The 53794-nt window shown below is 38.7% G+C and carries 67 protein-coding genes; 41 read left to right on the top strand and 26 right to left on the bottom strand.

Annotated elements, in window-relative coordinates; genetic code table 11:
- Positions 1-73 precede the first annotated feature (73 nt).
- Together H8B06_RS05900 and H8B06_RS05895 are read right to left on the bottom strand one after the other, a co-directional pair.
- Positions 74-352: a transposase gene (locus tag H8B06_RS05900; protein ID WP_132776788.1), complete on the bottom strand. Its 279-nt coding sequence runs from the start codon at positions 350-352 to the stop codon at positions 74-76.
- Between the two features lie 482 nt (positions 353-834).
- Entirely contained in the window at positions 835-1101 is a 267-nt protein-coding gene (locus H8B06_RS05895) for a helix-turn-helix domain-containing protein (RefSeq protein ID WP_190993363.1), read from the bottom strand.
- 55 nt (positions 1102-1156) lie between these two features.
- On the opposite strand from H8B06_RS05895, the gene H8B06_RS05890 reads away from it, so the two are divergent.
- On the top strand, positions 1157-1990 hold the full coding sequence (locus H8B06_RS05890) for a hypothetical protein (RefSeq protein WP_190993362.1): 834 nt from the start codon (positions 1157-1159) through the stop codon (positions 1988-1990).
- Positions 1991-2066: 76 nt separating this feature from the next.
- On the opposite strand, the gene H8B06_RS05885 is transcribed toward H8B06_RS05890, so the two are convergent.
- Positions 2067-2285 (bottom strand): helix-turn-helix domain-containing protein, encoded by a 219-nt coding sequence (locus H8B06_RS05885; RefSeq protein WP_190993361.1) that lies wholly within the window; start codon positions 2283-2285, stop codon positions 2067-2069.
- Positions 2286-2369: 84 nt separating this feature from the next.
- Between H8B06_RS05885 and H8B06_RS05880 the strand changes: the two genes are divergently transcribed.
- The 7 genes from H8B06_RS05880 (at position 2370) to H8B06_RS05850 (ending at position 9249) form a co-directional block, all read left to right on the top strand.
- Positions 2370-3440: a hypothetical protein gene (locus tag H8B06_RS05880; protein WP_190993360.1), complete on the top strand. Its 1071-nt coding sequence runs from the start codon at positions 2370-2372 to the stop codon at positions 3438-3440.
- A gap of 3 nt (positions 3441-3443) precedes the next feature.
- Entirely contained in the window at positions 3444-3734 is a 291-nt protein-coding gene (locus H8B06_RS05875) for a hypothetical protein (protein WP_190993359.1), read from the top strand.
- Between the two features lie 521 nt (positions 3735-4255).
- Positions 4256-4432, top strand: coding sequence for an NUDIX domain-containing protein (locus H8B06_RS05870; RefSeq protein ID WP_190993358.1), 177 nt, complete (start codon positions 4256-4258; stop codon positions 4430-4432).
- Positions 4390-4554, top strand: a complete 165-nt coding sequence (locus tag H8B06_RS05865) for an NUDIX hydrolase (RefSeq protein ID WP_190993357.1) — start codon at positions 4390-4392, stop codon at positions 4552-4554. Before H8B06_RS05870 ends, H8B06_RS05865 begins: the two co-directional genes overlap by 43 nt.
- A 653-nt stretch (positions 4555-5207) precedes the next feature.
- Positions 5208-6923, top strand: coding sequence for a hypothetical protein (locus H8B06_RS05860; protein WP_190993356.1), 1716 nt, complete (start codon positions 5208-5210; stop codon positions 6921-6923).
- Between the two features lie 163 nt (positions 6924-7086).
- Complete coding sequence (locus tag H8B06_RS05855) at positions 7087-8127, top strand: phospholipase A (RefSeq protein WP_190993355.1); 1041 nt, start codon at positions 7087-7089, stop codon at positions 8125-8127.
- Positions 8128-8139: 12 nt separating this feature from the next.
- Positions 8140-9249, top strand: coding sequence for a hypothetical protein (locus H8B06_RS05850; RefSeq protein ID WP_190993354.1), 1110 nt, complete (start codon positions 8140-8142; stop codon positions 9247-9249).
- 219 nt (positions 9250-9468) lie between these two features.
- Here the strand turns inward: H8B06_RS05850 and H8B06_RS05845 are convergent, their stop codons facing one another.
- The gene (locus H8B06_RS05845; RefSeq protein ID WP_190993353.1) at positions 9469-10194 is read right to left on the bottom strand and encodes a hypothetical protein; all 726 of its coding nucleotides are present in this window, start codon (positions 10192-10194) and stop codon (positions 9469-9471) included.
- A 675-nt stretch (positions 10195-10869) separates the two neighbouring features.
- On the opposite strand from H8B06_RS05845, the gene H8B06_RS05840 reads away from it, so the two are divergent.
- Positions 10870-11199, top strand: coding sequence for a nuclear transport factor 2 family protein (locus H8B06_RS05840; protein WP_317170864.1), 330 nt, complete (start codon positions 10870-10872; stop codon positions 11197-11199).
- A 162-nt stretch (positions 11200-11361) separates the two neighbouring features.
- Positions 11362-12066, top strand: coding sequence for a hypothetical protein (locus tag H8B06_RS05835; protein ID WP_190993351.1), 705 nt, complete (start codon positions 11362-11364; stop codon positions 12064-12066).
- A gap of 340 nt (positions 12067-12406) precedes the next feature.
- On the opposite strand, the gene H8B06_RS05830 is transcribed toward H8B06_RS05835, so the two are convergent.
- Entirely contained in the window at positions 12407-12802 is a 396-nt protein-coding gene (locus H8B06_RS05830) for a nuclear transport factor 2 family protein (protein ID WP_190993350.1), read from the bottom strand.
- A 124-nt stretch (positions 12803-12926) separates the two neighbouring features.
- Between H8B06_RS05830 and H8B06_RS05825 the strand changes: the two genes are divergently transcribed.
- The 3 genes from H8B06_RS05825 (at position 12927) to H8B06_RS05815 (ending at position 14904) form a co-directional block, all read left to right on the top strand.
- A complete protein-coding gene (locus tag H8B06_RS05825; RefSeq protein WP_223857499.1) occupies positions 12927-13154 on the top strand; it encodes an NUDIX hydrolase in 228 nt (75 codons plus the stop codon).
- 415 nt (positions 13155-13569) lie between these two features.
- Positions 13570-14079 carry a hypothetical protein gene (locus H8B06_RS05820; RefSeq protein WP_190993349.1) on the top strand — a complete coding sequence of 170 codons (510 nt, stop codon included), beginning with the start codon at positions 13570-13572 and terminating at the stop codon, positions 14077-14079.
- Positions 14080-14478: 399 nt separating this feature from the next.
- Positions 14479-14904, top strand: coding sequence for a nuclear transport factor 2 family protein (locus H8B06_RS05815; protein ID WP_190993348.1), 426 nt, complete (start codon positions 14479-14481; stop codon positions 14902-14904).
- A 226-nt stretch (positions 14905-15130) separates the two neighbouring features.
- Here H8B06_RS05815 and H8B06_RS05810 read toward each other — a convergent pair whose 3' ends face one another.
- From H8B06_RS05810 to H8B06_RS05795, 4 genes are all read right to left on the bottom strand, one after another.
- Positions 15131-15595: a TlpA family protein disulfide reductase gene (locus H8B06_RS05810; protein WP_317170863.1), complete on the bottom strand. Its 465-nt coding sequence runs from the start codon at positions 15593-15595 to the stop codon at positions 15131-15133.
- 19 nt (positions 15596-15614) lie between these two features.
- On the bottom strand, positions 15615-16118 hold the full coding sequence (locus H8B06_RS05805) for a hypothetical protein (protein ID WP_190993347.1): 504 nt from the start codon (positions 16116-16118) through the stop codon (positions 15615-15617).
- 284 nt (positions 16119-16402) lie between these two features.
- Positions 16403-17641 carry a thioredoxin family protein gene (locus H8B06_RS05800; protein ID WP_190993346.1) on the bottom strand — a complete coding sequence of 413 codons (1239 nt, stop codon included), beginning with the start codon at positions 17639-17641 and terminating at the stop codon, positions 16403-16405.
- Positions 17642-17975: 334 nt separating this feature from the next.
- Entirely contained in the window at positions 17976-18281 is a 306-nt protein-coding gene (locus H8B06_RS05795) for a hypothetical protein (protein WP_190993345.1), read from the bottom strand.
- A 500-nt stretch (positions 18282-18781) separates the two neighbouring features.
- Here H8B06_RS05795 and H8B06_RS05790 point away from each other — a divergent pair, with 500 nt between their 5' ends.
- Together H8B06_RS05790 and H8B06_RS05785 are read left to right on the top strand one after the other, a co-directional pair.
- Positions 18782-19216, top strand: coding sequence for a nuclear transport factor 2 family protein (locus tag H8B06_RS05790; RefSeq protein ID WP_190993344.1), 435 nt, complete (start codon positions 18782-18784; stop codon positions 19214-19216).
- A gap of 161 nt (positions 19217-19377) precedes the next feature.
- Complete coding sequence (locus H8B06_RS05785) at positions 19378-19557, top strand: hypothetical protein (RefSeq protein ID WP_190993343.1); 180 nt, start codon at positions 19378-19380, stop codon at positions 19555-19557.
- Between the two features lie 3 nt (positions 19558-19560).
- On the opposite strand, the gene H8B06_RS05780 is transcribed toward H8B06_RS05785, so the two are convergent.
- The 4 genes from H8B06_RS05780 to H8B06_RS05765 form a co-directional block, all read right to left on the bottom strand.
- Entirely contained in the window at positions 19561-19938 is a 378-nt protein-coding gene (locus H8B06_RS05780) for a nuclear transport factor 2 family protein (protein WP_190993342.1), read from the bottom strand.
- A gap of 136 nt (positions 19939-20074) precedes the next feature.
- Positions 20075-20227, bottom strand: coding sequence for a hypothetical protein (locus H8B06_RS05775; protein ID WP_190993341.1), 153 nt, complete (start codon positions 20225-20227; stop codon positions 20075-20077).
- Between the two features lie 48 nt (positions 20228-20275).
- A complete protein-coding gene (locus H8B06_RS05770; protein WP_190993340.1) occupies positions 20276-20950 on the bottom strand; it encodes a DUF2490 domain-containing protein in 675 nt (224 codons plus the stop codon).
- A gap of 167 nt (positions 20951-21117) precedes the next feature.
- Positions 21118-21384 (bottom strand): helix-turn-helix domain-containing protein, encoded by a 267-nt coding sequence (locus H8B06_RS05765; RefSeq protein WP_190993339.1) that lies wholly within the window; start codon positions 21382-21384, stop codon positions 21118-21120.
- A gap of 55 nt (positions 21385-21439) precedes the next feature.
- Here H8B06_RS05765 and H8B06_RS05760 point away from each other — a divergent pair, with 55 nt between their 5' ends.
- On the top strand, positions 21440-22273 hold the full coding sequence (locus H8B06_RS05760; protein WP_190993338.1) for a hypothetical protein: 834 nt from the start codon (positions 21440-21442) through the stop codon (positions 22271-22273).
- A 71-nt stretch (positions 22274-22344) separates the two neighbouring features.
- On the opposite strand, the gene H8B06_RS05755 is transcribed toward H8B06_RS05760, so the two are convergent.
- On the bottom strand, positions 22345-22563 hold the full coding sequence (locus H8B06_RS05755; protein WP_190993337.1) for a helix-turn-helix domain-containing protein: 219 nt from the start codon (positions 22561-22563) through the stop codon (positions 22345-22347).
- An 84-nt stretch (positions 22564-22647) separates the two neighbouring features.
- On the opposite strand from H8B06_RS05755, the gene H8B06_RS05750 reads away from it, so the two are divergent.
- From H8B06_RS05750 to H8B06_RS05730, 5 genes are all read left to right on the top strand, one after another.
- Positions 22648-23097, top strand: a complete 450-nt coding sequence (locus H8B06_RS05750; protein ID WP_190993336.1) for a ParB N-terminal domain-containing protein — start codon at positions 22648-22650, stop codon at positions 23095-23097.
- A gap of 3 nt (positions 23098-23100) precedes the next feature.
- Positions 23101-23385 (top strand): hypothetical protein, encoded by a 285-nt coding sequence (locus tag H8B06_RS05745; protein ID WP_190993335.1) that lies wholly within the window; start codon positions 23101-23103, stop codon positions 23383-23385.
- Between the two features lie 111 nt (positions 23386-23496).
- Entirely contained in the window at positions 23497-23718 is a 222-nt protein-coding gene (locus tag H8B06_RS05740; RefSeq protein ID WP_190993334.1) for a hypothetical protein, read from the top strand.
- Between the two features lie 263 nt (positions 23719-23981).
- Positions 23982-24362 carry a (deoxy)nucleoside triphosphate pyrophosphohydrolase gene (locus H8B06_RS05735; RefSeq protein ID WP_190993333.1) on the top strand — a complete coding sequence of 127 codons (381 nt, stop codon included), beginning with the start codon at positions 23982-23984 and terminating at the stop codon, positions 24360-24362.
- Positions 24363-24945: 583 nt separating this feature from the next.
- Positions 24946-25548: a nuclear transport factor 2 family protein gene (locus H8B06_RS05730; protein ID WP_223857498.1), complete on the top strand. Its 603-nt coding sequence runs from the start codon at positions 24946-24948 to the stop codon at positions 25546-25548.
- Between the two features lie 297 nt (positions 25549-25845).
- Here the strand turns inward: H8B06_RS05730 and H8B06_RS05725 are convergent, their stop codons facing one another.
- On the bottom strand, positions 25846-27096 hold the full coding sequence (locus H8B06_RS05725; RefSeq protein WP_190993332.1) for a hypothetical protein: 1251 nt from the start codon (positions 27094-27096) through the stop codon (positions 25846-25848).
- Positions 27097-27283: 187 nt separating this feature from the next.
- Positions 27284-27802: a carboxypeptidase-like regulatory domain-containing protein gene (locus H8B06_RS05720; protein ID WP_190993331.1), complete on the bottom strand. Its 519-nt coding sequence runs from the start codon at positions 27800-27802 to the stop codon at positions 27284-27286.
- A 5-nt stretch (positions 27803-27807) separates the two neighbouring features.
- Here H8B06_RS05720 and H8B06_RS05715 point away from each other — a divergent pair, with 5 nt between their 5' ends.
- The 3 genes from H8B06_RS05715 (at position 27808) to H8B06_RS05705 (ending at position 29776) form a co-directional block, all read left to right on the top strand.
- Positions 27808-28062 carry a DUF3427 domain-containing protein gene (locus H8B06_RS05715; protein ID WP_190993330.1) on the top strand — a complete coding sequence of 85 codons (255 nt, stop codon included), beginning with the start codon at positions 27808-27810 and terminating at the stop codon, positions 28060-28062.
- A 311-nt stretch (positions 28063-28373) separates the two neighbouring features.
- Positions 28374-29393 carry a HipA domain-containing protein gene (locus tag H8B06_RS05710; RefSeq protein ID WP_190993329.1) on the top strand — a complete coding sequence of 340 codons (1020 nt, stop codon included), beginning with the start codon at positions 28374-28376 and terminating at the stop codon, positions 29391-29393.
- The gene (locus tag H8B06_RS05705) at positions 29387-29776 is read left to right on the top strand and encodes a HipA N-terminal domain-containing protein (RefSeq protein WP_190993328.1); all 390 of its coding nucleotides are present in this window, start codon (positions 29387-29389) and stop codon (positions 29774-29776) included. Before H8B06_RS05710 ends, H8B06_RS05705 begins: the two co-directional genes overlap by 7 nt.
- Positions 29777-29873: 97 nt before the next feature.
- Here the strand turns inward: H8B06_RS05705 and H8B06_RS05700 are convergent, their stop codons facing one another.
- Positions 29874-30140 carry a helix-turn-helix domain-containing protein gene (locus H8B06_RS05700; protein ID WP_190993327.1) on the bottom strand — a complete coding sequence of 89 codons (267 nt, stop codon included), beginning with the start codon at positions 30138-30140 and terminating at the stop codon, positions 29874-29876.
- Positions 30141-30195: 55 nt separating this feature from the next.
- Here H8B06_RS05700 and H8B06_RS05695 point away from each other — a divergent pair, with 55 nt between their 5' ends.
- The 5 genes from H8B06_RS05695 to H8B06_RS05675 all read left to right on the top strand — a co-directional run bounded on the left by H8B06_RS05695 (position 30196) and on the right by H8B06_RS05675 (position 32605).
- A complete protein-coding gene (locus H8B06_RS05695; RefSeq protein WP_190993326.1) occupies positions 30196-30600 on the top strand; it encodes a hypothetical protein in 405 nt (134 codons plus the stop codon).
- Entirely contained in the window at positions 30530-30799 is a 270-nt protein-coding gene (locus H8B06_RS05690; protein ID WP_190993325.1) for a hypothetical protein, read from the top strand. Before H8B06_RS05695 ends, H8B06_RS05690 begins: the two co-directional genes overlap by 71 nt.
- Before the next feature lie 132 nt (positions 30800-30931).
- Entirely contained in the window at positions 30932-31255 is a 324-nt protein-coding gene (locus tag H8B06_RS05685) for a hypothetical protein (RefSeq protein ID WP_190993324.1), read from the top strand.
- 376 nt (positions 31256-31631) lie between these two features.
- Entirely contained in the window at positions 31632-32021 is a 390-nt protein-coding gene (locus H8B06_RS05680; RefSeq protein WP_190993323.1) for a VOC family protein, read from the top strand.
- An 86-nt stretch (positions 32022-32107) separates the two neighbouring features.
- Complete coding sequence (locus H8B06_RS05675) at positions 32108-32605, top strand: DinB family protein (RefSeq protein ID WP_190993322.1); 498 nt, start codon at positions 32108-32110, stop codon at positions 32603-32605.
- Positions 32606-32939: 334 nt separating this feature from the next.
- Here the strand turns inward: H8B06_RS05675 and H8B06_RS05670 are convergent, their stop codons facing one another.
- Complete coding sequence (locus H8B06_RS05670) at positions 32940-33854, bottom strand: Rpn family recombination-promoting nuclease/putative transposase (RefSeq protein ID WP_190993321.1); 915 nt, start codon at positions 33852-33854, stop codon at positions 32940-32942.
- Positions 33855-34146: 292 nt separating this feature from the next.
- Between H8B06_RS05670 and H8B06_RS05665 the strand changes: the two genes are divergently transcribed.
- Entirely contained in the window at positions 34147-34572 is a 426-nt protein-coding gene (locus tag H8B06_RS05665; protein WP_190993320.1) for a nuclear transport factor 2 family protein, read from the top strand.
- A 133-nt stretch (positions 34573-34705) separates the two neighbouring features.
- On the opposite strand, the gene H8B06_RS05660 is transcribed toward H8B06_RS05665, so the two are convergent.
- Positions 34706-35131 (bottom strand): GNAT family N-acetyltransferase, encoded by a 426-nt coding sequence (locus tag H8B06_RS05660; protein WP_190993319.1) that lies wholly within the window; start codon positions 35129-35131, stop codon positions 34706-34708.
- A gap of 135 nt (positions 35132-35266) precedes the next feature.
- On the opposite strand from H8B06_RS05660, the gene H8B06_RS05655 reads away from it, so the two are divergent.
- From H8B06_RS05655 to H8B06_RS05645, 3 genes are all read left to right on the top strand, one after another.
- On the top strand, positions 35267-35917 hold the full coding sequence (locus tag H8B06_RS05655; RefSeq protein WP_190993318.1) for a histidine phosphatase family protein: 651 nt from the start codon (positions 35267-35269) through the stop codon (positions 35915-35917).
- A gap of 90 nt (positions 35918-36007) precedes the next feature.
- Complete coding sequence (locus H8B06_RS05650; RefSeq protein ID WP_190993317.1) at positions 36008-36982, top strand: arsenic resistance protein; 975 nt, start codon at positions 36008-36010, stop codon at positions 36980-36982.
- 461 nt (positions 36983-37443) lie between these two features.
- Positions 37444-37869, top strand: a complete 426-nt coding sequence (locus tag H8B06_RS05645; protein ID WP_190993316.1) for a nuclear transport factor 2 family protein — start codon at positions 37444-37446, stop codon at positions 37867-37869.
- A 181-nt stretch (positions 37870-38050) separates the two neighbouring features.
- Here the strand turns inward: H8B06_RS05645 and H8B06_RS05640 are convergent, their stop codons facing one another.
- Positions 38051-39145 carry a Fic family protein gene (locus tag H8B06_RS05640; RefSeq protein ID WP_190993315.1) on the bottom strand — a complete coding sequence of 365 codons (1095 nt, stop codon included), beginning with the start codon at positions 39143-39145 and terminating at the stop codon, positions 38051-38053.
- A 413-nt stretch (positions 39146-39558) separates the two neighbouring features.
- Here H8B06_RS05640 and H8B06_RS05630 point away from each other — a divergent pair, with 413 nt between their 5' ends.
- On the top strand, positions 39559-39765 hold the full coding sequence (locus tag H8B06_RS05630; RefSeq protein ID WP_190993313.1) for a hypothetical protein: 207 nt from the start codon (positions 39559-39561) through the stop codon (positions 39763-39765).
- Complete coding sequence (locus H8B06_RS20905; RefSeq protein ID WP_317170860.1) at positions 39752-39976, top strand: NUDIX domain-containing protein; 225 nt, start codon at positions 39752-39754, stop codon at positions 39974-39976. Before H8B06_RS05630 ends, H8B06_RS20905 begins: the two co-directional genes overlap by 14 nt.
- Before the next feature lie 342 nt (positions 39977-40318).
- On the opposite strand, the gene H8B06_RS05620 is transcribed toward H8B06_RS20905, so the two are convergent.
- Positions 40319-41062, bottom strand: coding sequence for a CPBP family intramembrane glutamic endopeptidase (locus H8B06_RS05620; protein ID WP_190993312.1), 744 nt, complete (start codon positions 41060-41062; stop codon positions 40319-40321).
- Positions 41063-41633: 571 nt separating this feature from the next.
- Here H8B06_RS05620 and H8B06_RS05615 point away from each other — a divergent pair.
- Positions 41634-43109: an aminotransferase-like domain-containing protein gene (locus tag H8B06_RS05615; RefSeq protein WP_190993311.1), complete on the top strand. Its 1476-nt coding sequence runs from the start codon at positions 41634-41636 to the stop codon at positions 43107-43109.
- Positions 43110-43254: 145 nt separating this feature from the next.
- Here H8B06_RS05615 and H8B06_RS05610 read toward each other — a convergent pair whose 3' ends face one another.
- On the bottom strand, positions 43255-44010 hold the full coding sequence (locus tag H8B06_RS05610; protein ID WP_190993310.1) for an SDR family oxidoreductase: 756 nt from the start codon (positions 44008-44010) through the stop codon (positions 43255-43257).
- Between the two features lie 323 nt (positions 44011-44333).
- Here H8B06_RS05610 and H8B06_RS05605 point away from each other — a divergent pair, with 323 nt between their 5' ends.
- Positions 44334-44903 carry an RNA polymerase sigma-70 factor gene (locus H8B06_RS05605; protein ID WP_190993309.1) on the top strand — a complete coding sequence of 190 codons (570 nt, stop codon included), beginning with the start codon at positions 44334-44336 and terminating at the stop codon, positions 44901-44903.
- Positions 44904-44967: 64 nt separating this feature from the next.
- Positions 44968-45156 carry a hypothetical protein gene (locus tag H8B06_RS05600; RefSeq protein WP_190993308.1) on the top strand — a complete coding sequence of 63 codons (189 nt, stop codon included), beginning with the start codon at positions 44968-44970 and terminating at the stop codon, positions 45154-45156.
- A gap of 56 nt (positions 45157-45212) precedes the next feature.
- Here the strand turns inward: H8B06_RS05600 and H8B06_RS05595 are convergent, their stop codons facing one another.
- Positions 45213-46166, bottom strand: coding sequence for a PQQ-dependent sugar dehydrogenase (locus H8B06_RS05595; RefSeq protein ID WP_190993307.1), 954 nt, complete (start codon positions 46164-46166; stop codon positions 45213-45215).
- A gap of 213 nt (positions 46167-46379) precedes the next feature.
- Positions 46380-47186: an inorganic diphosphatase gene (locus H8B06_RS05590; RefSeq protein WP_190993306.1), complete on the bottom strand. Its 807-nt coding sequence runs from the start codon at positions 47184-47186 to the stop codon at positions 46380-46382.
- Between the two features lie 243 nt (positions 47187-47429).
- Here H8B06_RS05590 and H8B06_RS05585 point away from each other — a divergent pair, with 243 nt between their 5' ends.
- Entirely contained in the window at positions 47430-48011 is a 582-nt protein-coding gene (locus H8B06_RS05585) for a L,D-transpeptidase (protein WP_190993305.1), read from the top strand.
- Between the two features lie 55 nt (positions 48012-48066).
- Here the strand turns inward: H8B06_RS05585 and H8B06_RS05580 are convergent, their stop codons facing one another.
- Together H8B06_RS05580 and H8B06_RS05575 are read right to left on the bottom strand one after the other, a co-directional pair.
- Entirely contained in the window at positions 48067-49992 is a 1926-nt protein-coding gene (locus tag H8B06_RS05580) for a DUF3857 domain-containing protein (protein WP_190993304.1), read from the bottom strand.
- A 3-nt stretch (positions 49993-49995) separates the two neighbouring features.
- On the bottom strand, positions 49996-51972 hold the full coding sequence (locus H8B06_RS05575; RefSeq protein WP_190993303.1) for a DUF3857 domain-containing protein: 1977 nt from the start codon (positions 51970-51972) through the stop codon (positions 49996-49998).
- Between the two features lie 267 nt (positions 51973-52239).
- Between H8B06_RS05575 and H8B06_RS05570 the strand changes: the two genes are divergently transcribed.
- Positions 52240-53091, top strand: coding sequence for a bifunctional helix-turn-helix domain-containing protein/methylated-DNA--[protein]-cysteine S-methyltransferase (locus H8B06_RS05570; RefSeq protein ID WP_190993302.1), 852 nt, complete (start codon positions 52240-52242; stop codon positions 53089-53091).
- Positions 53088-53696, top strand: a complete 609-nt coding sequence (locus H8B06_RS05565; protein ID WP_190993301.1) for an alpha-ketoglutarate-dependent dioxygenase AlkB family protein — start codon at positions 53088-53090, stop codon at positions 53694-53696. The genes H8B06_RS05570 and H8B06_RS05565 overlap by 4 nt, the downstream gene beginning before the upstream one ends.
- Positions 53697-53794: the final 98 nt, after the last annotated feature.

The following is a 53794-nucleotide window of genomic DNA, read 5'->3' as shown; positions in this document are numbered from 1 at the left end:
ATAACTTTGCACTGCCTGTAAACGCTCATTTTCTTATAGGAAGGGCAAACAAGCCCGCGTTTCTCGTCAAGACTCATTTGCCCAATACTTTTTTTAAGAAATCAACCTGTATCTGTAACTCCCCGATCTTGGAATAAAGCTCTTTCTCTTTGGAGTCATCTTTTATCGGGCTTTTTTCTGTGGTAAAAACCGATTCAGCATTATCCAGAAATTCCCGTTTCCAGGTGTTGATCTGGGTCGGGTGCAATTCGTATTTAACGGCTAGTTCCTGAATGGTCTGCTGTTCCTTGATCGCTTCTATGGCTACCTTCGCCTTAAAGCTTGCACTGAATTTCCTGCGTTCTTTTTTCATTTTCTACTGCTAATTTAAACATTTATGCAGTTGTCCAGTATTTGGGTAGTATGATAAGGTGAATGGCCCGTACTCTCCCTTCGAATTAAAGTTAATATCTATTTGCTGATCTATTACAGAATAGAAACTTTAAAAACTTTCTTTTATAGAAAGTTATACAGCTTCTTACTTGGTAGACTCAAACTATTTTATATATTTGTCTATCTAAAATGCTCCAATTTAACATGCCTAATAAAATAAACCAGCAATTACGACGTGAATCTTCAGCAAATAATTCCGGCACGATAAATGACAAAAGTATATAGACGCTAACAATAAGTTTGAATTGCTTAAACGCTTCGGAAAAGAAAGTATTCATAATCCTTATGAACTAGAACTTGTATAGACTGCCCGGTAATTAGCCGGGCGATTTATTGTCGTTTTTTTCTAGAACTTCTGGTAGAAAACCGTCTGCATGCGTAGGCATTGATGTATATGATAATCTACGACTTGTTTCTTTTTTCCAAAACGCGTATGACTGATAGGTCGGGGCGCTCCAACTCATAAGAGTCTATTCTGTCTATAAATTCGTAAATATCGAGGTTATAGAACCGACAGAGGCGAACCATCATAATGAAACTTACTTCACGCCGGTCACGCTCTATCTTAAGGTAGGTAGACACCGTAGTTCCAGCTCCTGCTGCGGCTTCAGTGGCACTAAGCCCCCGCTCTGCACGAAGATCTTGTAGAGCATTCCCAATTGTTCCCATGGGACGAATTTAAAAAATGTAAACAGGGAAACATAAAATAATATACATTTGAACTATGATTATTGATCCCAACGATTTGAGTGAATTCGATGATACACCTGATGAGAATTTATTAGGACTCTCCTATCGGGATTTACTGGCCCTACAGATATTTCCTTTTGCACAGACTTCACCACTGAAAATCAGAAAGCATATTCCAGTGGAGGTGCTGGACAAGCTGCTTTTCTTCAGGCTATGTGAAGATTTACTGACGATAGTTGCCCGTGAAAAAAGCCTGAAGCTCACACCCAAAGGTAACCTTCCTTTGAAGTTCGTTAGAGAACTATACGAAAATGGCGCCATTCCAGATGAAGCTATTGAACTGGGGATTAGTAAAAGCTTCAGGGAAAATGAAATTATATCGATATATGCTGCGCGACAGGTTTGCACCTTGGCAGGCCTCATTAAGAAAAGAAATAACGCGTTAAGCCCCACCATAAAAGGGCAAAAATTACGAACAGACCGAAGTGCACTTTTTGCCAAGATTTTGTATGCCCATGTGTGGCATTTCGATACCTGGCAATTTGATGGATATCCTGATCGAGCAACTGGTATGGGAAACCATATTATCTGGTATATGCTACTCAAATACGGTCAGGAGGAAAGAACTACGATGTTTTATGCCGATAACTACCTGTCGTTTTTCCCTGAACTGATTGAGGCCTTTGGAAATGATTACGCTACTCCGATCATACAGTTTTTGAGATGCTTCGAAGTTAGGGTGTTCTACCGTTTTAATGACTGGTGGGGATTTACGGAAACGACCAACAACAGGCATTCCGAAGCCAATACCACGAAAACAACATCGCTATTACCGGCTGTTTTAGAGTTTGCTCGTCATGGTTCTTAAAGACTTCTATAAAAATTTCTTCCTCTTTTGTTAGTCTTGTACCTTAACGCATCGTTGCATAGCTGTGTGTCAAGCTCTACAGGAAACTCTCATCGTCAAAAAATTCTTTCAAACTGTAGCCGATGGTTAAAATCAATTTCTCGAGATTGACCATGGAGATGTTTCGTTTACCGTTTTCCACTTCACTAATATAAGTTTTGTCCACATCGCTCTCAAACGATAATTTTTCTTGCGTCATATTTTTTTCTTTACGCAATGCTTTCAAACGCTGCCCCACACGGTCTTTGATATCCATATCGCAAACTCGAAATTTTTGCAAGAGAAAACAATAGGATATAAGTGAACTTTTAATACCTTTGTAGATACCAAATATAAAGTTATGACAACCAATTCAAGACTATCTGTTCAATTTGTTAAAATCGAAACCTTACGATTTGATATGGAAAACCCAAGGATCGTACACCGCCCCCATGCTAAATCGGATGAGGAGATGATAAACGCGCTCTCACGAGAGTATCCGCTATGGGATTTGTTAACGAGTATTTTTGCGTCTGGTATTCCGGAATATGAACCATTACTCGTAATAGCAGATAACGATGCTTTTACGGTACTCGACGGAAACAGAAGATTGGCGGCAATGAAAATTCTGAACGACCACGTAACTTATGAAAAGTTTTTGCCGTACAACATTTTGAGGTTTTCTCGGAGTAATGCCATTGCCAAGATTAACGAAGTTCCGGTTTTGATTGCGTCAGCTAGTGACACTAATCTATGGCGGTCACGACTGATCCGACATGCGCACCTCCCGGTTCCTTGGACGTCTTTTGCTAGGGCATGCTTTGTCCAACATATCGAAAATACCCAGGGTATTACCACCGAGCATATAGGACATCTAATTGGATTGGAACGTAAAGACGTGGATCGGCTGATGGATCCCATACGTTTAATTACCTTTATCGAAGATAGAGGTGTTTGGAAAAGATCGGACGTGGTGGGAACCCGTCTGTATTATTCGTTCTTGATCAAAGCTTTATCAAGGAGCAATATCCTTCGCCATATTGGTTGGGATCGGAAAAAAAGCATGAAGTTAATTAATGTACTGAATACGATAGAATTATTTACTTGGCTCTTTGGTAGCCGGACAAAAGAAAAAAACACTATTATCGTGGAGCCAGACTCCGACCTTGATAAGCTCAATATAGTACTGGATAGCGAAAGCGCTCTAAAGGCATTAAGATCATCAAATAATCTCGAAGAAGCCTATATCTATGCGATAGAAAGCCGTTTTGCCCTACGCAGAAAGCTGATACAGATTGATGAAACCATACGATCGCTAATTGCGGAATCTAATGAAGTCCCTTACCCCGAGCCGCATGTAAAGACGATTGCGAAATCGATACGTAACACGGCAGACATTTTAGTACGTGAACTGGAAAATAAATCAGAATAAGACATGGACGAAAAATTTATAACAGAAATCAGAGGAATGTTTGAATCGCTCCATGAGCGAATGCGGCAAAACCTTCCTTTTTGGGAAAACGAGGTTGATATTATTATCGCTAATCAGGAGACGGATCGGAACAAGATTGAGTTGACATTCGACTACCTCTTGGATTATACAAGGCATGGTATAGGCAACGAGGTGTATTTACGGTTGATAGGCTATTATCGAACAGTGGATCCGGAGGGCGCTGCGTATTATTTACAAATATATCAGGAGCAAGAAGATGAGGAAAATGTATAGATAGATCTAGGGGGGAGCTCCAAAAAATTATCAACCTGTTTTACAGACAAATACAGAATATTGATTTAGATAAAAGGGGGGGCTTGAACGAAAAAAAGGGGGAGTTAGAATGGAATTAGCGAGAGCAATGTCCCTGGGGTATTTTCTTTAAGATATCGATATAGAGAAAGAATACCATATTTTTATTCGATAAATAGCGTAATTATGAATTTACAAAAAAGATTATTAACCACTTTTGTTATAGTCCAGATAGCTTTGACTACATCTCTGACATGGGCACAGGAAAGAATTGACAGTCTAATTTACGCCAAAACAACCATTAAGGTGCCCGAAGGCTGTTTGTCAAAATCCGAATATCAAATTATAAATTGTAATGGTTTTTCCGCTCAATGACTCATTCACCCACCGGTGTATCAACGTCCTCTCCCACCGCAATTATTACGACAAGAGAGCTAAAACAATCATTGCTGCATCAACCCATACGTCGAGATATTCAAGTCAAAAAAGCTTATCTTTAACCCATGCTACACGTTACCTGCGCCATCATCGAGCATCAAGGAAAAGTACTAATCTGCCAACGCTCTGCTTCTATGAAGCTTTCGCTGAAATGGGAGTTTCCCGGTGGTAAGGTTGAAACTGGGGAAAGCAAAGAAGAATGCTTGAAAAGGGAGATTACAAATGGACAGGAGGTTCGTTAGCTATCGCCGAACACGCGAAGGCCATCTGGGTTTCTTACAATGACTTGAAAAACTACGATTGGGCGGAGGCGGATGTGCCGGTTGTTAGGGAATTATTATTTACTGGACGGGAAACTTGTTAAGATATGTTAAAATGCTGTTATGTCAGAAGAAGGGCACAAGAATTGATAACATTTTAACAATTCATAATTTAGGTTAATAATTGGTTAGTTAGTAAAAATCCTGAAGCTCCCCGCTTCAGGATTTTTTTGTTTTATGCGTGCCAAAGTACGAGATATCTCCTTTGGGAGAACACTTCTTGTCAAGGTTGATTGAAGACTAAGCAATAGATGCTTTTTCCGTTTCACATACGAAGAATTTATCTATCTTGAGCGCTATTGATAAATGTTATTTCTTTTGATTTCCACAATCATTTCGGGAGTAGTTGTAAATGGTAAATAAGAATGCACCACCATTTGTAACTTGGAGCACAGCATTATTGGCACTAATAAGTGACCGTAATTGAAGTCGAAAAAGAAAGGAACGCTAAAGATATTACCCCCGTTCATCTGATTGAAATAGGAGAAGGAATTTATCCTCGAGATTTCTGATATGCATCTCTAATTCCGGAACAACATCTGTGCTTTAGGGTCTAATCTTAATAAGTAAAATACCCAATAATGGGTATTGCTAATTGACTCTTTTTATTCTTTTTTTGTAGAAGGTCGCATTAAGAAAATACTTTAAAAGTTAAAAACAACTAAAACCAACCTGTTAATACGAAAAATAAATCGTCATGAAAAGATTAACCTTATTAATATTCTTATTATTAACCGGAGCACTGAGCAACTCTTGTAAAGATAAATACGATCAAGATCCAGACAATGAATATCTTGGAAATGTACTCCCCGAGAAAACGAATGTTAAAACCTATGAAATTGTAAACTTAATAGTACATGAGAATTTAGCTGATAAATATCAAGCAACATTTGGTTCATCGTCAATCGAACTTATAAAGACATCCGATACAACCCTTACCTTTTACGTCCCTAATATTAGCAATGGTAGCGTTTTGTTAAAATTTGAATTAGCTACTATCCGGTATAATGTAACCGAGACAGCTGAGATTAAAGTGGATCAATTTATTACTGATATAACGTATAATTTTGATACCCAAATCGAATCCCTAAATCCCTCAACAACAGATGAGGCGGAGGAAGTCAACCGTTTAAGAAAAGATAGACAGGAGGTTATCCAGTTATTCAATTCACTAACGGATGATGAAAAGCGCCAAACAATATTATTTTATGAAGCAAACAAGGAAGTCTTCCAATCATTTGCAACGACTCGGTTTACAGCATTGGCAAGACCGGCACACAGACCTTTAACACCGAGAATTATACAGGCCTCAGATGCTAATCAACATATGCAGGAGCTTAACAATGTATTCCATTCTTCAAACGACTATACAAATGACCTTCAAATAAAGTTAAAGACGACAACGGTTATGAGTTCGCGATCTAACTGCCCAAAAACAAATTTCAAGTCGTACTATGGGTGTACAGCAGAGACCCTAGGTCACGCTGCGGTTGATTTAAAGAATGCTTCGAAAGAGTTTTTGGGAATGCTCGCTCTAGCAGGTATATCTGCTTATCTAGCTCCTGCATCATTTGGGTTATCAGCAATAGGCACAACGTTAGCATTAGGAACTGCCGGATATTTGTTGCTCACAGAAATTAGACCTGCGGCTATACACTTTAAAAACGCTTTAATATCATTCCTGCACGCAAACTGGATTTTCACAAAGTCACTATTTATTGTTACAGCAGAAATTTTTCATGATCAAATAAGCACTTCACTTAACTTGAAGCCCTCATTTCGTTCAATAACAACCAATGATAGCGATATAAATGCTGGAAGTGGATATTTTATTAATGCAATGAATTCCTTATCTGAATATTGGAACAAGCTAAAGACGCTATTTGGGGACTTACCCACTTATAAAAATACAGAGACACCTACAACATTAGCCACCAATGAAATCAAAATATCAAATATTTCAAATGCAAATGTACAATATCTTGGTAATACAGGACAGTCGGTGAAATTCAAATCTCTCTCTGGAAATGAAGAAAACTTTAGTTATAATATTACTGTATCCAAGGAGGGGTTTGTAGAAGAAAAAACGTTAACTGGTAAGGTTGTTCCTAAACGGTGTGATCCGAATTCCATAATTGGAACTTGGAAAGTTGAGCTGTATAATACATGCTATCCCAACCCAGATGGTACACCGGCGTATTCAAATACGAATACCCTTATCTTACTCGAGGGCGGACAGTCCATTTGGAGGTATTATGACGGTTCGGAATATCGAGGAAGTTACACATACAATCCCTCAAACTGTACATTTTCGTACAACAATGTTTCGTGGTGTAGCCCTACAGTTTCTACTGAAAATCCATCAAGTTTGTACTCTTGTGGCTGTCTTTCTATGAAACATATCAAGCAATAATTGTTATATTAAATATCTCGTATACGACCGATTACCCGGTTAACTAGCTTGAATATGTATGAGGTTATTGGAAAAGACCAGTGTTTGGGGAAATATTACAGATTAGAATCTTATCAAAAAAATAACGACATTAGTATGCTTTTTAACTAATAACCTTTTCGTTATGAAACGATTGTTTTTATTATTCGCTAGCCTCTTTGCACTATGCGACGCTAGGTCCCAGGAACTCAAACTTAAAGAGTCTCTCTCTCAAAACGAAACTAGTATTCTTGAACGAAGGATAAGCAATAAAACATTCCTTCAACATACTTTAAACTATGCGCCACTCAGTTACGTTTCTCCGCCATTTTTAGATGTAGGCAATCCTAAAACAGCATATATCCTTTCTGCTGACATTATGCCTCAATTTGTTATTGGTGGAGAATGGATGCCGATACCAATACATCTAACGCCAAGGTTTAAAGCGAGGATATTTCGAAATAATTTAGAAACCAATGATACTTCACTCCCCGTTAGAACACCGAGCTTTATGCCGGGTATGACAGCACATATACCACTGCAAGACTATAGTAAAGACACGGGTAAAATTAAGTATGCTAGTATTGCCATATTTCATCACTCCAATGGTCAGGATGGTGATGAATTCAATTCTGATGGGCGTATGAACTTATACAATGGAAATTTTTCCACAAACTACGTTGAACCAGCATTTCATTATAGAGTACGGAAATTCCAAAGTATTGGCTTGACTGATTGCAGCGACCCAGAACCTAACTATTCAGAGTACTATTTCAAACTTGGTATGGAAAAACATTTCGTTACTGCGGAAAAGCTAAAATCTACATACGGAGATTACCGTTTTAATTTCACGGTGAATTGGATTGGTGTGCGGAATTATTGCGACATGATAAATAACAAACAAATTTCTAGTTCATATTACAGAGAAAAACATCGTATTGTGTTCAGCAGTACATTTATAGCTGGAAACCGAGAGGGCGGGCTCAATGACTTTAACAAGCGGATTAATGTTAATATCAACTATAATTGGAGAATACCATCCTCGCCAAATACAGCACTATTTTTAGGAACGGGATACTATGGCAGTGATCCTTATAATATTTACTATCAACAGAGTTATTTTTTCGTTCATGCAGGTCTTTCTCTAGGCTTTTTCGTGACGCCTAATATGATTGGATTAAAATAAAAAGCAAGAGAAATGAAAATCATCGCAGTTATTATCGTATTATTCCTATTATCGAAATCATTGTTTGCACAACAGCACAGTAATGTATTGTACGGAGAGCGAGACCTTTATACAGATACAGGAAGTATATATCTTGACAAGGCCGGAATCATCTATCCGAAAGTGAGAATTCCCAACGATGAGCTTGGGGAAGCAAACAGCAGTTTACAGGAATGGTACAAAAAAAACGATAAAAAATTTGTAGAAATAGCTCGACTTTACAATTGCAACTTCGAGAGTTACAATGATATCAACGCAGCGATCTTGAACGACTCGATTATCGAAACGGTGACAAGGAATCTAAATAAGACACCGACCAATACGGCGACGTTTCTCATTCACGGGTTCAGAAAGCCTTTTGACACACAAAATGGTGATTCCAGTTCGCCTGACGACTTCGAAACGTTAGCCGCTACTTTCAAGAAGTTCAATTCAGCAAAGACGAAGATAGTGTCTATATATTGGGATGCTCTATATGGATGCTGTTTTTCAGCGAGTAGCAAGAAGAATAAGCCATTATTTGAACTTTTCGAGCTGGCGCAGGCGCATGCGGAGAAAACAGGGAATACACTGCGAAAAATAGTCAGCAAGATTTCGAAAGACACATTAAACGTTGTTTCACATAGTTTGGGTGCTAAAGTCGCATTGTACGCTCTTCTGGATATATCAAAAATTCCGATTAATACACCAAAAAACAGCCGAGTAAACATCTGCCTTATCGCTCCTGCGATTTCTGCGAATCTGATCATCGAAAATTATATGAAAAGGCAACCAGAAAATGACATTTTTTTCTCAGACAATTACAATTTATACCTCGCGTATAATGAGCATGATTTTGTATTGAGAAAGAAAGACAACAGAATTGGAATATTTGGTCCTGGCCCATATAAATATGGCAACACAACTTTAGGCTGTAATTATAAAAGGGAAGCGCTAAAATTGCAATCGCAGTTTAACGCTCTATTTAAGTTTTCTGGTATAAAACTTTATGATTTATCTAACGTAGGAAAATGTCATTTAGTCAGCTGTTATTGCTTTGGAAATAACCTTGAAAAGGTTCTCGCCGATATGAAATATCGATAAGATTGGATTTGAAGAGATTCCGTGTGTAGGCTTGAGGTATTCTTTCCCGTTGCAGATTCACGCATGTTATACAAGAGAACAGATAAAGATCCTCTTTTTTGTAAAGAAAGCTATTCATGATGGAGACGGTTTTACGCAAGGTTATGTTTTTAGGTCCAGCTCACTACGTAAGCCATGCGGGATCAAAACCAATGTCTATCCAGTGGAAGCTGGAAGAACCTATCCCGGAGCACCTTTGGACGGCTTCGGCAAAGATGGTGGTTGGGTAGTCTTGAGTATATTGACCATTTGCTTGTACATAGGCCATTTCCCGGTATCTTGATTACGAAATAGTAATAATAATTTATAGACTGGAAATACCAAAGCTGACACGAATAAAATATACATCCATGATTGCAGAGGCGCATCTCCAATATTTCCTACCAAGACATTTCTGATATCATCATTAAGCAGCCCCAGCGCTCCACCGATTAGTACCATTAAAAATAGTATTTCTTCTAAGGATTTCTTACGGTGCTTTTCCAACTCTTCAATAGTGTGTTGCCATTGTTCGGGTGTACTTACACCATGTTTCATAAGATATTCTTTAAGCGCTAGATGTCGATGTTTATAGACAAACGCTGGAAAGGAAAGTTTTTCCGGATTTTCTTGCGAATTAAGCCATTTTTGCTTCTTTTCATCCATGAACTTGAAATAATATCGTATTCCGATAAGGTAGATGATATACAATCCAATAAAAATAATCACATTAATCATTCTTTCACTACCTAGTATCGGATAGTTATAAGTTCTTAGCCCGAATACAAATACAATAATTAGCGGAAGAATCAAAACACACAGTATCCGGTTTCTGTGCTTCTTATATCCTCCACCATTTATCAATGCTTGATAAGACAATTGATCGCGATAAAACTTGTAAAGGTCGGGTATAGATAAATCAGTCATAACACAAACATAAAAAATTGTTCGTAAAACAACAGAGTAATGTGACGGTAGATATCGCGTGTAAAGGTAACCAACCGTCTTGACTGGCATATTTTGCGATCAATCCAAGTGTGATAACTGCTATAGAAGTGATTATGGATACCATACAAAAAATAAAGATAACGGATTAATATAAATATACGCGCATACATACAACAGTGGAGATATTTATTCAAATGAAATATTGCATTATGCTGTTAGGATTATATTTCGTTAAGATTTGTTAAAAAGGCATTGCAAAAATAAGAAAGGCACACGAATTGATAGTATTTCAGTAATTCATAATTTAGGTTAATAATTGGTTAGTTAGTAAAAATCCTGAGGCTCCCCGCTTCAGGATTTTTTTGTTCAGTAACGGACACCTGCTGTCCGCCGGTGAACATCCGGAAACCTCCCTAAAAACACAAACACCTTTAAGACAAAGCATTGAATACTTTGGCAACCGGCTTGCAATCCTTTTGGCATGAACAGACAAGTAAATAACTGCATAGCGCATTCACCGATTTTTTTACGGCAGTTACCGAGAAATGCCGGAGCTTCGTCTAATCGTTATTCGGTAAATCTACATCTCGCTATACCTTTGAAGTATCAAATAAGAAATAGAAAAAAAACGAAAAAGCCAATCCTTTGAAAGACGTGGAATCGGACATGGTAATTGGCTCCTATGTGGATGCTGTTACCGTAGGGAACATCGACCTGAACAAGTTCCTTTTTGCAGATGATTTCCAGTACAGCAACGTGAACAACAACGACCGTGCGGGCAAAAAGGAATACATCAAATACCTGAAGGCCAACAAGGGTAACAAATATGACTGCAAGAGCAGCTATGAGATCCTATCACAGGATGGAAAGGTATGCGTAGCCAAAGCAACGATGGCCTTCGATACCTTCACCCGCGTAGACTATATTACCTTGAACCAGGGAAAGGACGGCTGGAAAGTAAAAGTGGAAACAACCTATCCGTAGAAGGCTTTAAATGTTTGTTTCAATAGGGAGACATGTCGTGAGATATCTCCCAATGTTTAGTTTAGTTAGCAAAGCCTGTATGTGCAGGCTTTGGCTTTTTTGAGGTGTTAATAAATATTGGTTTAAAAGCTTAAATTTCGCACGAACTAAATTAACTGCTATATGAATATCAAAAGGCTTTTAACAATCACTGGTCTATGCTTAGGAGGAATCTTGCATGCACAAGAAAATGAAGATTATGTCGTAACAATGGAACGCGACACCATTTTCGGAAAAATAACTTCAGTAACCGATAAGAAATTAAAAATTAAGACCGCAACTACAAAACGTACATTTAGGCCAAATGAAGTTTTCCGAGCAATGGACAACAAAAAAGTTTATGCTCCGTCTCGTGTTGAATATGGGTTAGAAAGAGTTCCGGGCATAGAACCGAAGCTTTATCATTTTTCAGAAAGAAAAGCAACAAAACCACCAACATTTGCAGAAGTGATAACGGATGGGGAAATTGTTTTGTATTATTTTATAAAAACATCAACAGCTATGGCTCCTGCAGGTTTCGCTGGTGGACAACATATGCCAGGAATGTTTTTCACCTCCAATCAAAAGAATTACTTTGCAATAAAAAAATCGACAGGCGACGCTATTGAAATCAAAAAATCTGGCTTCTATTTGTTCGGAAACATGTCTAAGAAGAAAATTGCCATTAATTTAGCAAAACTGATAGAGGATGAAGCTGAATGGATGAAAAAGTTTGAAGAGGAGGATTCACTGAACCTTGACCGTTTTATTGAATATATTGAGGGATACAATAAATTGCGAAAAGCAAAAGGACATGATCCGGAACGCTACGACTTCCAGATTTTCTAATATTGGTGGTTAGTAAAGCGTAAACCGATGACTATATAACATGATATACCGAAAAAACAAAGGCCTCGTTTACGATAAAAAAGTTGCTAAGCTTTTCGGGTTTCGTAAGTACGCCAATGCCGGAATTATCTCTGTATAGCTGTTAAAGTTAAACGCCTATTTTTAGGTATTTTTCAAATAAAGGTATGGGTTTTATTTCAGCCAATATTTGGGTTGCAATACGATTATGATCAACAATAAACTTTCCATATTTGCTGTTTATAAAAAGCAAATACATTGTATTTATGTTAATTTTAAAAAGCAATTTTACATAATTTATGCCTTATTTATGAAGCAATCGCTATTTTGAAGTTCGACTGTTCATAACGGTTACATAAGAAGTCATAGTCTTGATAGCTGTGCTTGTTGTATTTTTAAATTCATAAAAATCTGCAAAGGCATACTGTTTACCGTCTTTCATTTTCATTATACCGTTCACGGCACCTTCCTTGCCGTGTGTTATCACTTTCTCTATGGTTATTTCAGCAACCTCTCTTTCCTTCATCTCATTGATTGCTTCGGAGAAGCTGTCTTTTCCTTCAATAGTTCGTTCACCCTTTACATCCCAAATGATATCATCCGTCACTTGGGCAACAATAAATTTAGCATCTCCCTTTCCAAAAGCTATATTAAAATCTCGAAGCAACATACGTTTCGGGGAATGTCCGCAATCTGGTTTTACATTTATTTTAAGCATCGTTCTTATAGTTTAATTATTATAAGATAAATTGCAAGTTACCGGTTTTTACTCCTTCAGGACTTGTCACAAGTCAAGAAATACGATCTTAAAAAAATCACCATAATTATTTTATATTTAACCTATGCTTCTCGCCACCTGTGCCATTATCGAACACAATAACAAAATCTTGATCTGTCAACCCTCCGAGCAGATGAAGCTTCCATTGAAATGGAAATTTCAGCTCTACCTCTACCCTTTTCTTTGTAAATGGACAGGTGGTTCGCTAGCTATTACGGAGCATGTGCAAGCCATCTGGGTAAATAAAAGCAAATTAAAAACTACGATTGGGCGGAGGCAGATGTACCGGTAGTAAAGGAAATAGCCGAACGATGATTCCCTTTACTGTTTAAGCATATCCAAAGTAACACTAAACACAATTACGGATATCACCGAAATAATTAAAAGGATAATCGATTTATTGAACCAATGAACAATCTGGGTATGTACAATTGCTTAATAGGGCTGATAAAACAATCTTAAGCAACCAATACTATATATCAAGCCTACCAAAGAAATTATCCCTCCTAATAGTAACACGAAAATTTGTCCAACGATAAGAAGTATACACGACAATTTCGTAATATGCTAGGTTATAAATTTATTAGCAAATACGATTCCCGCATGATCTTATCCAGCAGGAAGTAACATTTTTTTTGCTTATCATGAATTCGTATTGTCAAATATTGAATGTAAGTTTACATTCTTCTAAATCAATAATATTTTTTATGAAAAAATTTATACTATTTTTTGTCACCTTGGGCTTTTTTGGACTTGCGAAAGCTCAAGAAGGTGGGGGTCTTCGCATCGGTGCACACGGAGGTCTTCCAGTAGGAAATGCTTCGGATGTATGGAGCTTTAACTTTGGAGCAGATGTATCCTATCTATTTGAAGTTGCACCTCGCTTCCATGCAGGTTTGACTTCTGGATATACCCACTATCTAGGAAAAGATAGACAGATTTCAAGTACTTTAACTGTGAGAATATCCGATCTGCGTTTGATTCCCATTGCAGCAACGGGAAGATTTCAAATAACCCCAGATTTCTTTTTTGCGGGAGATATAGGTTATGGTATCTTCGTTGGTGATATTGGCCTCGATGACGTTGGAGGTAGCTTTTACTATCAACCTAAAGTGGGCTATAGCGCACCTAAATTCGATTTATATGCAGGTTATAAAGCTATCTCAGTTGATGGAAAAGTAGGCAGCATTAATCTAGGAATTAGTTTTAAGTTTTAATTAAGAAATAAAAAACGAAAAAAGCTATACAATCGTACGGTCTTTAGGTTTATAATTGATTAGTTAGTTAAAAATCCTGAGGCTCCCCGCTTCAGGATTTTTTTGTTCAGCAACGGACACCTGCTGTCCGACGGTGAACATCCGGAAATCTCCCTAAAAAACACAAATACCTTTAAAACAATACATTGAGCACTTTGGCAACCGGCTTGCAATGCTTTTGGCATGGACAAACAAGTAAATAACTGCATAGCGCATTCACCGATTTTTTTACCGCAGTTACCGAGAAATGCCGGAGCTTGGTCTAATCGTTATTCGGTAAATCTGCATCTCGCTATACCTTTGAAGTATCAAATAAGAAATAGAAAAAATAATATACACATCACATTAAAAACTACAGATATGAGAACGACATTGAAAACTATCGCAGCAGCTTTGATCATGGTTACATCGCTAAGCTCCTTTGCTTCGGAAAAAGCCAATCCTTTGAAAAACGTGGAATCGGACATGGTAATTGGCTCCTATATGGATGCTGTTACCGTGGGTAGCATCGACCTGAACAAGTTCCTTTTTGCATATGATTTCCAGTACAACAACATGAACAACAACGACCGTGCGGGCAAAAAGGAATACATCAAATACCTGAAGGCCAACAAGGGTAACAAATATGACTGCAAGAGCAGCTATGAGATCCTATCGCAGGATGGAAAGGTATGCGTAGCGAAAGCAACAATGGCCTTCGACAACTTCACCCGCGTAGACTACATTACCCTGAACCAGGGAAAGGACGGCTGGAAGGTGAGCAAGGTGGAAACAACTTATCCATAGAAGAATTTAAATTTTTGTTTCAATAGTGGGACATGTCGTGAGATAATTCCCAATGTTTAGTTTAGTCTACCATTTAATTTAAATATATCCGCTAATCCAAGCTCACGAATTGGCGCCGTCTTCAGGTTAGGAAATACTATGCGCCCACAGACTACCGCATAGTTATCCTTATGCTGTGAATACAGACAAAACGTCTGTAAGAAAAGAAAAAGTAGGAAAAAGTACTTCATAAATCATTTTTTATATTTCCGAAGATGTTTTGCAATCTCGATTCCAACATCTTTAGTCCGTCATCCCCCTCTCCTCTGAATACAATTTTCCCGGACTTATCAATCAAAATGAACGTTGGATAGACCTGTACATGATATAGCTTTGTTAGGTTTAATGGGTTATTAAACTCCCAGACTTCTCGGACATGATACCAATCCAAGTTATTCTCCCGGATTAAGCTTTCTAGTTTCGGGAGGTTTTCTTCTTTTTCAAATGCTATACTAATGAGATTTATATTTTCGTGATTTCTTGATGCAAGACTCTTTAATTGAGGAAGTCCTTTAATACAAGGAGCACACCAGCTCCCCCAAAAATCAAGCAATACGTATTTATCAGAAAGCTGCGATAAACTGATTGGCTCTCCCGAGATAAAATCTTTACGATTAAAATCTTTCGCTAGATCTAGTTGAACGGAGTCGATGAATACAAAATTTAGGATATCAGCTTGCTTGCTTGCTGATTTTGTATCGATGATTGCCTACCAAAACGGTATCGCCAATTTTATGCCTATTGGCGATGTGAAGCGTGTCTGACGAGCTACGAACGATGAGATCAATTTCTGGTAAGTTTTCACGGTTCAGTCGCCTTTCCTTTACACTGACAGTATAGAGATGGTTTTTTAACTGAAATTGCCCGGTTTCAGACCAAGATTCGGTCAGCGTAACATGCTGGACTTTCTTGTTAATCATAACTCTGGTATCAAACGCGCGAAAGCTGTATGGCAAATAGGTTATGATTGTGTCTGCATCTTTTAACAATCTTTGACGAACAAATATGATGGGGTCGTAATTCACACCGGATGTAAATTTGTACTGTGGATTGTTTGAGAAATCTCGATCAAAATCAGTATCAAAGTTGACGGTCTTACTGCCTAGACTATCTGTGCTGACCGACACCAAAAGGCTATCTTTGAGATAATACTCACTATCCCGGTCCGAAGACAACGTGGTGTAATATAACGACCAGTCATCAGCACTAACGTTATACTATTTTTGCACTACCGAGTCCGCAATTTGGTTTAACCCATAAATAGCCCCGCCGACTTTACTCGAACCCACTACTTTTTTTAATGAAACCGAAAAATTTTGACCTTGTGTACTAGCGTGAAAGGCTAGAGATAGAAAAAGGATGACATAATATCTCATAATTAGTTTGTTAAAGTTTATCCCGCGCTTGTCGGAGCTTAGTCTAATTGTTATTCAGTAACTTCTTGGATGATTCTTTTTTATCACATTTCTGGCTTTGTATACGGTCTGTGTGACAGCGTAAGTAATTCTTCTTCAAATAACTTCACTTCATTTTTCGTTCCGGGAGAATCATTTACCTTTTCAAGTGCGGTAATCAAAAGATGTAAATCTTCCAGATAGTTGTTTAAGTAATAATTCAGCATAATATTTTCCTTTTCGGAAATTTGAATATTCGGATTATTTCCCAATATCTTTTCTTTTGCTTCTTGATAAATCTCTTTGTTACGCGCCATAATCCTTTCCGGTGTTTCTCCTGTCAATAAGAGATCCTTAAATTCATGAGCTATGGTTTGTATCGAATCGGCCAAAGGAAGAGCAAGGTAAAACTGAAGTCTTCTTTTACATATCCCTCTAGATTGCGTAATAGAAAACTGCTTCTTATAAATCTTCTCGAACAGATCTTGCTTTGCGGCCAACATGCTATCAAATAAACTGGAATTTTTATTTTCCTCAGCAAGTTTTAGTTGAAGATCCGGTGACCTTGATAGCGCAGAATAAAACTTCGCATCGAATTTGGCTATAGATGAACTCTTAAGTGTGATATCAGAGGGAAACAAAAGTGTTTCACTCCGGATGGTATCAATTTTATACAAATCAAGATTATCGATGAAATGTCTATACCCTCTATTATCGATATCTAAAAACACTATTTTTGAAAACAATAAATCCAGATACTTTTCTTTTTTATAATCGTCCTCCTGTAGTGAATTGAAAAATTCACTAACCAATAAAGTGTTATCTAAACCCAATTCCTCCAAGCGTGTGATTTCTAGAAACATTGAATCTATATCTAAATTGTTATAGGAAACCGGTGTTTTGTCCCTAAGCACTGTCTTTCCTCTTTGTAAAAAAAGATCCCGGTTCATGTATCCCTCGTGACGGGAAATCATCGTCAGATTTTCGTTTAAAAAGATACTTGTTGGATAAACATTGACATGATATGCTTTTGCAATAGCTTTACCCAACACGGATTCTGCATTTATTTTAAAACTTATAAAATGCTCATTATAAAAATGGGCAACCACAGTGTCTGCAAATACTTCCTTATCCATCCTTTTACAAGGCACGCACCAATCTGTATAAAAATCTAGATAAACTGGCTTAATGGGGGTGTTGGTTGCTTCAAATTCGGTCTCCGCTTGAAATAGAATCTGTCCTTTAAGATTAAGTGATACTAAAGCGTTAACACTGATCAAGAAAATCAAAAGTTTCACAGTCATAATTAATAAATTGCTACAGACTTAGCTGAAATGTTTATTCATGGTTAATGATTTATTCGTTGATTACTCGCGTAATTGCTAATCTAAAAATTTTTTCAGTTGTTTACAACAGAAAGTCGCAGCATATTCTGAAAAATCTACCGAAGGTGATCAACAAGATTGAGCTTTTCTTGGAGACGAGAAAGATGTATAGGTAGGTTATAGGGGGGAGTGTCAAAAATTCATCAAACTGTTCTACAGACAGATACAGAATACTGGTTTAGGAAAAAGGGGGGGCTTTGACGAAAAAAGGGTGGAGTCGTGAAATTAAAAAATTCTATCTTTACCCTATGCTTCACGTTACCTGCGCCATCATCGAGCACAAAGTAAAAGTACTGATATGCCAACGCTCTGCTTCCATGAAACTCCCGCTAAAATGGGAATTTCCGGGCGGTAAGGTTGAAATCGCACAAAGCAAAGAAGAATGCTGAAAAGGGAGATTAAAGAAGAGCTGGGTTTGGAGATTGAAGTTGGATTGGCGCTCTCCCATGTGGAGCACCATTACCCTGAATTTTCGCTCTGCCTCTACCCTTTTCTTTGCACATGGACTGGCGGTTCTCTGACTATTGCCGAGCACGCGTAGGCCATCTGGGTTTCTCACGATGAATTAAAAAACTATGATTGGGCGGAGGCGGATGTGCCTGTTGTTCGGGAATTATTGGATATAAGGTGAAGGACCTGTTAATATGTGTTAAAAATACACTTAATAGGAACGAAAAGCGACTAATTGTCGTTATATTTGTACTTCATAATTTAGGTTTATAATTGGTTAGTTAGTTAAAAATCCTGAGGCTCCCCGCTTCAGGATTTTTTTGTTCAGTACCGGACACCGGCTGTCCGCCGGTGAACAGCCGGAAATCTCCCTCAAAAACACAAACATCTTTAAGACAGCGTATTGAATACTTTGGCAGCTGGCTTGCAATCCTTTTGGCATGACAAACAAGTTGAGATTTGCATTCACCGATTTTTTTACCGCAGTTACCGAGAAATGCGGGAGCTTGGTCTAATCGTTATTCGGTAAATAGGTCTGCTGCCCTACCTTTGAGATATCAAATAAGAAATAGAAAAAACAACATATACAACGCATTAAAAACTACAGATATGAGAACGACATTGAAAACTATCGCAGCAGCTTTGATCATGGTTACATCCCTAAGCTCCTTTGCTTCGGAAAAAGCCAATCCTTTGAAAAATGTGGAATCGGACATGATAATTGGCTCCTATATGGAAGCTGTTACCGTGGGTAGCATCGACCTGAACAAATTCCTTTTTGCAGACGATTTCCAGTACAGCAACGTAAACAACAACGACCGCGCTGGCAAAAAGGAATACATCAAACACCTGAAGGCCAACAAGGGAATGCAATATGACTGCGAAAGCAGCTACGAGATCCTATCGCAGGATGGCAAGGTATGCGTAGCCAAAGCAACAATGGCATTCGATAACTTTACCCGCGTAGATTATATCACCTTGAACCAGGGAAAGGACGGCTGGAAGGTGAGCAAGGTGGAAACGACGTATCCAGAGAAGATTTAGATTTTTGTTTCAATAGTGGGACATGTCGTGAGATAATTCCCGATGTTTAGTTTAGTTAGCAAAGCCTGCGGATGCAGGCTTTGGTTTTTTGTTATATTCGTATCCTATTACGAATATATTTCCAGGACAACTTCATATATTATCCCTGGCGAAATTGCCATATGGATGATTCATTCATCTTTTTAAAAGACCGTTTGACGATTAATGATAATGGTCTCCTATGCGAAGACGGTATCGACCTTGTCTTCAATACGAAAAACCAAACCTACTCTTATAATGTGGAAACAAAGAAATTGACGCTCGGTAGCAGAAATGAAATCGTCGTATTAGATGTGTACTAACGATTATATTTCGATCACATATGAAGTCATCGTCTTAATAGTTGTGCTCGTCGTATTTTTGAATTCATAAAAATCTGCAAAAGCAAACTGGTTGCCGTCTTTCATTTTCATGATACCGCTCACGGCGCCTTCTTTGCCGTGCGTCACCACTTTCTCTATAGTTATTTCGGCCACCTCTTTCTCTTTCATCTCGTTGATCGCTTTGGAGAAGCTGTCTTTTCCTTCAATAGTTCGTTCGCCCATCATCTCCCAAACGATGTCATCTGTCACTTGGGCAATAATAAAAGTAGCATCTCCCTTTCCGAAAGCTATATTAAAATCTCGGAGAAACGTGCGTTTTGGAGAATGTCCACAGTCTGTTTTTACATTTATTTTAAGCATCGCATCTAGTTTAAATATTCTAGGATCGATCCAAAGTTAACGATTCCTGCGGCTGTATAACTTTTCATAGGTCAAGAAATTTGTTTCCATACGGAACATCTCGTGAGATGCCCCCCGAATGAAAGACGTTACCAATTTAACTCATAATGGGCACTTCTATCACTGAATCTTTCTTAGATAAAACACCTTTATTGACCAAATCTGTAATATCAGGCAGAGCCCTATCGGCAGAAACTTTTGTCATCTTTGCCCATTTTGATGAAGTGAGGTTTCCTTCAGAATTATCCATCAATTTATAAGGCAAGGAGGGCTGGATATATTTGGTCCGCAGGGATCCTTATTTCCATTTGAGCTGGTGATGCACCGACAACATCGCGTGATTCGTTCCCCTTGCTTTTCCTATGTTTTGGTACATATATCCCATCTGCACTCCTACAGCATCAGATATTCTATAACCTATACCAAGATATGCTCGGTTTCTGTCAAAAAAATCCATAGTGCCATCGTCCGATAGGTTTAGGAAGATCTCATTGTATAGTGCAGCGTACCATCCCTTTGCCCCCATCCCATACTGTGTAAATGGAATATCAGCAAAGAGGCAATAGCGAAAACGTCCTGAGAAGTCCTTATTTTCTACAAAACGTTCCTCCAGCCGAATCCGATGTCTAATGTTACTGCGCATCAAATGATGTGAAAAAAGCGCTTCCTGATAAATTCTGTTTTCATGAAAAGGTTCATTCGGGCTTCCAGGCAGTTCGCTATATATAAACCCGTAGCCCATTGTCGTTAATAGGTAGGGTTTGACTCGATACTGCAGTCCCACACGAAGAAGCGTTTGGTTGTGATCCCCCATCAACTGATGGTCCCTTAACTGGAGTTCATGATGGATCGCAAATTTAGTCTCTTTTATTTTAGTTTGGCCAAAATACATAAGCCAGCCCTGTGGGTCTTTTTGTGCAAAAGAGCACGATGTTAGAAATACACCGATTAAGGTTAAGAATAATAATCTCATCCAATAAAAATAATGGATATATTCAAAAAACCTGTCCACTGTAGAGTAACAAAAACGTGAAGATCTAACTGGAAACCGGTAATTAGCCGGGCGATTTATTGTCGTTTTTTTCTAGAACTTCTGGTAGCAAACCGCCTGCATGCACAGGCATTGATGTATATAATAATCTACGACTTGTTTCTTTTTTCCAAAACGCGTATGACTGATAGGTCGGGGCGCTCCAACTCATAGGAGTCTATTCTGTCTATAAATTCGTAAATATCGAGGTTATAGAACCGACAGAGGCGAACCATCATAATGAAACTTACTTCACGCCGGTCACGCTCTATCTTAAGGTAGGTAGACACCGTGGTTCCAGCTCCTGCTGCGGCTTCAGTGGCGCTAAGCCCCAACTCTAAACGAAGCTCTTGTAAAGCATTCCCAATTGTTCCCATGGGACGAATTTAAAAAATGTAAACAGGGAAACATAAAATAATATACATTTGAACTATGATTATTGATCCCAACGATTTGAGTGAATTCGATGATACACCTGATGAGAACTTATTAGGACTCTCCTATCGGGATTTACTGGCGCTACAGATATTTCCTTTTGCACAGACTTCACCACTGAAAATCAGAAAGCATATTCCAGTGGAGGTGCTGGACAAGCTGCCTTTCTTTAGGCTATGTGAAGATTTACTGACGATAGTTGCTCGTGAAAAAAGCCTGAAGCTCACACCCAAAGGTAACCTTCCTTTGAAGTTCGTTAGAGAGTTATACGATCATGGAGCTATTCCGGACGAAGCCATTGAACTAGGAATTACCAAGAGTTTCAGGGAAAATGAAATTATATCGATATATGCTGCGCGACAGGTTTGTACCTTGGCGGGACTCATAAAAAAAAGAAACAACGCGTTAAGTCCCACCATAAAGGGGCAAAAATTACGAACGGACCGAAGCGCGCTTTTTGCCAAGATTATGTATGCCCATGTGTGGGATTTTGATACCTGGCAATTTGATGGATATCCTGATCGAGCAACTGGCATGGGAAACCATATTATCTGGTATATGCTACTCAAATATGGTCAGGAAGAAAGGCATACGATGTTTTATGCCGATAACTACCTGTCGTTTTTCCCTGAACTGATTGAGGCCTTTGGAAATGATTACGCTACTCCGATCATACAGTTTTTGAGATGCTTCGAAGTTAGGGTGTTCTACCGCTTTAATGACTGGTGGGGATTTACGGAAACGACCAACAATAGACATTCCGAAGCCAATACCACGAAAACAACAGCGCTATTACCGGCTGTTTTAGAATTTGCTCGACGTGTCTCTTAAAGACATCTATGAAAATTTCTTCCTATTGTTCTTATAAGTTGACGAATCATTGGACAGCTGTGTGTCAAGCTCTAACGGAAACTCTCATCGTCGAAAAATTCTTTCAAACTGTAGCCGATGGTTAAAACCAGCTTCTCGAGATTGACCATGGAGATGTTTCGTTTGCCATTTTCAACCTCGCTGATATAGGTTTTGTCCACGTCGCTCTCGAACGAGAGCTTTTCTTGTGTCATTTCCCTTTCTTTACGCAATGCTTTCAAACGCTGCCCCACACGGTCTTTGATATCCATACCGCAAACTCGAAATTTTTGCAGGAGAAAACAATAGGATATAAGTGAACTTTTAATATCTTTGTATGTACCAAATATAAAGTTATGACAACCAATTCTAAACTAGCTATTCAGTTTATTAAAATCGAAAACTTGCGTTTTGATACGGAAAATCCAAGGATCATACAACGTCCCCATGCTAAATCGGATGAGGAGATGATAAACGCGCTCTCACGAGAGTATCCGCTTTGGGATTTGTTAACGAGTATTTTTGCATCTGGTATTCCGGAATATGAACCATTGCTCGTAATCCCAGATAAAGATGCTTTTACCGTACTCGACGGAAACAGAAGATTGGCGGCAATGAAAATCCTGAATGACCACGTAGCTTATGAAAAGTTTTTGCCGCACAACATTTTGAGATTTTCTCGGAGTGACGCCATTGCCAAGATTAACGATGTTCCTTACTCAGATCCGCAGGTAAAGACAATTGCAAAATCGGTACGTAACACGGCTGACATTTTAGTACGTGAACTGGAAAATAAATCAGAATAAGACATGGACGAAAAATTTATAACAAAAATCAGAGGAATGTTTGAATCGCTCCATGAGCGAATGCGGCAAAACCTTCCTTTTTGGGAAAACGAGGTTGATATTATTATCGCTAATCAGGAGACGGATCGGAACAAGATTGAGTTGACATTCGACTACCTCTTGGATTATACGAGGCATGGTATAGGCAACGAGCTGTATTTACGGTTGATGGCCTATTACCGGACAGTGAATCCGGAGGGCGCTGCGTATTATTTACAAATATATCAAGAGCAAGAAGATGAGGAATAAATAGATTGAAAAATTATGAACACTATCGAATTTACGAAATGCTACTAAGCCCACCGCCCCTATCCTATCATCCCCGAAGACCAGCGGGACAATGACTGGCGATACCATCTGATGGAATTATCGGAAGATGCGTTACTGGCAAAGGTAAACGCTATGCCTCGGGAGAAACTTATTGAATGGCTTGCTTGGAATGATGTGCACGGACTATTCCTTGATGAGGATAGCATTGCCGAAGGTTATGAACCATTGACAAAAGAGCATGCGGCAATCTGCGTTTTTGTCGTAATGATGCGCGATCGGGACAGCTGGGACGGCTATGCAAAGCTACGATGAGGAGGAACATAGGATAAAGGTTCCGCGTTTTGAGGAATCAGCTGGCTTCTATACCAGCAAGCACAACAAACAAACACAAAAAACTGATAATCAAAACATAACAGATGTACAAAAGTTAAGATCAGTGTACAAAACATAGAGGTAATTTTGTGGTTGTTCTCAAAAACAGATATGAATTTTGAGGTTGGTTAATGTATAATAGTGATTACGTAACAACAGTCGATGCCTAATAATAAGGTGAATTTTGCTATATTTAAAGCATTATGCTTCACGTAACCTGTGCCATTATAGAACACAACAATAAAATATTAATCTGTCAACGCTCTGCTTCTATGAAACTTCCGCTGAAATGGGAATTCCCCGGCGGTAAGATAGAGGGTGAAGAAAGCAAAGAAGAGTGCTTGAAAAGGGAGATTAAAGAAGAATTAGGGTTAGAAATTGAAGTTGGGTCGACGCTCACCCATGTGGAGCACCATTATCCTGAATTTTCGCTCTACCTCTACCCTTTCATCTGCAGATGGACAGGAGGTTCGTTAGCTATTGCCGAACACGCACAAGCCATCTGGGTTCCTCATGATGATTTAAGGTACTACGACTGGGCAGAAGCGGATATGCCGGTAGTAAAGGAAATAGCCGAACGATGATTTCCTTTACTGTTTAAGCATATCCAAAGTAACACTAAACACAATTACGGATATCACCGAAATAATTAAAAGGATGACAGATGTATTGAACCACCGAATAATCTTGACGTGTATGATTCCCGAATAGTGCTGATAGAGCAAGCATAAACAACCAATACTATATATTAAACCTATCAAAGAAATTATCCCTCCTAATAGTATCACGAAAATCTGTCCAATGGAGAGAAGTATGCAAGAGACTTTGGTAATTTGCAAATTTTCTTTACGATTGTGAAGACCATATTTAGGAAACGAAAATCCTGCTATCCTTGGATAGTGTTTAATCGGAATGCGGATCTTTTGAGTTTCATTCATATTTAGATTTATATTCCTAATATAGCGATTTATATCGATAAATCGAAACCGTAACTCTTCCTAGGCTCGGTTATCTATTTTAAAAATCCGGAACTATTCATCAGAACTTTTGTTCATTACCGGACACCAGCTGTCCGCCGGTGAACATCCGTAAATCTCCCCTAAAAACACAAATACCTTTAAAACAATACATTGAGCACTTTGGCAACTGGCTTGCAATCCTTTTGGCATGAACAAACAAGTAGATATCGGCATAATGCATTCACCGATTTTTTTACCGCAGTTACCGAGAAATGCCGGAGCTTGGTCTAATCGTTATTCGGTAAATCTGCCCACCACCCTACCTTTGAAGTATCAAATAAGAAATAGAGAAAATAATATACACATCACATTAAAAACTACAGATATGAAAACGACATTGAAAACTATCGCAGCAGCCTTGATCATGGTAACATCCCTAAGCTCCTTTGCCTCTGAAAAAGCCAATCCTTTGAAAAACGTGGAATCGGACATGGTAATAGGCTCCTATGTGGATGCTGTTACCGTAGGTAGCATCGACCTGAACAAGTTCCTTTTTGCAGATGATTTCCAGTACCGCAACGTGAACAACAACGACCGTGCGGGCAAAAAGGAATACATCAAACACCTGAAGGCCAACAAGGGTAACAAATATGACTGCAAAAGCAGCTATGAGATCCTATCGCAGGATGGAAAGGTATGCGTAGCCAAGGCAACAATGGCATTTGATAACTTCACCCGCGTAGATTATATCACCTTGAACCAGGGAAAGGACGGCTGGAAGGTGAGCAAGGTGGAAACGACTTATCCGTAAAAGGCTTTAAATTTTTGTTTCAATAGTGGGACATGTCGTGAGATAATTCCCAATGTTTAGTTTAGTTAGCAAAGCCTGCATCCGCAGGCTTTGATTTTTTCCAAGCTTATACCCAAGGGAGTGTGTATAAAAAATAAGCAGTCATATTTATATTTCCCTTTCGCAAGTTCCTGATACTATGCCGCGCACTCTGCGCGAAAAATATCCGTCTCCGCCTATACGACAAGAGCCTCCCAGGCTATTAACCATTTGCTTGGAAACAGGCCATTTCCTCGTATGATTGCCCTATGCATAATATTACTTTATTAACCTTGCATCATCGCTCTGATCTTCGTGGTAATTCTTATAAAACCACGGTACGCCAAGCCTCCCCTTAAATATCCGTATCTCGACCCGAGCATCGTCGGTACTTTCTTTAATCTCATCGGAAAAGAACAACCCCATGCCTCTCACTCCCCAAACAGTATTATCAAATTTGATATAATCAGGATCATTTCCGGGTATAATAATAGGAATAGGCCATACCGAACGTGTCGTACCCTGCTCCCATCGCAAAGTTTCTCCGGCATCAAACATATTGGCAAGCTTTAAAGCAGAAGTACAGTATAAACTGAATAATACAAATACAGCTAAACATAGTATCCAATTGTATATGTTGGATATATATTTACCGTGATACAGTACAAAACCGACAATAAATAGTGTAACGACCAACCCAAACACAATACCCCACTGGAAAAAGAACCATTCACGCTCGGCATGCACATTATCAAACATAATGAACGTAAACACAGCTACGGACACAAATGTTGCACCCCAAAGCTTTAATAGTGGCTTCTGGGCAAACAGCCTGCTGTATTGGATAACGAGCGTAATTTGCAGCGCTACCGCTACACATAAAACAACGGCAACCCACAATTTAAAATATAAAATATCGATTAGGGTATAGACACATGTGAGACCCGTCGTGCCCAACGAAAGACAATAGGCGAGAAAGGGCAGATTATACTTATGCTTTTTAAGAAAATCATCAAACATCTGCTGTGTCTCGTCCATAACCTCTTTCCGCTGTTGCACACTGATCCTGAGTTTTTCGTTCTTCCCATTCTTGGCATATTCTATATTGGATTGGACAATTAACCGTTGACTGCTTATCCATTTACTAATTTTATAAGAATAATCTCGCTTTTTATTATCTTCTCCAGAAAAGATGACGAGTAGATTCAGATTGAAATCTCTAATGCTCACCAGATCTCTTTCCCAACGATAGGATAGTTTTCCGCGCTTCGGATCGAAAACGTCGATCCCGTTTCGATATAGCACGGCGCTCCAACGGAAAACATAACGGGTGTAGTTGAAAAATTTATATAGTATGACTACAAGCAAAATGGCTACCAATTCCGAACCTCTTGGTATAGGAAGTGGATACCCAAGTAGTGGTATAAGCAACAAGGTTATTACCGCTATTATGGTAATAAACAGGCAAATTAAAGCGACACGATAAGCGACGGAATACGTAATAGTTTGACTTGAATCTTTATCTGTCATGAGATAGTTAGTATTGATTATCGATAAATATAAGAAATTTATAAGTAACCACAAATTCTCTTGACATAGCGCCGCAAAATCCATATTGACCAGATTACGTGCCCTAAGGAAAGATGTGCGTAGCCAAGGCAACGATGGCATTTGATATCTTTACCCGCGTAGATTAATTATTCCGTGGAGATCCGTATTATTCTACTTTACGTTTTTTATGAAGTTTCTCAATCTCGCGACGTTGTTTATTGTTCAGTTCCATATATTCATAATCCATGACGGGTTCTAATGCCATACGGATCTTGAAATTGAATTCTCGCGCGTATACACCCAAACTTAAGTTGGGAATGGCGAAATAGGACACGTTGCCGCTAGCGATTAACTGTCCATGAAACACATCAGTTTGTAGTGTGATATCAAATTTACCTTCGCTGTCCGTTTTCGCCGTTGCAAGTGTATCTTGTTCCTGACTTACGAGATAAATCGATGCACCTGCAGCTACACGATTATCGTATGTCATTACCTGTCCGAAAATTCTTATGTCTTCTTCGTTCGGTTGGCCGTATCCTTTTTGTTCATAGCCACCACCATTAATTATCTCATGACGCTTAACAGGTGGTACTTTGGCCAAGTTATTATTGGTACCGCAACTATATAAAATCCCAATTAAACCTTTGACCACTATAATTTGTACGTGTGTTAATATCCTTTTCATCGATTATGTGTATTGTTCGTTTAGTGGCAACCTGCCCATTGTTGTCGTATATCACACAAGATGAAACCGGGAAAAAGATCCTCCTTTTTGTTAGGGAAGCTATTTATGATGGAGACGGTTTTACGCAGGGTTATGTTTTTATAGGTCCCGCTCACTACGTAAGCCATACGGGATCGAAACCGATGTCTATCCAATGGAAGCTAGAGGAACCTATTCCGGAATACCTTTGGACAGCTTCGGCAAAGATGGTGGTTGGGTAGTACTGGTTATAGTTCTTATTAAATAAACCGTCTGATCAAACTTTAATACCTGCATAACGTTTGTGTTTTCGATTTTTGGTTTGTCTTATCAAAAATACGTTTAAGCGTGAACAATGGGGCCATAGGGGTGTCAAAAGAGCTTCCTTCCGTTGACTATTAGAGTTTAAGTTTAATTAACCTTGACATCTATTTGTTGGTCATTAAACGCAACAAGACTTTCAAAACTTTCTTTTTACAGAAAGCGATGCAGATTAGGCTGATAATCTCAAACTATTTTATATATTTGTCTATCTACAATGCTCCAATTTGACATGCCTAATAAAATAAAACACCAGTTACGACGTGAATCCTCAGCAAACTATTCCGGCAGGATAAATGAAAAAATTATTCCAACAATCAAGGACAGAGACTATATTATCGTAAACAAACCATTAGATGGAGACGCTCCTAAGGCTTTTATAAAAATATATAGATACGGAAAAGGATGCAATAGAAAAAACACGAAGACATGGGAGGCCTACATTGCTAAGACTGGCGAAAAATGGTATCCGCATGAGTCCGTTATTGAATACTTAATAAACAGGATCGGACACGTTCTGGGAATCCGCATGAATGAAGTACTGTTAATGAAAGTAAATGGACAAATCCGCTTTCTCAGTAGGTATTTCCTCAATCAAGAATACGAAGTTATGACCCACGGTGCCGAAATATTTGGAGAATATATCGACGACATGGAAATGGCACAAGAAATCGCAAATAACAAAATCGAATCAAGAAAGCATTTTACCTTCGAATTTTTAGTTGAAGCTATTGAACACAAATATCCAAACTGTCATGAAGAGATATTGAATGATATCGTAAAAATGATAATATTTGACGCAATAGTAGGAAACAACGATCGTCATTTCTATAACTGGGCAGTGATTACGTCGATTAAAAGAAATGCTAAGGCTCCACAACTATCACCGCTATATGATTCAGCAAGAGGATTAACCTGGAATTGGAGTGATGACCGCATAAAGAAATATATTGAGCAAGAGAAAAGTAATGGCAAGAAAATTGATAGGTATATCAACGAGGCATGTCCTAGAATTAGTGTAAATGAAAATTTTAACATAAATCATTTTGATTTAATTTTTTTTCTTAAGAAATTTAAGAATAGTAAATACTTAAAAATAATTGACGACCTTTGCAGTCCTCAGAGAGAGGAGCTGGTATTAGAAATGATAAAAAAAGAATTCTCAGATTTTTTCGTGTTAGAGAGATACGAACTCATAAAACGGATTATCAAAACAAGGTTTAGCATTTTAAGAGAGGAGGTATTATGTTGAAAATATTCGAAAAAATAATTAAGGCTAAGAAGAAGACAGAGCCAGTTATTACTGCTATTGATAAAGTTTTTCAATTAAAGTACGATCGGCTTTTGATCGGGGAACTGAGCTATGATAATCAGAAATGGACCTTCACCTATTCCGAAGATTTTAAAAAGGTGCAACATAAATACAATCATATAGCTGGGTTTTCCAATGTGGATAAATTGTATCAGAGTGAGGAATTATGGCCTTTCTTTCAAAGCCGTATCCCAGGCTTGAAACAACCAGCCGTAAAAGAAATCCTCATAAAGGAACATATAGACGCTAACAATAAGTTTGAATTGCTTAAACGCTTCGGAAAAGAAAGTATTCATAATCCTTATGAACTAGAACTTGTATAGACTGCCCGGTAATTAGCCGGGCGATTTATTGTCGTTTTTTTCTAGAACTTCTGGTAGCAAACCGCCTGCATGCACAGGCATTGATGTATATAATAATCTACGACTTGTTTCTTTTTTCCAAAACGCGTATGACTGATAGGTCGGGGCGCTCCAACTCATAGGAGTCTATTCTGTCTATAAATTCGTAAATATCGAGGTTATAGAACCGACAGAGGCGAACCATCATAATGAAACTTACTTCACGCCAGTCACGCTCTATCTTAAGGTAGGTAGACACCGTGGTTCCAGCTCCTGCAGCGGCTTCAGTAGCGCTAAGCCCCCGCTCTGCACGAAGATCTTGTAGAGCATTCCCAATTGTTCCCATGGGACGAATTTAAAAAATGTAAACAGGGAAACATAAAATAATATACATTTGAGCTATGATTATTGATCCCAACGATTTGAGTGAATTCGATGATACACCTGATGAGAACTTATTAGGACTCTCCTATCGGGATTTACTGGCGCTACAGATATTTCCTTTTGCACAGACTTCACCACTGAAAATCAGAAAGCATATTCCAGTGGAGGTGCTGGACAAGCTGCCTTTCTTTAGGCTATGTGAAGATTTACTGACGATAGTTGCTCGTGAAAAAAGCCTGAAGCTCACACCCAAAGGTAACCTTCCTTTGAAGTTCGTTAGAGAGTTATACGATCATGGAGCTATTCCGGACGAAGCCATTGAACTAGGAATTACCAAGAGTTTCAGGGAAAATGAAATTATATCGATATATGCTGCGCGACAGGTTTGTACCTTGGCGGGACTACCTGTCGTTTTTCCCTGAACTGATTGAGGCCTTTGGAAATGATTACGCTACTCCGATCATACAGTTTTTGAGATGCTTCGAAGTTAGGGTGTTCTACCGTTTTAATGATTGGTGGGGATTTACGGAAACGACAAACAATAAGCATTCCGAAGCCAATACCACGAAAACAACATCGCTATTACCGGCTGTTTTAGAGTTTGCTCGTCGTGGTTCTTAAAGACTTCTATAAAAATTTCCTCTTTTGTTATTCTTGTAACTTAACGCATCGTTGCATAGCTGTGTGTCAAGCTCTACAGGAAACTCTCATCGTCAAAAAATTCTTTCAAACTGTAGCCGATAGTTAAATGGTTTGGAACGTAAAGACGTGGATCGGTTGATGGATCCTATACGACTGATTGCCTTTATCGAAGAAAGGGGTGTTTGGAATAGATCGGATGTTGTGGGAACCCGTCTGTATTATTCGTTCTTGATCAAAGCTTTATCAAGGAGCAATATCCTTAGCCACATTGGTTGGGATAGGAAAAGAAACATCAAATTGATCAATGTACCGAATACGATAGAATTATTTACTTGGCTCTTTGGTAGCCGAACGAAAGAAAAAAACACTATTATCATGGAGCCGGACGCCGACCTTGATAAGCTAAACTGGTACTGGATAGCGAAAATGCTCTAAAGTCATTAAGATCATCAAATAATCTGGAAGAAGCCTATATCTATGCAATAGAAAGCCGTTTTGCCCTACGCAGAAAGCTGATACAGATTGATGAAACCATACGATCGCTAATTGCGGAATCTAATGAAGTTCCTTACCCTGATCCGCATGTAAAGACAATTGCAAAATCGATACGTAACACGGCTGACATTTTAGTACGTGAACTGGAAAATAAATCAGAATAAGACATGGACGAAAAATTTATAACAGAAATCAGAGGAATGTTTGAATCGCTCCATGAGCGAATGCGGCAAAACCTTCATTATTTTCATTTCCTGTCTTATGCGAAGTCAATTAAAATTGAATACGCGTAAAATTGTATTATAATAGACGACGTATGATAACAAAAGTAGCTCAAATAACACTTCTAGTCAAGGATTTAGAAGAAGCGAAAAAATTTTATATGGAAAAACTAGGTTTCAGCGTATGTACAGACCAAATGTTTTCTCCAGATTGGCGGTATCTTACTGTTGCTCCGCAAAAAGACAATGCCACGGTTTTTGAACTTGTTAAAGCTAAAAGGCCCGAACAGCAGAAGTTGGTCGGCAATCAATCAGGAGGACAGATTTTTGTCATGTTTCAATCTAACGATATCGAAGGCGATTATATAGCGATGAAAGAGAAAGGTATCGTCTTTCACGGAACTCCAACGACTGTGCCGGGAGGCAAAGGTGTTGGTTTTGAAGACTTATATGGAAATCAATTTGATTTATATCAGCCGGATTAGGCGAATGATATGATCGGCTTACCGCCGTAATCAATCTTCACACTCATCTGATTTTGAACTAATTTTTCAAAATATTATAATGAAATATGGAAATCAAGGTAGTTTTTCAAGAAATAACCGACGAATTCATTGTAGTAATGGAGATGTTGGACGAAAATGAACTTAATATGAAACCGACAAACGGAGGCTGGTCCCCTGGGCAAATTGGAGACCATATACACAAATCCTATGCTTCTGCGGAAACAATGATCGGACGTACAGAATTGACGCTCCGCGAGCCTGATGAAAAGATACAGCCCATCAAAGATATTTTTATGGATTTTACGATAAAGATGGAATCGCCTATCGAGATATTACCATCGGAGCAGCGCCTTGACAAATCGGTTTTACTGTTCGATTTGCGAGATCGTATTGTACAGATTAAAGAAATTATCCATACAAGGGACCTTTCCAAAACCTGTCTCGATTTTGTTATCCCTGAATACGGTGCGTTTACTAGATTGGAATGGGCTTGGTTCAACACCTATCATACACAGCGGCATTTGCATCAGTTAAAAAACACCATTCACGCTATCCCTATATGATAAAGGGAACTTCTCCGTTCTCTCTACCTCCTCTTTTTTCTAGAAGATAAGGGTTCAAATCTTTTAGGTAATTTGCCAAAAATTAGTTTGGACATTAGAAGTGAACCTGCTCGTTAAACAATTCCAAAGATACAGCTGACTAAGGTTCGAAGCTCAGCGTTTTGATCTTTACGATAATAACATATCTATGTCATCCTGTTAATATGTGTTAAATATACACTAAGTTGACACTATATCCCAGTACTTGTCGTTATATTTGTACTTCATAATTTAGGTTAATAATTGGTTAGTTAGTAAAAATCCTGAAGCTCCCCGCTTCAGGATTTTTTTGTTATTATTTTAGTTTTTCTATTTCTTCAGCCGATAAACCGGTAGCTTGGACTATATCTTCCACAGCCATATCCATGTTTTTCAATTTTAAAGCAATGGCAAGAGCGCCTTCTTTTAGACCGTCTTCTCGACCTTCTTCCCGCCCCTCTTCAAGCCCCCGCTCTCTCGCCTTTTTCTGCTCCAAAATGGCCGTCTGGCGGATTGACTCCGCATCCCACTTATTCTTCAAACTTGCATCGTACATATCGCGTTCCTCCTTGTTTAGTTTACTGTATGCTGCAATGGCAAATAACTTTTCAAAAACCGGCTTCCGTAGATAGGTGGGCAGCTTGTCCATTTTGGACATGTTCTTCAGAACATGCAACCACCTGTCCAGATCAACGGCCAGTTCCTGTTCGCCTTTGGTAAAATTAATCAATTCGATATAAATAAACCCAAGATGTTCGTAAAAAACTTCGCCTGAATACCTGTTGCATAGACAGATGTCATGGAGGTAATTGCTGCTACCCTCGCTCCCGGGCATAGGAAAGCCGTCCATCAGGACGATCACATATACCTCACTGATCGTATAGCCCCATCCTCTCCTGTTCCCTTTGGGTGCCTGGTCTGCGATCAGTTTGCTACCGTAGTACAGCATACGCTTTTTTAAATTCGTCTGCGGGGTCCGCTGGACCTCGATAATGAACTGTTCGCCGTCGCTGGCCGTGCACGTCAGGTCAAATATGACCGTACCGACTTCTTCGGTGTCGCCTACGTGTTCGTTCTTGTTGTAATAGAGATCCTCGATAAGTTTCCGTCCCTGGAATAGCTCGTTGAGAAAGGAGATCAATAGATCCTCGTTCGTCTCGGTTCCGAATATACGCTTAAAACCGAAGTCGGTCGTCGGATCGATAAATACAGGTGTTGCCTGTTGCTTCATAATAAGTAAATTTTGATGTACATAATTCTGATAACTGTAAAGCAAACTTAGGTAGTAGCACCCCTGAAAGCCGGTAAACAAACGCGTATAGTCGTTTAAAAACGGCTATGGATTGTCGGGGCATGGACAGAAACGAATTGAAAATGCATTCACCGATTTTTTTACCGCAGTTACCGAGAAATGCGGGAGCTTGGTCTAATCGTTATTCGGTAAATAGGCCTGCTGCCCTACCTTTGAGATATCAAATAAGAAATAGAAAAAATATTATACATAACACATAAGAACTACAGATATGAGAACGACATTGAAAACCATAGCAGCAGCATTGATCATGGTAACATCGCTGAAGTCCTTTGCTTCGGAAAAAGCCAATCCTTTGAAAGATGTGGAATCAAGAATAATTCTGAATACTTACCTGGATGCTGTTACCGTGGGTAGCATCGACCTGAACAAGTTCCTTTTTGCAGATGATTTCCAGTACAGCAACGTGAACAACAACGACCGTGCGGGCAAAAAGGAATACATCAAATATCTGAAAGCCAACAAGGGCATGCAATATGACTGCGAGAGCAGCTATGAGATCCTATCGCAGGATGGAAAGGTATGCGTAGCCAAAGCAACAATGGCCTTTGATAACTTCACCCGCGTAGACTACATTACGTTGAACCAGGGAAAGGACGGCTGGAAAGTAAGCAAGGTGGAAACAATCTATCCATAGAAGAATTTAATTTTTTGTTTCAATAGTGGGACATGTCGTGAGATATCTCCCAATGTTTAGTTTAGTTAGCAAAGCCTGCATATGCAGGCTTTCTTTGTCTGCCACAATAGCAGGAACTCCTGCAAACTACGTATTAATGCTTCAACACATAAATAGAACTATCCTTTATTCTAAAACCAAGATTTTCATAAAGCTTGCGAGCAGCAGTACGGTGGCTTTCCGTAAATAAAAGCACTTCCGTCAAATTCATTTTACTAGAATAGTCGAGCAGATGTTCTATCAATTTCCTACCGATTCCTTTACCTCGATATGCATTATCAACAACGACATCTTCTATCCAACCTTTATGTCCGGATATAACACAGTAGACAGCCATTGACGCGATACCAACTAGATTCCCGTCTTGAAAACCTCCTATGAGATAAACGCCATTGTCCACCCGCAAAACTTGGGAAAGATCCTGATATTTTTTACCGGGACTTAGCTGCCGATATAACGCTATAATTTCTTCTCGAATAGTATTGTCAATATTAGAAAGATCTAGTGCTTTAATTTCCATAGTTCAACGTGTGGTAATAAATAACCAAACATAATTAATTGATTTTTCAGATGCAAATGCTATAGTTCTTATCTATATTCTAAATTGTATAAAATTCACTACATTGTGATTCATCGTTTTAAACATAATTATAAAATGCAATCAAACACTACAGCAATAAAAAGAAAAAGTATTATAACTATTCAACATCCCGAATCCGTGCATCATAACAATGGAATGGTTGGCTCATGGACAGATTGGGAACTCTCGGAAAAAGGGAAGCGCTTAGCGGAAAATATTTCCACTCACTTGATGCAAACGATTCACCCTGAAAGCTACGTTATCTATTCTTCTACTCTTAAGAGAGGGGTGCAAACAGCTGAAATTGTAGGAAAAAAATTAGGGCTGTCTCCTAAATTAACAGCGTCACTAAAAGAACGGGGGCTTGGAGCAGCTATTGGCAAATCTATACAATGGCTCAAGGACAATATGGAACAAGAAGAGTTAACGGTTTATGATAAGTGCTTCGCTGATGCGGAATCAAGATATGATGTTTGGAAAAGATTACTACCGTTCTATGAAGATATCATCGCTAATGACGAAGAAAATATAATCATCGTATCTCATGGCGATACATTAAGTTTATTTAATGCTATGTGGCTTAGATTGGAAATAGAATTGCTCAACAAAATTGACCTCTATGGAACAAGCGGGGGTGTTTCTTTTTTGTATCAAAATAATAGGGGTAAAAGAATAATCAAAAGATTAAGTGATACATCATTTATGTATCCTATTGCAAATCCTTAAATAAAAAATCCTGAGGCAGCTAACATTTAAGGCTTGAACTGACAGGTCTAGACGATGCAAAAGAATTTATAAACAGAACTTGGAATTTGGATGATTAAACGCGAAAAACTTGAAGAAAAACAAATCAGCATCTATATCATAACAATCATCATAAGTGTTATTGTAGGGCTAAATTGGAATAACAGCAGCTTTCTTGAAAGGGCTATTGAGCCGATAATCGGAATTTTGCTTTATAGTATGTTTTGCCAAATTCCATTTTTAGAATTAAAGAAAGCATTCAAAAACCGTTCATTTTTCAAAGCCTTGTTATTCAGCAACTTTGTTTTAATTCCTTTGCTAGTATGGGCATTGATAAGTATTTTTCCGACAACGCCAATCATAACACTTGGAATACTTTTGGTGTTGCTAACGCCCTGTATTGATTATGTGATTGTTTTTTCTCACTTAGGCAAGGGTAATTCCAACGCTGTTTTAGCATCTACACCCTTGCTGTTCCTTTTTCAAATGTTATTGTTACCGCTGTACTTATGGCTTTTTCTCGGAAAAGATACGATAAACATCATTGAGGTAGCTCCATTCGTGAAAGCGTTTCTTTATTTAATCGTTATTCCGTTTTTGCTTTCGATTGGAACACAAATCGCATCCAAATCAAACAACAAGGCAGGAAAAGCGATTTTGGATTTTTCGGGGTGGCTACCTGTTCCGTTTATGGCTTTGACCTTTTTTGTGGTAATTGCATCGCAAATAGCGATATTGTATAATAATCCCGAAAACATTTTGAAGGTTGTCCCCATATATATAGCATTTGCCGTAATTGCACCATTCATTGGGAAGTTATCGGCAAGATTATTCAAAGTTGACACGTATGATTCGAGGGCTATTTCATTTTCGACAGGTACAAGAAACTCATTGGTAGTTTTGCCTTTAGCACTTGCATTACCTGCCCCGGAAAACCAGTTGGTGGCTGTCGTAATTGTAACCCAAACCATTGTTGAAATTTTCTTTGAGCTAGTTTATATAAAAGTAATCCCAATTTTGACAAAACAAGAAGAAGCAATAAGATAATAAAGGAAATACTGCATAAATGACGAGCATCCTGTTAATATGTGTTAAATCTACACTTACTAGAAACGAAATGGGTGCTTTAGTCGTTATATTTGTACTTCATAATTTAGGTTTATAATTGGTTAGTTAGTTAAAAATCCTGAGGCTCCCCGCTTCAGGATTTTTTTGTTCAGTAACGGACACCTGCTGTCCGCCGGTGAACATCCGGAAACCTCCCTAAACACACAAACACCTTTAAGACAAAGCATTGAATACTTTGGCAACCGGCTTGCAATGCTTTTGGCATGAACAGACAAGTAGATATCTGCATAATGCATTCACCGATTTTTTTACCGCAGTTACCGAGAAATGCCGGAGCTTGGTCTAATCGTTATTCGGTAAATCTACCCACCGCCCTACCTTTGAGATATCAAATAAGAAATAGAAAAAATAATATACACATCACATTAAAAACTACAGATATGAAAACGACATTGAAAACTATCGCAGCAGCATTGATCATGGTTACATCCCTAAGCTCCTTTGCTTCGGAAAAAGCCAATCCTTTGAAAAACGTGGAATCGGACATGGTAATTGGCTCCTATGTGGATGCTGTTACCGTGGGTAGCATCGATCTGAACAAGTTCCTTTTTGCAGATGATTTCCAGTACAGCAACGTGAACAATAACGACCGTGCGGGCAAAAAGGAATACATCAAATACCTGAAGGCCAACAAGGGTAACAAATATGACTGCAAGAGCAGCTACGAGATCCTATCACAGGATGGAAAGGTATGCGTAGCCAAGGCAACGATGGCCTTTGATAATTTCACCCGCGTAGACTACATTACCCTGAACCAGGGAAAGGACGGCTGGAAAGTAAGCAAAGTGGAAACGACTTATCCATAGAAGAATTTTAGATTTTTGTTTCAATAGTGGGACACGTCGTGAGATATCTCCCAATGTTTAGTTTAGTTAGCAAAGCCTGTGGATGCAGGCTTTGATTTTTTACAATAATCTAGGACTTGTTTTTTTCCAAAACGCGTATGACAGCTAGAGAGTGATATTTGGGATGTTTTCAAGACGAACACTACCAATTAAGCTCATAATTGGTACTTCTGCCCCCTGAATCTGTCTTAGATAAAACACCTCTATTTACTAAATCCGTAATATCGCGTAGAGCAGTATCCGCAGAAACTTTTGTCATCTTTGCCCATTTTGACGAAGTCAGATTTCCTTCAAAATTATCCATTAATTTATTCAACATCATTCGTTGCCTAGCATTACTGATATTAGCATTGTTTTGCATCCAAAAGTGATGTTTTCTCACTACTTTATCGATTATGGTATTAGAAGAAATAATTGCTTGTTTGAGACAATGTAAAAACCAAACTATCCAATTGGTAATATCCGTATCACCTTTTTGCGTTTTTTCCAATACGGCATAATATTCCTTACGTTCTTGCTTGATTTGTGCAGACATACTATAAAAACGCTGATTGACACCATCCGCTTTCGACAATTGCATATCTGTTAGTGCGCGAGCTATACGTCCGTTTCCGTCATCAAATGGATGTATAGTCACAAACCATAAATGTGCAATAGCAGCTTTTAAGACTGGATCTATAATAGAATCCGTATTAAACCAAGCCATGAGATTTTTCATTTCTTCTTCGAGCCGTTCAGCTTTTGGTGCTTCAAAATGTACAACTTCTCTTCCCATTCCTCCTGAAACGACTTGCATATCACCTCTTCTCCATCGTGCCACGTCAATCTTATACAACCCACTTCTTCCAGTTGGAAATAATGCACCATGCCAGCCGAAGAATCTTTCTTTGCTTATAGCTTTATCTGCATTTTGTGTGGCGTCGAGCATCATTTCTACTACACTATCGATATGACGATCAGAATTTACTAAACCTGAATTGTCTAATCCCAATCGAATCGCTATCGATGAGCGTACTTGTTCTGGGTTAAGTATTTCCCCCTCTATTTCTGAGGATTTAACAACATCTAGGATGAGCGTTTCTAAGTTTGCTTCGTCTCTTAGTTCGAACCCCAGTAGCTCTACTTTTCCAATAAGCTTCCCTTGGAAATGCCGAACCTCACTTAATAGATTGAGTATCTTTTCATCTTCCCACTGGAAATCGGCCCAGTTATGTCGTTCGTGTATATAGACTGCCATGACCTCAAAATTATATGCGGTAAATATAAGCATTATTTACCGCAAAAAAAGCGGAGAATAAGCTGATCATTCTCCGCATAGCTGCGAATCGAAAATTCTACTGGAAGCTTTCCTCGTCAAAAAATTCCTTTAAACTGCAGCGTATGGTTAAAACCAGTTTCTCGAGATTGCCTTACGCAGAAAGTTGATACAGATTGATGAAACCATACGATTGTTAATTGCGGAATCTAATGAAGTTCCTTACCCCGACCCGCATGTAAAGACGATTGCGAAATCGATACGTAACACGGCTGACATTTTATTACCTGAACTGGAAAATAAATCAGAATAAGACATGGATGAAAAATTTATAACAGAAATCAGACGAATGTTTGAATCGCTCCATGAGCTAATGTGGTAGGATAAAAAACCAGATGAAGGAAGCTAAACTTTCAGAACCTCAATTCAAAACAGATGGGATGTTTACTGTAATTTTACCAAGAGTAGTAGAAAAAAGTTCGGGGAAAAGTTCGTGGAAACTTCTTCCTGAAAATTGCAGTGACAAAAGAACTGCTAATCCAGAAGGCATCCGCAAAAATTGGAAAGAGTTTCCTAAAGATATTGGAAATGGTATACAATAATCAGTATATTACCATACCAGAAATGGCGAAAAGTATAAACATTACTGAAAGGGCTTATCTTTACTACATGCTACACGTTACCTGCGCCATTATCGAGCACCAAGGAAAAGTACTAATCTGCCAACGCTCAGCTTCTATGAAGCTTTCGCTGAAATGGGAGTTTCCCGGGGGTAAGGTTGAAACTGGGGAAAGCAAAGAAAAAAATGCTTGAAAAGGGAGATTGCAAATGGAAAGGCGGTTCGTTAACTATTGTCGAACACGCGCAGGCTATTTGGGTTTCTTACAATGACTAAAAAACTATGACTGGGCGGAGGCGGATGTGCCGGTAGTAAAGGAACACTACAGATACGACGAGGTTCTTGTTAATATGTGTTAAATATACACTTCCAAGAAACGAAATGCACACCATTGTCGTTATATTTGTACTTCATAATTTAGGTTTATAATTGGTTAGTTAGTTAAAAATCCTGAGGCTCCCCGCTTCAGGATTTTTTATGTTATTACGTTTCTAATAAGTGCTTTCTACATTCTATTTTATGGAATAGAACATGTGTCACTTTTCCTTTGTTACTCCAATATGTCTAGAGAAAGTCCATCCGCGTTTGTTCCAAAATAGATATAACAACAACCAACAAAAACACATAGCAATTATGGGAATATAGGAGTTGGCTGGTAACGGAATGTTAGTCAATACACTGAAACTAAAGTGCAGAGCGATGGCACTAACTAAGCTTTTGGTTCTTTTTGTTACCTTCAATGCCAAAAAACTGCCGACAAGCAGAACCAAAATAAAAACAAATTCTTTCTGAAGGGAATACGGACCATATAGGAAGGATAAATGCCATAGATACCATATAATACCAATTACGACAGATTTCGCATAATCATTCCAAGAAATTAGTTGCTGAAGATAGCCACGCCAACCGAATTCTTCGCCAATAATATAGAGAAGCCACATACCTGAAACTTTCAGTGCAAATAGATGTGTATCGATTCCCTCCTTGTTGCTAACGCCTAGATACACAACTGCAGCAATAGGGACAGCAAGGAATAACAATGACTTCGTGACAGAATTCCCCCACAAACCGAGCATTATCTTTTTATTTCTGAACAGAAAGCTACAAATAAAAGCCGCTACTATAGGTCCTACCCCGACCAACATACTCATACCATAAAAGCTTCCGTACGGCAAACGGAAAAGATCCAGCCAATCCGGTGAAAAAAGCCTGAAAGGAAAAGACAATAACATTGCAATCGTGGCGTAGACCACTATAATTAGTACACGCTGATTCTTCATGTGGATGGAAAATATGTAGTATATGGTTTTACTATCGAATTCACGGTTTAGTCTGTTAAATTTCCGCAAATTTAACAATACAGCTATGATAACGCTAAGTTTTGTAAACTTAGTTATATTTCCTTCATTTTAAGCTCTCCGTCTCAGGAGGTAATGAACTAGATAGAGTTGTTTTTGGAGATGAGGTTGTTTAGGTAGGAATACCATTTGTAGAAATAACTTAGGGAGTATAGTTAGTTAGGTAAGGAGTTAAATCAAAACCTCTTCCTCGAGATGTTTTATCAGATATTCGTCCGGATTATCCATCATGATTAGTTTGTGTGTTTACCAACAGTAGTAGAAAAAAGTTCGGGGAAAAGTTCATCTCCCAATGTTTAGTTTAGTTAGCAAAGCCTGCGAATGCAGGCTTTGATTTTTTTGTTGTCGCTCAAATCCTAGTAAATAATCAGCGCGCTGTCTTTGTACATCGAAACTAGCTTAGCACCATATAATTCTTCCAATGCAATAGTAATAAGCAAAATTTCTCGTAAATTATGCCGCATTAGTTTATACGTCGAGTGCTAGGTTTTATATGGCAGTTCAAACATTACCTTTTAGTACCCTCATTGCTGTCGACAGACAGTCGGCAATCCCCATTTTCAGACAGATCGCTAACAGTTTGATAAAACTGATAAGAAAAGGAAAAATAAAACCTGGCTATCAATTGCCAGCAACTAGGGATATGGCGTCAATGCTAAAGTTGAACCGCACAACGATTGTCGCTGCTTATGAAGAGATGCAGATTCAAGGCTGGCTTGAAGTAATAAAACGAAAGGGTAACTTTGTCACACAACATTTACCGCTAACATGCCCTAAATCATTTGAAGAGAATAAGCAAGAAAAATTCTTATCGCTGGATCAGAAAATATTTTATCGGCAGATTGCTGTACGGCAACCATTAACCAGGCAGTTGAAACCTTACCAATTGATGATCAATGATGGTTACCCTGATGCCAGAATTGCTCCTTTAGATTTGATAATTGATCGTTACAAATTTTTATCGGGAAGAACGAACGTCCACAATAGACTTTTAGCTGATGGCTCGAAGGGAAGTAATTTACTGCGAACTGAACTTGCTCAGTTTTTGTCCAAAACAAGGGCTCTTGACATTACACCCGAGCAGGTTTTGATCACCCAAGGCGCACAATTGGCAATATATGTAGCTGCCAGCATGATACTCCAGCCTGGAAGCACCGTAGTGGTCGGCGACCTTAATTATCCATTGGCAGATAGGCTTTTTGAACAGTTAGGTGCGAAGCTTATGAGAGTCAAGGTTGATCAGAACGGCATCGATATCGACGCAATTGAGAACATTTGCAAACAATCCGTACCCAGCCTCCTCTATATCGTTCCGCATCACCATCATCCGACAACTGTTACACTCAGCGCTGCAAGGCGAAACAAACTTCTGGATGTTATCCGCCGTTATCGCCTTCCTGTAATCGAAGATGACTACGATTATGACTTTCACTATGAAAATGCTCCAATATTACCTTTGGCCAGTGCGGAACACGACAATTTTGTTCTTTACATCGGCTCAATTTCTAAAACTTTATCTCCAACTGTCCGACTGGGATACCTGATTGGTGCTGAAGATTTTATATGGCAGGCAGCAAAATTAAAGCAAGTTATAGATATTCGGGGTGACGTATTGTTCGAAGAATCTGTGGGTCATCTTTTTAATAGCGGCGAAATGCAAAGACATTTAAGAAGATCTGTTAAGCTATACAAATGCAGACGAGATGATTTCTGCGAAATATTAAATTCTTCGTTAGGAGATCGTGCCAAATTCAATGTTCCTAATGGTGGTATGGCCGTCTGGACATTATTTGACCCTGGATATTCTATACCCGAACTATCAGAAAGGCTTGCTGCTCAGGGCATATACTTGAATGATGGCAGTATCTACAAATATAAGGATGACACCAATGGAATGAGGCTTGGTTTTGCCTCACTTAATACAAATGAAATGCAATCTTTCGCACATGCACTGAAAAAATCCCGATAAGCGTCCTCCCGAATATTCTGATACGATTTTTAGCGGAAGATCTATGTCTTAGTTGAAAGGAAGAATAGTCCGATTTTTAATCTCAAATTCGGACTACTTGCAAAAATGTTCAACAAGAAGAAAATATATACTTTGAGTAATGTTCTTAATATATGGTATCTGAATTTCTTATCCAATCGTCGAACCGTATCTTACCTGGATAGAATTCGCCTGTCGGAACTAATCCGGATTTTGGCATATTATGGAACATATATTTGTCATCTTGATTAGGTACCACTATTTTATCTTCGCCTTTGACCTTCAAATAGTTTTCTACGAAGTTGGTCATCAATCCGAGATCAGGTCCTGCAATTTCAACTATCTTGTTTTTCGGCTGTTCCAAAGCAAACTTTATTATATAATCTACAACATCTTGCAATGCTATCGGTTGATAATCAATGGTTGAAACATGAATATTCCTCCCTTCACCCTGAACAGCAATAATTGTATTTATATGCTCATGGAATTGAGTTGAGCGGATGACTGTATAGGGTATACCAGATTCGATCACGGCATCTTCCTGATATTTTTTTGCTTGCAGATACCCTATGTGTTGTGCCCGGTCTGTGCCGACAATAGAAAGCACGAGATGATGCTTGATATGTGCATGTTTTTCAGCTCCAATTATGTTTTTAGCTGCTGTACGGAAAAAGTTCAAAGCGATTTGATCGTCTGGCGATTGCGAATTAGAAAGATCGAGTACGATGTCAGTTCCCACCAAGGCTTCTGTCAGTCCTTCCCCCGTCACGATATTGATGCCGGATGAGGGCGATCCTACAATTACCTCACTCCCCATACTTTCCAGTTTTTCACATACTCTTTTGCCAACAAGACCAGTTCCTCCGATTACTAAGATTTTCATAATTAACTAATTTAAATAAAACTTCATGAAACAAAAACGAGTCTTTATCAGGCCGTCGTCTTTATTATCTGACTACAAAATAAGGGATAAAAATAATGAGTAAGACCATCCAATATTCGGATTTGCACCAGTCCACACTTGAATTGATTCGAAGCCGCCCGATGAACGACGGGTCTTTTGATTTCTTAAAGTTCATTGAATCAGGGAAAGAAAGGTTAGTATATAGGTTATCTAAAACAAAGTGATGCATTTTTTTAATCAAAAAGCTATATCTTTGACATGAATTTAGTATATGCACGTGAAGCGATACTACCTGAAGTACCATGTCGATTGACTTTAAAAATGAACAGGACGAAAGAGAAAGATGGGCGCTTATCTATGAACGTTTTTACCAGCCGCTCTGTTATTTCTCCTATTCTATTTTAAACGATCCTGAGAAAGCGCGAGATATAGTACAATCTGTACTCGTGAAACTATGGCAGGAAAAAATTGAATTTGAGAATCTGGAGCACCTACAAAATTACCTGTATAAAAGTGTTCGAAATACTTCCATCAATGAGGCTCATACAGCCTCTAACCGTTCGCGTATATTAAAAGGGTTGGCGGAACGCAATCCGGATATCTATAAACAGGACGACCACTTTCATGCAATTGTGAAAGCGGAGCTCTATAAGCGTATCCTTGATGAAGTAGCCAAATTACCCGATAAAACTGCTCAAGTTTTCAAATTGGCGTTTCTGGAACACAAAACCAATCCGGAAATTGCGGAAATGCTATCTATCAGTATCAATACCGTTAAAGTGCATAAGAATAATGCAAAGAAAGCACTACAGCTCGCTTTGAAAGACCTCTACCCTTTAGTCGTATTGTTGTGGTGGGACGTGTTTCGGTAAAAAATTCTATTTTCTACTAATCCTTTTCTAAACCTTACTTGTATTAACCTCAAAACTGTTAAAAATGGCAGAAAGAGATCCGTTTAAAATTGCGGAGAAAATATTTTCATATCGTACTGGTAAACTAGACGCTGCTGAACGTGATATCCTAGAACAACAGATGGCTGCCGATCCAGCGTTGAAAGCACTTGTCGAGGAATTGCACGACTTGGATCACGTACAAAAGGAAATGATTTATTTGTTAGTAATCTAGCCATCTCGCGAATACATACAGAAACCATGAATACAAATCGGCACTCTGCCAAATTCTTATTCGATTTTTCTTTGCAATAGCTCTACTAAACTTCTTACTGTCAGTGTTCTTTCCATCTCTTCATCGGTAATTAATACATCAAATTCTAACTCAACGTCCATAAAAAACTCTACAACGTCTAGAGAATCAAAATTGAGATCATCTACAAAGTGACTGTCTAGTTGTACGATATCAGGAGGAATGCCCATTGAATGAAAAATGAGCTCTTCAACTTGCTCATATAGAGACGCATTCTGATCGTTTCCCCCATTCCCTCCTCCTCCAACGGGAGGGTTATCAGGAATTGACTTGAACTCAGCATAAGGCAATGAAGAAAAATCATTACGCAATATCTTACCTTCTTTACGATTGAGGTCTTGCGCATGATTCTTTCGTCCTACATTACTATACTGCCCCGCTCCCATATCACCCAATGCATAGAAGAGAAAATATTTGCCATCCTGCTGCGCCCATTCCAACCTTCCCCCGTTGTGGTCGTTACTACCTGGTATCTCCTGATCAATCACCTCTTCATCACGCAGTAAATTTGTATGCTCATCATATCGAAAGCGCGATAGTTTGGACATAAAATCGTTTCCTGACAGGTGCTTATAGATATAAGCTAGATACACATAGGGGCTTCCCTCCGTAAATTTAGGATGGAGCACCATCCCCATCAACCCACCTTGTGGCCACGGTTTGTCGTCTACATCTAAGGTGTCATAACGTGGAAATTCGCGAGCCGCACTAAGATCAAGAACCACTTTCATATCCTTCGTCTCCGGGTCAATCCGTAAAACACGATAGGTTTTACTCTCCGTAATCCATAAATGGCCGTCTGCTCCATACGCGATGGACCAAGGATCTGCCAGCTGGGAACGCAGAATAGATCGTTCAAAATGAGGTGTCTGTCCATAAAGACTCAACCCGACTATATAAAAACATAAAAAAGTGATTATTGCTTTCGTCATTCGTAATTGTTATATCCAACTCGACACGGAACCGTTCTGATTATCCTCATAAAACGTCCTAGTAAAGAACGTTGATTAAGAAAATTTGTTTCCAAGGTGTAACGTTCTCTTTAAGAGATTATTTTTGTATGTGAAATTATTTGTGGAAAATCGTATTCTGAATTTCAAAAAATCAATGGCGCTTCTTGGGTTTGATTACACAAATATCTATTCTTATATTATATTCATGCGGGAACTCCGGATGAGGAGTTTATCCTGCTTAAACTGATTTGCTAAATCTGCTTTAAGCTGCGTCCAAAAGACTTCTTCTCCGGTTGAAGACATCACTTCATATATAATCAGCTCGTCTCGTTCATGCCCTTCTTCTGGGTTATCCCAGATACCGGTAACAGGCGAGCGCTGATATACGGTAACACCTCCAAATTTTCTGACAAGCAAATGCCGTAGATCATCAAAATAGTGTTGTGGAAATGCACTATTCTTATTGTTTTTCAGCGGCAGGAAAATTTCGAAAAGAAGCGTTTTCTCCAACCTATCCTGAAACCGGTGAATAAGCTTCCAAGCCTGTTCAGCAGGGATCCGCTTTTCAACCTTAAGCCGTTTCCCTTCTTGTTCGATGTAATTTGTAAAGAATGCTTCCAGCTGCGCCCGAAGTTCTTTCGGCAGATCCCTAAGCGTGTTGACTTTTTCGTATACGAGAGAAACTACAGGTACAGCAATAAAACGATCATTCCGAATCACTTTATCGCTTTTACTGGATTGTGATTGATGAATCACGAACGCACCAATTACCCGGCATTCAACCGCACATGTCGGAAAAGTACTACATTCAGATAAAACTATGACATCCAGGGGATCGCCGTCTCCTCCCTTCGTCCCTGGCAAAAAACCAAAATCAAAAGGAAAGACCATACCTGCCGGTAATATTTTTTTTAGTTTCATCCGTCCATTTACAGGATCGTATGTATATTTTTGACCACTTCCCGCAGGCGTTTCTATAATTACTGAAATCGTGTCCATAATACTGGTATATCCGTATCTTCAACAATTAGGACACCTAAAAGGTTCTGATTAATCCTGATTCTACTTTCCTATAAAATCTGGGATCAGTTTTTGGAAACCTAGTGTAGTATGTTTTCGGATTATAAAGGGGATCTTTCCGACAATAAGCTGACTTTCCGTGAATGCAATATGTGAATGGTCCTCAAATTTGGTTTATTTTTTGCATAGTAGAGCATAGTAGAAAAATTAAAGATCAGAATTATGCATACGACACGCTACATGTTTTTGTTTTTAACGGTATTTTTTTACAGTTCTTGCCGTGATAGAACTCCTACAACTAAAAAAGATACGGAATCTGAAGTACCAGAAACCAGATTGCTGATTAGCATTTCACAACGGCAGCTATATGTAATGGAAGGAGACGACACGATAAAGCGGTATGCGATATCCGTTGGTAAACAGGGACATCCTACACCACAGGGCGAATTCGAAATCCACCAGATCGATTGGAATCCCGACTGGACACCGCCTGACAGCGAGTGGGCACAGGATCAAAGTTACAAGCAACCCGGTCAGGCCGGAAACCCCATGGGGCGAGCTCGCATCATTTATAAAATGCCCTATACCATACACGGCACTACCGATCTGGAATCATTAGGTGAAGCTGAGTCGCATGGTTCAGTACGCATGGCCAATGCAGAAGTAATCGAGCTCGGACGTTTCCTAATGGAACAGTCGGGTACGAAGCGATCCGAGGAGTGGTTCAACCGCGTACTGAGCGATTCTGTGACGATGGAATCGGTGAAGTTGGAGAAGAGTATCCCGCTGACGAATGTGGAATGATAAGTAACTCTACAACAGCCGGTGTAAGTTCTATATGACATATTCATTAAAAAAATTAACGGTTGTCTTTTTTAATAGATAAATTATATTTCCCCCGGTCGGAACTATATATCTCGGTCATAAATTGATAAAATTCTGCATATTTTTCTTGAGGATAAGTCCCCTCTCGGAGTTGAATCATACGATAACTTGTCAATATACCATTTGATATCGCAATGCGTAACTCGTATATACCCATCTCCGTTTCTAGTCGTTTGTTAACCGGCATGGTGGATGTATCTATATCATCTGGCAACGTATAATGCATGATATCTATATCGGTATATCCACGGTTGATATACAATTCGTTTGTTCGGTTTCGCGTCGCAGGTATTGGTCGTGCCTGATTAAATATATTCGGATGTAAAATAGCGTGTGTTCCCGATTTTACCACATAATTTTTTATCGCGAGATCAAGCGTTTCGCAGATGGCGATTGAATCCTTATCCGCTGAAATCATTTCGTAATCAATCTTACGGAAACTGATATGGTCGATATCATACCATTTTTTCGCATTTTTGGTCTGCTCCTGCTGGTTCATAAAGGAATTATAATAATGATTATCAAACTGTCCGCCACTAAATGTAGTTTTCAAACGCCCTTCCAGCGAGCCATCTGCCAATATGTTAAAATGTCCTTCTCGATACTGCAGGCTTGCCTCATGGCTAAATTTGGGCGTACGCATAATCTTCCCTCCCTCCGCAGAACAGGCAATAACGAGCCGATCATCTGTAAAATCGCTTAAGAATCCAAAGGGTATTTGCTGGTTGGTACATTCCAGCCAAGTTGTGTCGTTTTCAAAGGGTATACATAAGATAATATGGTTACCATCAGAGACATTTGCAAAATCGGCAGTGATATCTCTTTTATATGATCCAGCCTCCACAACACAGTAATAGGAAGGAATATTAACGACATCCAATAAGCTCTGCATATAATTGACTAAGGCCTTACAATCACCATATCCCAACCGATCGACTGTTTCAGCGGGAAAAGGTTCGATGCCCCCTATTCCTACTTGAATACTAATGTAACGGGTCTTATCTTGCATGTACTTATATAATGCTTTTGCTTTCTCTTTGGGCGAATCTATATCTTTTGTCAATTCCTTAACACGTTGGACAGTCGCTTCTGGAAGTACACGTTTATCCGCCAATAGATAATCATAATTCCATTTCCCAAATTCTTGCCAGTCCTTAAAATGACCTGTTTTTTTGAAGTATTGAAAGTTTTCCGGAACGATCCTAACACGCGTAGCTTGGAGATCGCGTGGAGGGCTATAAGGTTCAGACCGACGCGCAGGAATATCCTTCAGCTCCCAAGTATATGTTTTCGTCTTTGCATCCTCCTCCACAACAGCTTCTGCTTCATAATTTTGTTGGTGTATGCGAATCCTCTCTGTTGGACGACACGTAAAGACATAGCTGCTCCGTTCAATAGCCACATCGTAAACATAATCCGGAGCCCAAGACGGAATCAACAGGTTTTGATTCTCTTTGATTTCTACGCTGTAAACAATAGTATAAGGGTAGTTGTATACCGCAGGGCTGTAGTCTTTCATCCGCGTATCATCGTATAAATTACTTTGACCAGATGCACTTCTATCCCGAAAGTCTTTCAGTGAAAATTTTCCGATTGAAACACCAAATTCATTAAATATTTCCCCTTTAACGTTTTTTATCTTTCTCGATTTATTATAATACAATTCAATACTCCCGTGTTCCTCTCCGCTCCTATTATGGACAGTCACGGCACGTGTGATCCGCACGGTCACATCGTTAACACTTTTCATATCAATTTCTACACGTTCGTTTCTGACCGTAGCGTCCGCCCGTTCTTTTAAGTGCGCATTAATCAAATCCACCGAATACATATTTTGCCCTCTTAAGCCTAGGTGGATAACACCAGTCAATACTAGGATTAACCATAATTTTCTTGCCATAGCTTATTTTTTAGTGAATGCAAAATCTACTTTCTGATGTTGGATTATTCTAGAATAGAATTCTTTTAGATGAAAATATTCGTCTACTTCATAAATTGCTTTATTCAAAGCCAGTTCTTGTTTAAGCATTAATCTGCCTTCTTCATATTGCGACTGATAGGTATATCTTGCTGCTGATTCTGGGAGCGCCAGAGCGGTATTTTTAGGCTGACGCTCTATATGAAAGCCTTTTGGTAATTGAATAGAAATGGTATATGATTCTTTCTGCTTAGAGCCAAGATCTACAGGATAACTTCTTTCCTCTAAATTAAAAGGATTTTTTGTCATTCTATTTATCAATATAGGATTGAAGGCAAAGTTTTTCTCTCCTATGTTATCAGAGAAATCCATACTAACCTCGTAGCTTTCAACAAGGTTGTTATCCAAACTATCCAATTGATAGATATCTCCGTCCTCAATTTTCATATTGGCAGAATTATTCATCCGTTCTTCGATATAAGTGTTTAATGATGAAAACCTCCGGATATAATTTCTATGGTTCAGTGCATCCAATCCTTGATAGGTTATACGGATATTTCCTTTGAATTGACCTGCTTCATCTATGTTTCCGGTGATATCAAAATGAGTAGAGGCATTAATCTCATTCTCTAGCTTTATCCATTCGGAAGATTTTTTTGAATAGATAATACGACCACTTCCGTTAATACACCGAAGAGGTAAAAGACCGAATGGAAGATTTTCTTCGGATGCATCTAGAAAATAGTTTTTACCGTTCACCCGAACCTGCGCGACAAGATAGTTGAAATCGGAAATGACCGGATGTATAGTCTTGGGAAGACCATTTTCCCGAGTAGATACTAACACAGGATACGCTTCAATTCCCGCGGCACCGCAAGCAGAAATCAGCGCAAGATTGATATCACCAACATTCCCATTTCTTCTTTCTAAAGCTTCTTTTACTCCGAATTGGCTATATTTCCCGTATATTCTATTCCATTTAATCTGGTTTTTGATATAGCGATATATCTTACGAGCCTTAACTTCTTCAGAATCACCATCTGCATACATTTCTGGTAAAATATGCTTGAAATTATTCTCCCGGTTAATCTGCCCTCCAAACGAACGGTTACTCAATAGCTCTCTATCCACATCTTTCCATTCTTTGGTAAGATTCTGACGTGCTCCATTTGTTGAATAATATTGCATAAGCTCGAAGTTGATTGCCGATTTATAGTTTTTCGGAGCCAACATATAGCTTTCTTCATGAAAGGCGGGGATATCCTTCATGATATAGGTTAACTGTGAACAATCCTGTCTACGCCCATTCAGTAAAAAATAATCTTTCAGTAATCTTGATCTTTCGTCGGTTAATTTATAAAAACCTGTCAGCGTTACATTATAGTTGTATAGAGCCGGGATTATTGCTGTATATTCGCTGTAAAGTTTAGGGATATCGTCTTGATATTCCCAGGTCCGGTAGTTAAAAATATCGGGAGATTGTATTTCATATTCAATATCGATAATACAATTCTCCGTAATGTTCGGTAATGTGAATTTACTTAAGTTTACAAATTCATTCATTTTTTCGTGAAAGATAGCCCCTTTATCCATCTCCACCGTCTGTATCTTTCCGTCTATATAATGCGTGTATCCACGAATCTGGCTCACCGTTTCAAATTTATTTCCAATTTTATAAAGTGGAATAACGTAATTGGCTTTATCAAATCCTTCTTTATCCAAAATTTTAATCCGCACGCCATAACGGTGTATGACCCGTAACTCCCGTTCACCGTCGTCCACCTGTATGTCTGATCGTCCTTTTTCTAATATAACCACAGCATGAGATGTCGAATCAATTATCGGCGAACTAGGTATTTCAAAATCACGAAAAGAAATCGACGGCAGCTCATTAGTTTGGGCTTGCGTATTGGCTAAAAGTACTTGGAAAATCCAAACAAGAGCAAAGAATCTATACATCATAATTAGGTGTTTTTTGTGATGTGAATATAACAAAAAAAATATATCTAAAATAGATGTACTATTTTTTTAAATTGCGCACTCATTCGACAAAAGGATTATCCGTAGTTTTTGTGGGGTCGTAAAAACGTTTTCATTTAAAATTTTATTACTTTTAACTGTTACCGGCGACGCTTATCAAATGATGCATATAAATCAACAGGCGAAATTCAGCAAGTTTCGGGTTTTATAGCAGCTATTTTCTGCTGACATTTGTTAAAAATCATACTGATGAACGAACAACAAGAACTCAATTACAACAGAATCGCAGAAGCAATTGAATACATCAGAAATAATTTTAGAGGACAGCCTACGCTTGATGAAATTGCTAGAAAAGTCCATTTAAGTCCTTTTCATTTTCAACGGCTATTTAGTGAATGGGCGGGAACAACACCTAAAAGGTTTCTTCAATATATCAGCATTGAACACGCAAAGACATTATTAAAAGATAAACAAGCAACCCTTTCTGATACCGCTTTTGAAACGGGACTTTCAGGAACGGGACGCCTACATGATTTGTTTGTCAAAATTGAAGGAATGACACCCGCCGAATATAAGAATGGCGGAAAACATCTTTCTATTAATTACAGCTTTGCCGAAAGTCCATTCGGCAACCTCATTGTTGCTTCTACGTCCAAAGGCGTTTGTTATATGGCTTTCTTTACTGATGAAACAAATGCAATAATCGATTTAAAACAAAAATTCCCGAACGCCACATTTCAACGCCAATTAGATGCAATACAACAACATGCTCTATTCATTTTCAAAAACGATTCGAGTAAACTTTGTGATATAAAACTGCATTTAAAAGGAACGGATTTTCAATTAAAAGTTTGGGAAGCACTTTTGAAAATCCCAATGGGGAAACTTTTCACCTATGGAGATGTCGCTACACAAATCGGTAAGCCAAATGCGTCCAGAGCAGTAGGTACAGCTATTGGAAGTAACCCTGTAGCCTTTCTTATTCCCTGTCATCGTGTAATCCAATCATCCGGTAACATTGGTGGTTATATGTGGGGGAGCACAAGAAAAACCGCAATCATTGGTTGGGAAAGTGCAAAAACAAATATGGTGAAAGAATGAAACTATTTGACGAAAGCATTGACAGAACAAAAAATTGGTTGCCACAAGATGGAATTGTAAATTATTACGGGAAGTTGTTCAATCGACAAGATGCTAATTATTACTTCGAAAAATTGTTAATGGCGGTTGATTGGCGGAATGATGAGGCAATTATCTTTGGAAAGAAAATCATTACGAAACGAAAAGTAGCATGGTATGGTGAAAAACCTTTTGAATATACTTATTCTAACACAACCAAAAGAGCATTGCCCTGGACAACAGAAATTTTGGAGCTCAAAAATATAGTAGAAAAAGAAACCAATGAAACATTTAATTCCTGTTTACTCAATCTCTATCACGATGGCAACGAGGGTATGGCGTGGCATAGTGACGGTGAAATTGATTTGAAAAAGAATGGCGCAATTGGCTCCTTAAGTTTCGGTGCTGAACGAAAATTTGCGTTTAAACACAAAACAAGCAACGAGAAAGTTGAATTAACGTTAGAGCACGGAAGTCTGTTGGTCATGAAAGACACTACACAGAACCATTGGTTACATAGACTTCCTCCAACTAAAAAAGTGACAACACCACGAATAAATCTGACGTTCAGAACGATAGTAGAATAAAACTTCTCTCTGGTTTGAATTCAACGTCAAATTCCCCCCCCCCAACCCTTCAGTTCAAATCCCACAACACAAAAAATCCTTTCAGAAATGAAAGGATT

The organism is Sphingobacterium micropteri (genome assembly GCF_014692515.1).
GTDB classification, from domain to species: Bacteria; Bacteroidota; Bacteroidia; order Sphingobacteriales; family Sphingobacteriaceae; genus Sphingobacterium; species Sphingobacterium micropteri.
This window is presented reverse-complemented; position numbering and strand designations above follow the sequence as displayed.

Excerpts from the sequence above, each read along its gene's own strand:
- H8B06_RS05900 (WP_132776788.1), bottom strand. The coding sequence starts at position 352 with ATGAAAAAAGAACGCAGGAAATTCAGTGCAAGCTTTAAGGCGAAGGTA.
- H8B06_RS05895 (WP_190993363.1), bottom strand. The coding sequence starts at position 1,101 with ATGGGAACAATTGGGAATGCTCTACAAGATCTTCGTGCAGAGCGGGGG.
- H8B06_RS05890 (WP_190993362.1), top strand. The coding sequence starts at position 1,157 with ATGATTATTGATCCCAACGATTTGAGTGAATTCGATGATACACCTGAT.
- H8B06_RS05885 (WP_190993361.1), bottom strand. The coding sequence starts at position 2,285 with ATGGATATCAAAGACCGTGTGGGGCAGCGTTTGAAAGCATTGCGTAAA.
- H8B06_RS05880 (WP_190993360.1), top strand. The coding sequence starts at position 2,370 with ATGACAACCAATTCAAGACTATCTGTTCAATTTGTTAAAATCGAAACC.
- H8B06_RS05875 (WP_190993359.1), top strand. The coding sequence starts at position 3,444 with ATGGACGAAAAATTTATAACAGAAATCAGAGGAATGTTTGAATCGCTC.
- H8B06_RS05870 (WP_190993358.1), top strand. The coding sequence starts at position 4,256 with ATGCTACACGTTACCTGCGCCATCATCGAGCATCAAGGAAAAGTACTA.
- H8B06_RS05865 (WP_190993357.1), top strand. The coding sequence starts at position 4,390 with ATGCTTGAAAAGGGAGATTACAAATGGACAGGAGGTTCGTTAGCTATC.
- H8B06_RS05860 (WP_190993356.1), top strand. The coding sequence starts at position 5,208 with ATGAAAAGATTAACCTTATTAATATTCTTATTATTAACCGGAGCACTG.
- H8B06_RS05855 (WP_190993355.1), top strand. The coding sequence starts at position 7,087 with ATGAAACGATTGTTTTTATTATTCGCTAGCCTCTTTGCACTATGCGAC.
- H8B06_RS05850 (WP_190993354.1), top strand. The coding sequence starts at position 8,140 with ATGAAAATCATCGCAGTTATTATCGTATTATTCCTATTATCGAAATCA.
- H8B06_RS05845 (WP_190993353.1), bottom strand. The coding sequence starts at position 10,194 with ATGACTGATTTATCTATACCCGACCTTTACAAGTTTTATCGCGATCAA.
- H8B06_RS05835 (WP_190993351.1), top strand. The coding sequence starts at position 11,362 with ATGAATATCAAAAGGCTTTTAACAATCACTGGTCTATGCTTAGGAGGA.
- H8B06_RS05830 (WP_190993350.1), bottom strand. The coding sequence starts at position 12,802 with ATGCTTAAAATAAATGTAAAACCAGATTGCGGACATTCCCCGAAACGT.
- H8B06_RS05825 (WP_223857499.1), top strand. The coding sequence starts at position 12,927 with ATGCTTCTCGCCACCTGTGCCATTATCGAACACAATAACAAAATCTTG.
- H8B06_RS05820 (WP_190993349.1), top strand. The coding sequence starts at position 13,570 with ATGAAAAAATTTATACTATTTTTTGTCACCTTGGGCTTTTTTGGACTT.
- H8B06_RS05815 (WP_190993348.1), top strand. The coding sequence starts at position 14,479 with ATGAGAACGACATTGAAAACTATCGCAGCAGCTTTGATCATGGTTACA.
- H8B06_RS05800 (WP_190993346.1), bottom strand. The coding sequence starts at position 17,641 with ATGACTGTGAAACTTTTGATTTTCTTGATCAGTGTTAACGCTTTAGTA.
- H8B06_RS05790 (WP_190993344.1), top strand. The coding sequence starts at position 18,782 with ATGAGAACGACATTGAAAACTATCGCAGCAGCTTTGATCATGGTTACA.
- H8B06_RS05785 (WP_190993343.1), top strand. The coding sequence starts at position 19,378 with ATGGATGATTCATTCATCTTTTTAAAAGACCGTTTGACGATTAATGAT.
- H8B06_RS05780 (WP_190993342.1), bottom strand. The coding sequence starts at position 19,938 with ATGCTTAAAATAAATGTAAAAACAGACTGTGGACATTCTCCAAAACGC.
- H8B06_RS05775 (WP_190993341.1), bottom strand. The coding sequence starts at position 20,227 with ATGGATAATTCTGAAGGAAACCTCACTTCATCAAAATGGGCAAAGATG.
- H8B06_RS05770 (WP_190993340.1), bottom strand. The coding sequence starts at position 20,950 with ATGAGATTATTATTCTTAACCTTAATCGGTGTATTTCTAACATCGTGC.
- H8B06_RS05765 (WP_190993339.1), bottom strand. The coding sequence starts at position 21,384 with ATGGGAACAATTGGGAATGCTTTACAAGAGCTTCGTTTAGAGTTGGGG.
- H8B06_RS05760 (WP_190993338.1), top strand. The coding sequence starts at position 21,440 with ATGATTATTGATCCCAACGATTTGAGTGAATTCGATGATACACCTGAT.
- H8B06_RS05755 (WP_190993337.1), bottom strand. The coding sequence starts at position 22,563 with ATGGATATCAAAGACCGTGTGGGGCAGCGTTTGAAAGCATTGCGTAAA.
- H8B06_RS05750 (WP_190993336.1), top strand. The coding sequence starts at position 22,648 with ATGACAACCAATTCTAAACTAGCTATTCAGTTTATTAAAATCGAAAAC.
- H8B06_RS05745 (WP_190993335.1), top strand. The coding sequence starts at position 23,101 with ATGGACGAAAAATTTATAACAAAAATCAGAGGAATGTTTGAATCGCTC.
- H8B06_RS05740 (WP_190993334.1), top strand. The coding sequence starts at position 23,497 with ATGGAATTATCGGAAGATGCGTTACTGGCAAAGGTAAACGCTATGCCT.
- H8B06_RS05735 (WP_190993333.1), top strand. The coding sequence starts at position 23,982 with ATGCTTCACGTAACCTGTGCCATTATAGAACACAACAATAAAATATTA.
- H8B06_RS05730 (WP_223857498.1), top strand. The coding sequence starts at position 24,946 with ATGAACAAACAAGTAGATATCGGCATAATGCATTCACCGATTTTTTTA.
- H8B06_RS05725 (WP_190993332.1), bottom strand. The coding sequence starts at position 27,096 with ATGACAGATAAAGATTCAAGTCAAACTATTACGTATTCCGTCGCTTAT.
- H8B06_RS05720 (WP_190993331.1), bottom strand. The coding sequence starts at position 27,802 with ATGAAAAGGATATTAACACACGTACAAATTATAGTGGTCAAAGGTTTA.
- H8B06_RS05715 (WP_190993330.1), top strand. The coding sequence starts at position 27,808 with ATGTGTATTGTTCGTTTAGTGGCAACCTGCCCATTGTTGTCGTATATC.
- H8B06_RS05710 (WP_190993329.1), top strand. The coding sequence starts at position 28,374 with ATGCCTAATAAAATAAAACACCAGTTACGACGTGAATCCTCAGCAAAC.
- H8B06_RS05705 (WP_190993328.1), top strand. The coding sequence starts at position 29,387 with ATGTTGAAAATATTCGAAAAAATAATTAAGGCTAAGAAGAAGACAGAG.
- H8B06_RS05700 (WP_190993327.1), bottom strand. The coding sequence starts at position 30,140 with ATGGGAACAATTGGGAATGCTCTACAAGATCTTCGTGCAGAGCGGGGG.
- H8B06_RS05695 (WP_190993326.1), top strand. The coding sequence starts at position 30,196 with ATGATTATTGATCCCAACGATTTGAGTGAATTCGATGATACACCTGAT.
- H8B06_RS05690 (WP_190993325.1), top strand. The coding sequence starts at position 30,530 with ATGAAATTATATCGATATATGCTGCGCGACAGGTTTGTACCTTGGCGG.
- H8B06_RS05680 (WP_190993323.1), top strand. The coding sequence starts at position 31,632 with ATGATAACAAAAGTAGCTCAAATAACACTTCTAGTCAAGGATTTAGAA.
- H8B06_RS05675 (WP_190993322.1), top strand. The coding sequence starts at position 32,108 with ATGGAAATCAAGGTAGTTTTTCAAGAAATAACCGACGAATTCATTGTA.
- H8B06_RS05670 (WP_190993321.1), bottom strand. The coding sequence starts at position 33,854 with ATGAAGCAACAGGCAACACCTGTATTTATCGATCCGACGACCGACTTC.
- H8B06_RS05665 (WP_190993320.1), top strand. The coding sequence starts at position 34,147 with ATGAGAACGACATTGAAAACCATAGCAGCAGCATTGATCATGGTAACA.
- H8B06_RS05660 (WP_190993319.1), bottom strand. The coding sequence starts at position 35,131 with ATGGAAATTAAAGCACTAGATCTTTCTAATATTGACAATACTATTCGA.
- H8B06_RS05655 (WP_190993318.1), top strand. The coding sequence starts at position 35,267 with ATGCAATCAAACACTACAGCAATAAAAAGAAAAAGTATTATAACTATT.
- H8B06_RS05650 (WP_190993317.1), top strand. The coding sequence starts at position 36,008 with ATGATTAAACGCGAAAAACTTGAAGAAAAACAAATCAGCATCTATATC.
- H8B06_RS05645 (WP_190993316.1), top strand. The coding sequence starts at position 37,444 with ATGAAAACGACATTGAAAACTATCGCAGCAGCATTGATCATGGTTACA.
- H8B06_RS05640 (WP_190993315.1), bottom strand. The coding sequence starts at position 39,145 with ATGGCAGTCTATATACACGAACGACATAACTGGGCCGATTTCCAGTGG.
- H8B06_RS05630 (WP_190993313.1), top strand. The coding sequence starts at position 39,559 with ATGAAGGAAGCTAAACTTTCAGAACCTCAATTCAAAACAGATGGGATG.
- H8B06_RS20905 (WP_317170860.1), top strand. The coding sequence starts at position 39,752 with ATGGTATACAATAATCAGTATATTACCATACCAGAAATGGCGAAAAGT.
- H8B06_RS05620 (WP_190993312.1), bottom strand. The coding sequence starts at position 41,062 with ATGAAGAATCAGCGTGTACTAATTATAGTGGTCTACGCCACGATTGCA.
- H8B06_RS05615 (WP_190993311.1), top strand. The coding sequence starts at position 41,634 with ATGGCAGTTCAAACATTACCTTTTAGTACCCTCATTGCTGTCGACAGA.
- H8B06_RS05610 (WP_190993310.1), bottom strand. The coding sequence starts at position 44,010 with ATGAAAATCTTAGTAATCGGAGGAACTGGTCTTGTTGGCAAAAGAGTA.
- H8B06_RS05605 (WP_190993309.1), top strand. The coding sequence starts at position 44,334 with ATGTCGATTGACTTTAAAAATGAACAGGACGAAAGAGAAAGATGGGCG.
- H8B06_RS05600 (WP_190993308.1), top strand. The coding sequence starts at position 44,968 with ATGGCAGAAAGAGATCCGTTTAAAATTGCGGAGAAAATATTTTCATAT.
- H8B06_RS05595 (WP_190993307.1), bottom strand. The coding sequence starts at position 46,166 with ATGACGAAAGCAATAATCACTTTTTTATGTTTTTATATAGTCGGGTTG.
- H8B06_RS05590 (WP_190993306.1), bottom strand. The coding sequence starts at position 47,186 with ATGGACACGATTTCAGTAATTATAGAAACGCCTGCGGGAAGTGGTCAA.
- H8B06_RS05585 (WP_190993305.1), top strand. The coding sequence starts at position 47,430 with ATGCATACGACACGCTACATGTTTTTGTTTTTAACGGTATTTTTTTAC.
- H8B06_RS05580 (WP_190993304.1), bottom strand. The coding sequence starts at position 49,992 with ATGGCAAGAAAATTATGGTTAATCCTAGTATTGACTGGTGTTATCCAC.
- H8B06_RS05575 (WP_190993303.1), bottom strand. The coding sequence starts at position 51,972 with ATGATGTATAGATTCTTTGCTCTTGTTTGGATTTTCCAAGTACTTTTA.
- H8B06_RS05570 (WP_190993302.1), top strand. The coding sequence starts at position 52,240 with ATGAACGAACAACAAGAACTCAATTACAACAGAATCGCAGAAGCAATT.
- H8B06_RS05565 (WP_190993301.1), top strand. The coding sequence starts at position 53,088 with ATGAAACTATTTGACGAAAGCATTGACAGAACAAAAAATTGGTTGCCA.